55 protein-coding genes (1 of these 55 cut by a window edge) are annotated in these 54,870 nt (G+C 64.9%); 31 read left to right on the plus strand and 24 right to left on the minus strand.

The window, feature by feature from the left end; genetic code table 11:
• Positions 1 to 627, plus strand: partial view of an HAD family hydrolase gene (locus E8E91_RS11705; protein ID WP_280369975.1) — the 3' portion only. It extends 78 nt beyond the left edge of the window; only the last 627 of its 705 coding nucleotides appear in the window; its start codon lies beyond the left edge, outside the window; it ends in the stop codon at positions 625 to 627.
• Positions 628 to 777: 150 nt separating this feature from the next.
• Here the strand turns inward: E8E91_RS11705 and sutA are convergent, their stop codons facing one another.
• The 4 genes from sutA to glnK form a co-directional block, all read right to left on the minus strand.
• Entirely contained in the window at positions 778 to 1,092 is a 315-nt protein-coding gene (gene sutA, locus E8E91_RS11710) for a transcriptional regulator SutA (protein ID WP_280375883.1), read from the minus strand.
• A gap of 76 nt (positions 1,093 to 1,168) precedes the next feature.
• The gene (locus E8E91_RS11715) at positions 1,169 to 1,594 is read right to left on the minus strand and encodes a secondary thiamine-phosphate synthase enzyme YjbQ (protein ID WP_280375884.1); all 426 of its coding nucleotides are present in this window, start codon (positions 1,592 to 1,594) and stop codon (positions 1,169 to 1,171) included.
• 138 nt (positions 1,595 to 1,732) lie between these two features.
• Positions 1,733 to 3,052, minus strand: a complete 1,320-nt coding sequence (locus tag E8E91_RS11720) for an ammonium transporter (protein WP_280375885.1) — start codon at positions 3,050 to 3,052, stop codon at positions 1,733 to 1,735.
• Between the two features lie 34 nt (positions 3,053 to 3,086).
• On the minus strand, positions 3,087 to 3,425 hold the full coding sequence (glnK, locus tag E8E91_RS11725; RefSeq protein ID WP_003457590.1) for a P-II family nitrogen regulator: 339 nt from the start codon (positions 3,423 to 3,425) through the stop codon (positions 3,087 to 3,089).
• A gap of 414 nt (positions 3,426 to 3,839) precedes the next feature.
• Between glnK and E8E91_RS11730 the strand changes: the two genes are divergently transcribed.
• The 4 genes from E8E91_RS11730 to E8E91_RS11745 all read left to right on the plus strand — a co-directional run bounded on the left by E8E91_RS11730 (position 3,840) and on the right by E8E91_RS11745 (position 8,619).
• Complete coding sequence (locus tag E8E91_RS11730; RefSeq protein WP_151138346.1) at positions 3,840 to 4,103, plus strand: accessory factor UbiK family protein; 264 nt, start codon at positions 3,840 to 3,842, stop codon at positions 4,101 to 4,103.
• Between the two features lie 38 nt (positions 4,104 to 4,141).
• Positions 4,142 to 5,638: a YifB family Mg chelatase-like AAA ATPase gene (locus E8E91_RS11735; protein ID WP_280369967.1), complete on the plus strand. Its 1,497-nt coding sequence runs from the start codon at positions 4,142 to 4,144 to the stop codon at positions 5,636 to 5,638.
• 112 nt (positions 5,639 to 5,750) lie between these two features.
• Positions 5,751 to 7,724: a choline BCCT transporter BetT gene (gene betT / locus E8E91_RS11740; protein ID WP_280375886.1), complete on the plus strand. Its 1,974-nt coding sequence runs from the start codon at positions 5,751 to 5,753 to the stop codon at positions 7,722 to 7,724.
• Positions 7,725 to 7,818: 94 nt separating this feature from the next.
• Positions 7,819 to 8,619 (plus strand): TlpA disulfide reductase family protein, encoded by an 801-nt coding sequence (locus E8E91_RS11745; protein ID WP_280375887.1) that lies wholly within the window; start codon positions 7,819 to 7,821, stop codon positions 8,617 to 8,619.
• Here E8E91_RS11745 and E8E91_RS11750 read toward each other — a convergent pair.
• Positions 8,616 to 9,533, minus strand: a complete 918-nt coding sequence (locus E8E91_RS11750) for a LysR substrate-binding domain-containing protein (RefSeq protein ID WP_280375888.1) — start codon at positions 9,531 to 9,533, stop codon at positions 8,616 to 8,618. The genes E8E91_RS11745 and E8E91_RS11750 overlap by 4 nt on opposite strands.
• 138 nt (positions 9,534 to 9,671) lie before the next feature.
• Between E8E91_RS11750 and E8E91_RS11755 the strand changes: the two genes are divergently transcribed.
• Positions 9,672 to 11,069, plus strand: a complete 1,398-nt coding sequence (locus tag E8E91_RS11755; protein WP_280375889.1) for a NorM family multidrug efflux MATE transporter — start codon at positions 9,672 to 9,674, stop codon at positions 11,067 to 11,069.
• A gap of 134 nt (positions 11,070 to 11,203) precedes the next feature.
• Here E8E91_RS11755 and E8E91_RS11760 read toward each other — a convergent pair whose 3' ends face one another.
• Entirely contained in the window at positions 11,204 to 12,877 is a 1,674-nt protein-coding gene (locus E8E91_RS11760) for a bifunctional diguanylate cyclase/phosphodiesterase (RefSeq protein ID WP_280375890.1), read from the minus strand.
• 257 nt (positions 12,878 to 13,134) lie between these two features.
• Between E8E91_RS11760 and rep the strand changes: the two genes are divergently transcribed.
• On the plus strand, positions 13,135 to 15,147 hold the full coding sequence (gene rep / locus E8E91_RS11765; protein WP_280369957.1) for a DNA helicase Rep: 2,013 nt from the start codon (positions 13,135 to 13,137) through the stop codon (positions 15,145 to 15,147).
• Positions 15,148 to 15,198: 51 nt separating this feature from the next.
• The gene (locus E8E91_RS11770) at positions 15,199 to 15,771 is read left to right on the plus strand and encodes a xanthine phosphoribosyltransferase (RefSeq protein WP_151138365.1); all 573 of its coding nucleotides are present in this window, start codon (positions 15,199 to 15,201) and stop codon (positions 15,769 to 15,771) included.
• A gap of 270 nt (positions 15,772 to 16,041) precedes the next feature.
• Here E8E91_RS11770 and E8E91_RS11775 read toward each other — a convergent pair whose 3' ends face one another.
• The 5 genes from E8E91_RS11775 to dadA form a co-directional block, all read right to left on the minus strand.
• Positions 16,042 to 16,464, minus strand: coding sequence for a c-type cytochrome (locus tag E8E91_RS11775; protein ID WP_190829223.1), 423 nt, complete (start codon positions 16,462 to 16,464; stop codon positions 16,042 to 16,044).
• Positions 16,465 to 16,596: 132 nt separating this feature from the next.
• Positions 16,597 to 17,145, minus strand: coding sequence for a cupin domain-containing protein (locus E8E91_RS11780; RefSeq protein WP_077525549.1), 549 nt, complete (start codon positions 17,143 to 17,145; stop codon positions 16,597 to 16,599).
• Positions 17,146 to 17,343: 198 nt separating this feature from the next.
• Positions 17,344 to 18,411, minus strand: a complete 1,068-nt coding sequence (gene alr, locus E8E91_RS11785; protein ID WP_280375891.1) for an alanine racemase — start codon at positions 18,409 to 18,411, stop codon at positions 17,344 to 17,346.
• 66 nt (positions 18,412 to 18,477) lie between these two features.
• Entirely contained in the window at positions 18,478 to 18,831 is a 354-nt protein-coding gene (locus E8E91_RS11790) for a RidA family protein (RefSeq protein ID WP_103103100.1), read from the minus strand.
• Complete coding sequence (dadA, locus tag E8E91_RS11795; RefSeq protein ID WP_280375892.1) at positions 18,806 to 20,104, minus strand: D-amino acid dehydrogenase; 1,299 nt, start codon at positions 20,102 to 20,104, stop codon at positions 18,806 to 18,808. The genes E8E91_RS11790 and dadA overlap by 26 nt, the downstream gene beginning before the upstream one ends.
• A gap of 158 nt (positions 20,105 to 20,262) precedes the next feature.
• On the opposite strand from dadA, the gene E8E91_RS11800 reads away from it, so the two are divergent.
• Both E8E91_RS11800 and E8E91_RS11805 read left to right on the plus strand, forming a co-directional pair.
• Entirely contained in the window at positions 20,263 to 20,751 is a 489-nt protein-coding gene (locus tag E8E91_RS11800; protein WP_151138375.1) for an Lrp/AsnC ligand binding domain-containing protein, read from the plus strand.
• A 99-nt stretch (positions 20,752 to 20,850) separates the two neighbouring features.
• Positions 20,851 to 22,173, plus strand: a complete 1,323-nt coding sequence (locus E8E91_RS11805; protein WP_280375893.1) for an FAD-binding oxidoreductase — start codon at positions 20,851 to 20,853, stop codon at positions 22,171 to 22,173.
• 41 nt (positions 22,174 to 22,214) lie between these two features.
• Here E8E91_RS11805 and E8E91_RS11810 read toward each other — a convergent pair whose 3' ends face one another.
• Together E8E91_RS11810 and E8E91_RS11815 are read right to left on the minus strand one after the other, a co-directional pair.
• A complete protein-coding gene (locus E8E91_RS11810) occupies positions 22,215 to 23,366 on the minus strand; it encodes an MFS transporter (protein ID WP_280375894.1) in 1,152 nt (383 codons plus the stop codon).
• Positions 23,367 to 23,494: 128 nt separating this feature from the next.
• Positions 23,495 to 24,988 carry an aldehyde dehydrogenase gene (locus tag E8E91_RS11815; RefSeq protein ID WP_280375895.1) on the minus strand — a complete coding sequence of 498 codons (1,494 nt, stop codon included), beginning with the start codon at positions 24,986 to 24,988 and terminating at the stop codon, positions 23,495 to 23,497.
• Between the two features lie 229 nt (positions 24,989 to 25,217).
• Between E8E91_RS11815 and E8E91_RS11820 the strand changes: the two genes are divergently transcribed.
• Together E8E91_RS11820 and E8E91_RS11825 are read left to right on the plus strand one after the other, a co-directional pair.
• Complete coding sequence (locus E8E91_RS11820) at positions 25,218 to 26,558, plus strand: aspartate aminotransferase family protein (RefSeq protein ID WP_280375896.1); 1,341 nt, start codon at positions 25,218 to 25,220, stop codon at positions 26,556 to 26,558.
• 14 nt (positions 26,559 to 26,572) lie between these two features.
• Positions 26,573 to 26,938 (plus strand): cupin domain-containing protein, encoded by a 366-nt coding sequence (locus E8E91_RS11825; RefSeq protein ID WP_280369944.1) that lies wholly within the window; start codon positions 26,573 to 26,575, stop codon positions 26,936 to 26,938.
• Between the two features lie 342 nt (positions 26,939 to 27,280).
• Here E8E91_RS11825 and rpmG read toward each other — a convergent pair whose 3' ends face one another.
• Positions 27,281 to 27,436 (minus strand): 50S ribosomal protein L33, encoded by a 156-nt coding sequence (gene rpmG / locus E8E91_RS11830; RefSeq protein WP_003457707.1) that lies wholly within the window; start codon positions 27,434 to 27,436, stop codon positions 27,281 to 27,283.
• 10 nt (positions 27,437 to 27,446) lie between these two features.
• The gene (rpmB, locus tag E8E91_RS11835; RefSeq protein ID WP_044400708.1) at positions 27,447 to 27,683 is read right to left on the minus strand and encodes a 50S ribosomal protein L28; all 237 of its coding nucleotides are present in this window, start codon (positions 27,681 to 27,683) and stop codon (positions 27,447 to 27,449) included.
• Between the two features lie 356 nt (positions 27,684 to 28,039).
• Here rpmB and E8E91_RS11840 point away from each other — a divergent pair, with 356 nt between their 5' ends.
• Positions 28,040 to 29,614 (plus strand): ABC transporter substrate-binding protein, encoded by a 1,575-nt coding sequence (locus E8E91_RS11840; protein WP_280375897.1) that lies wholly within the window; start codon positions 28,040 to 28,042, stop codon positions 29,612 to 29,614.
• On the opposite strand, the gene radC is transcribed toward E8E91_RS11840, so the two are convergent.
• Entirely contained in the window at positions 29,611 to 30,285 is a 675-nt protein-coding gene (radC, locus tag E8E91_RS11845) for a DNA repair protein RadC (protein ID WP_280369940.1), read from the minus strand. The two genes, E8E91_RS11840 and radC, sit on opposite strands and share 4 nt — an antisense overlap.
• A gap of 136 nt (positions 30,286 to 30,421) precedes the next feature.
• On the opposite strand from radC, the gene coaBC reads away from it, so the two are divergent.
• The 5 genes from coaBC to E8E91_RS11870 all read left to right on the plus strand — a co-directional run bounded on the left by coaBC (position 30,422) and on the right by E8E91_RS11870 (position 36,155).
• The gene (coaBC, locus tag E8E91_RS11850) at positions 30,422 to 31,630 is read left to right on the plus strand and encodes a bifunctional phosphopantothenoylcysteine decarboxylase/phosphopantothenate--cysteine ligase CoaBC (protein WP_280375898.1); all 1,209 of its coding nucleotides are present in this window, start codon (positions 30,422 to 30,424) and stop codon (positions 31,628 to 31,630) included.
• A gap of 6 nt (positions 31,631 to 31,636) precedes the next feature.
• Positions 31,637 to 32,092 (plus strand): dUTP diphosphatase, encoded by a 456-nt coding sequence (gene dut, locus E8E91_RS11855; protein ID WP_151138393.1) that lies wholly within the window; start codon positions 31,637 to 31,639, stop codon positions 32,090 to 32,092.
• Positions 32,093 to 33,327: 1,235 nt separating this feature from the next.
• Complete coding sequence (gene algC, locus E8E91_RS11860; protein ID WP_280375932.1) at positions 33,328 to 34,725, plus strand: phosphomannomutase/phosphoglucomutase; 1,398 nt, start codon at positions 33,328 to 33,330, stop codon at positions 34,723 to 34,725.
• A gap of 21 nt (positions 34,726 to 34,746) precedes the next feature.
• Positions 34,747 to 35,652, plus strand: coding sequence for an acetylglutamate kinase (argB, locus tag E8E91_RS11865; RefSeq protein WP_280369936.1), 906 nt, complete (start codon positions 34,747 to 34,749; stop codon positions 35,650 to 35,652).
• A gap of 59 nt (positions 35,653 to 35,711) precedes the next feature.
• Complete coding sequence (locus tag E8E91_RS11870; RefSeq protein ID WP_280375900.1) at positions 35,712 to 36,155, plus strand: thioesterase family protein; 444 nt, start codon at positions 35,712 to 35,714, stop codon at positions 36,153 to 36,155.
• A 6-nt stretch (positions 36,156 to 36,161) separates the two neighbouring features.
• Here the strand turns inward: E8E91_RS11870 and E8E91_RS11875 are convergent, their stop codons facing one another.
• Positions 36,162 to 36,755 (minus strand): DUF4124 domain-containing protein, encoded by a 594-nt coding sequence (locus E8E91_RS11875; protein WP_280369932.1) that lies wholly within the window; start codon positions 36,753 to 36,755, stop codon positions 36,162 to 36,164.
• Between the two features lie 22 nt (positions 36,756 to 36,777).
• On the minus strand, positions 36,778 to 37,419 hold the full coding sequence (gene pyrE, locus E8E91_RS11880; protein ID WP_190829196.1) for an orotate phosphoribosyltransferase: 642 nt from the start codon (positions 37,417 to 37,419) through the stop codon (positions 36,778 to 36,780).
• Positions 37,420 to 37,499: 80 nt separating this feature from the next.
• Here pyrE and E8E91_RS11885 point away from each other — a divergent pair, with 80 nt between their 5' ends.
• On the plus strand, positions 37,500 to 38,279 hold the full coding sequence (locus E8E91_RS11885; protein ID WP_069086259.1) for an exodeoxyribonuclease III: 780 nt from the start codon (positions 37,500 to 37,502) through the stop codon (positions 38,277 to 38,279).
• Positions 38,280 to 38,334: 55 nt separating this feature from the next.
• Here the strand turns inward: E8E91_RS11885 and E8E91_RS11890 are convergent, their stop codons facing one another.
• Positions 38,335 to 38,700, minus strand: a complete 366-nt coding sequence (locus tag E8E91_RS11890) for a DUF4870 domain-containing protein (protein ID WP_190829194.1) — start codon at positions 38,698 to 38,700, stop codon at positions 38,335 to 38,337.
• A gap of 28 nt (positions 38,701 to 38,728) precedes the next feature.
• Complete coding sequence (rph, locus tag E8E91_RS11895) at positions 38,729 to 39,448, minus strand: ribonuclease PH (RefSeq protein ID WP_190829192.1); 720 nt, start codon at positions 39,446 to 39,448, stop codon at positions 38,729 to 38,731.
• A 139-nt stretch (positions 39,449 to 39,587) separates the two neighbouring features.
• On the opposite strand from rph, the gene E8E91_RS11900 reads away from it, so the two are divergent.
• The 6 genes from E8E91_RS11900 (at position 39,588) to E8E91_RS11925 (ending at position 44,894) form a co-directional block, all read left to right on the plus strand.
• Positions 39,588 to 40,451, plus strand: coding sequence for a YicC/YloC family endoribonuclease (locus tag E8E91_RS11900; RefSeq protein WP_280375901.1), 864 nt, complete (start codon positions 39,588 to 39,590; stop codon positions 40,449 to 40,451).
• A gap of 12 nt (positions 40,452 to 40,463) precedes the next feature.
• Positions 40,464 to 41,084: a guanylate kinase gene (gene gmk / locus E8E91_RS11905; RefSeq protein WP_280375902.1), complete on the plus strand. Its 621-nt coding sequence runs from the start codon at positions 40,464 to 40,466 to the stop codon at positions 41,082 to 41,084.
• 178 nt (positions 41,085 to 41,262) lie between these two features.
• On the plus strand, positions 41,263 to 41,526 hold the full coding sequence (gene rpoZ, locus E8E91_RS11910; RefSeq protein WP_151138412.1) for a DNA-directed RNA polymerase subunit omega: 264 nt from the start codon (positions 41,263 to 41,265) through the stop codon (positions 41,524 to 41,526).
• A 60-nt stretch (positions 41,527 to 41,586) separates the two neighbouring features.
• A complete protein-coding gene (gene spoT, locus E8E91_RS11915) occupies positions 41,587 to 43,695 on the plus strand; it encodes a bifunctional GTP diphosphokinase/guanosine-3',5'-bis pyrophosphate 3'-pyrophosphohydrolase (protein WP_190829188.1) in 2,109 nt (702 codons plus the stop codon).
• A gap of 28 nt (positions 43,696 to 43,723) precedes the next feature.
• On the plus strand, positions 43,724 to 44,104 hold the full coding sequence (locus E8E91_RS11920) for a RidA family protein (RefSeq protein WP_077524919.1): 381 nt from the start codon (positions 43,724 to 43,726) through the stop codon (positions 44,102 to 44,104).
• A 55-nt stretch (positions 44,105 to 44,159) separates the two neighbouring features.
• Positions 44,160 to 44,894 (plus strand): hypothetical protein, encoded by a 735-nt coding sequence (locus E8E91_RS11925; RefSeq protein WP_280375903.1) that lies wholly within the window; start codon positions 44,160 to 44,162, stop codon positions 44,892 to 44,894.
• Between the two features lie 81 nt (positions 44,895 to 44,975).
• Here E8E91_RS11925 and E8E91_RS11930 read toward each other — a convergent pair whose 3' ends face one another.
• The 3 genes from E8E91_RS11930 to E8E91_RS11940 all read right to left on the minus strand — a co-directional run bounded on the left by E8E91_RS11930 (position 44,976) and on the right by E8E91_RS11940 (position 47,320).
• Positions 44,976 to 45,590 carry a LysE family translocator gene (locus tag E8E91_RS11930; RefSeq protein ID WP_280375904.1) on the minus strand — a complete coding sequence of 205 codons (615 nt, stop codon included), beginning with the start codon at positions 45,588 to 45,590 and terminating at the stop codon, positions 44,976 to 44,978.
• 69 nt (positions 45,591 to 45,659) lie between these two features.
• Entirely contained in the window at positions 45,660 to 46,460 is an 801-nt protein-coding gene (locus tag E8E91_RS11935) for an AraC family transcriptional regulator (RefSeq protein WP_280375905.1), read from the minus strand.
• A 2-nt stretch (positions 46,461 to 46,462) separates the two neighbouring features.
• Positions 46,463 to 47,320 (minus strand): SDR family oxidoreductase, encoded by an 858-nt coding sequence (locus tag E8E91_RS11940; RefSeq protein ID WP_280375906.1) that lies wholly within the window; start codon positions 47,318 to 47,320, stop codon positions 46,463 to 46,465.
• A 213-nt stretch (positions 47,321 to 47,533) separates the two neighbouring features.
• On the opposite strand from E8E91_RS11940, the gene exbB reads away from it, so the two are divergent.
• From exbB to E8E91_RS11970, 6 genes are all read left to right on the plus strand, one after another.
• Positions 47,534 to 48,529, plus strand: coding sequence for a tonB-system energizer ExbB (exbB, locus tag E8E91_RS11945; protein WP_280375907.1), 996 nt, complete (start codon positions 47,534 to 47,536; stop codon positions 48,527 to 48,529).
• A gap of 3 nt (positions 48,530 to 48,532) precedes the next feature.
• Positions 48,533 to 48,958: a TonB system transport protein ExbD gene (gene exbD / locus E8E91_RS11950; RefSeq protein WP_280375908.1), complete on the plus strand. Its 426-nt coding sequence runs from the start codon at positions 48,533 to 48,535 to the stop codon at positions 48,956 to 48,958.
• A complete protein-coding gene (locus E8E91_RS11955) occupies positions 48,955 to 49,698 on the plus strand; it encodes a TonB family protein (RefSeq protein WP_280375909.1) in 744 nt (247 codons plus the stop codon). The genes exbD and E8E91_RS11955 overlap by 4 nt, the downstream gene beginning before the upstream one ends.
• 86 nt (positions 49,699 to 49,784) lie before the next feature.
• Positions 49,785 to 50,723, plus strand: a complete 939-nt coding sequence (locus tag E8E91_RS11960; protein WP_280375910.1) for a hydrogen peroxide-inducible genes activator — start codon at positions 49,785 to 49,787, stop codon at positions 50,721 to 50,723.
• Positions 50,720 to 52,795, plus strand: coding sequence for an ATP-dependent DNA helicase RecG (gene recG / locus E8E91_RS11965; protein WP_280375911.1), 2,076 nt, complete (start codon positions 50,720 to 50,722; stop codon positions 52,793 to 52,795). Before E8E91_RS11960 ends, recG begins: the two co-directional genes overlap by 4 nt.
• Positions 52,796 to 52,886: 91 nt before the next feature.
• Positions 52,887 to 54,293 (plus strand): aminoacyl-tRNA deacylase and HDOD domain-containing protein, encoded by a 1,407-nt coding sequence (locus tag E8E91_RS11970; protein ID WP_280369908.1) that lies wholly within the window; start codon positions 52,887 to 52,889, stop codon positions 54,291 to 54,293.
• A 113-nt stretch (positions 54,294 to 54,406) separates the two neighbouring features.
• Here the strand turns inward: E8E91_RS11970 and E8E91_RS11975 are convergent, their stop codons facing one another.
• Positions 54,407 to 54,799, minus strand: coding sequence for a helicase (locus E8E91_RS11975; protein WP_280375912.1), 393 nt, complete (start codon positions 54,797 to 54,799; stop codon positions 54,407 to 54,409).
• Between the last annotated feature and the right edge of the window lie 71 nt (positions 54,800 to 54,870).

Raw genomic sequence — 54,870 nt, forward strand, 5'->3', positions numbered from 1 at the left:
GCCATGCGCGACTGGCTGATGGAACACACCCCCGCGCTGGGCACCCTGCCGGTGGAACACCTCTGGGCCATTCGCGGCGAGATCCTCGCTGCGGAGCCGAGCCTCAAGCACCGCCTCAGCGAATTGCGTCGCCGCACCTTGCGCCGCGCCCTGGAGGGTGTCGGCTACTCCGCTGACGACGCCGTCGACCTGGCCGAAGGTGCCTTCCAGGCCATGCTCCAGGCACGCCACCGCATCACTTTCTTCCCCGATACCGTGCCCACCCTGGAGCGCCTCGCGATCCGCTATAGCCTGGGCGTGATCACCAATGGCAACGCCGACGTGCGCCGCCTGGGTCTGGCCGACTACTTCAAGTTCGCCCTCTGCGCCGAGGAACTGGGCATCGGCAAACCCGACCCGGTGCCTTTCCTCGAAGCGCTGAAGCGCGGCGGCGTCAGCGCCGGGGAAGCCGTGCACATCGGCGACCATCCGGCGGATGACATCGAAGGCGCTCGCCGAGCCGGCCTGCGCGCCATCTGGTTCAACCCGCTGGGCAAGGAATGGAGCGGCGAACAGTTGCCCGATGCCGAAATCACCAGTCTGCGGGAGCTGCCCGAGGTACTGGCGCGCTGGGCCAGGTGGCACTGAGGGTAGAAGCCGTTCCGCCCGCAACGCCGCAGTTTATTGCCGGTACGCACGGCGCCCCCTGCAAGGTCGGCTTCGTCCCGCTCGTCACGCCGCTTTTCCCTCGCCCATGAAAAAGCCCGCCAATGGCGGGCCTTTCGACGGGTGCCGACCTCAGATGGGGCGGCTGCCGTACTTGCTGTCCGGCTTCTTCGGCGGGTCGGCAACCACGTTGGGTTCGACCTCCTGCACCTTGCCACCACGGGCCAGGAATTCTTCCATGGCCTTGGCCAGGGCATCACGCTCTTTCTGCTTGGCTTCGATGCTGGGCATCTCTTCGACTTCGACCGCAGCCTTGGCCTTCTTCCCGGAGGGGGCAGGGGCCTCGCCATCGTCGTCGCTTTCGCCTTCATCGGCTGCAGCCAGCTCCTCGCCGTCGTCCTCGTCGGCCGCTTCCAGCTCGTCTTGTTCCAGTTCTTCGTCGCTCATGTTCTACCTCATGCCTTGCCAAAGCAGGTTAGTTATAGCCCAGCTGCGCCAGCTTTCTAACGCTGCCGGAAAAAATTCAGGACGCCTCGCCTTGCAAGGTCGCCAACACCCGGCGCGCACCGCCTTGATCACGGTGCTCGCCCAGGTAGACACCCTGCCAGGTGCCCATTGCCAGTTGTCCGTCCCGTACGGGAAGACTCAGCTGGCAGCCGAGCAGGCTGCCCTTGAAGTGCGCGGGCAGATCGTCCGGCCCTTCGTAGTCATGTTCATAGCCGCTTTCACCCTGGGGCACCAGTCGATTGAAGAATCGCTCGAAGTCTCGGCGTACCGCAGGGTCGGCGTTCTCGTTCACCGTCAGTGACGCCGACGTGTGCTGCAGCCAGAGGTGCAACAGACCGACGCGATAACGCCGCAGTTCCGGCAATGCCGCGAGGATTTCCTCAGTGACCAGGTGGAAGCCACGCGGCCTCGGGCGCAAGGTGATCAGGGTCTGCTGCCACATCCGCAAATACCTGTCTCGGCTCGTACGGGCGGCATTCTAGCGCGGTCGATGAAAAAGCAAAGGGCGCCTTTCGGCGCCCTTTTCGGCAGTGCTGCAAACTTCCCCGCCGGCAACTGCCGAACGGGGAAATCATCGGGATCAGAGGTTGTAGCCGCGCTCGTTGTGCTGAGCCAGGTCGAGGCCGACGGTCTCTTCCTCTTCGTTGACGCGCAGCCCCATGACCACGTCCAGCACCTTCAGGATCACGAAGGTCACGACGCCGGTGTAGACCACGGTGAAGGCCACGCCTTCGAACTGGGTGAGCAGCTGGGCGCCGATGTCTTCCACGGTGCCGAAACCACCCAGGGCGGGCGCCGCGAACACACCGGTCAGCAGGGCACCGATGATGCCGCCGATGCCGTGCACGCCGAAGGCGTCCAGGGAGTCGTCGTAGCCCATCTTGCGCTTCAGGCTGGTGGCGCAGAAGTAGCAGATCACGCCGGCAACCAGGCCGATGATCAGGGCGCCCATCGGGCCGACGGTACCGGCGGCCGGAGTGATGGCGACCAGGCCGGCGACCACGCCGGAGGCGATGCCCAGGGCGCTCGGCTTACCGTGGGTCAGCCACTCGGCGAACATCCAGCCCAGGGCGGCAGCGGCGGTGGCGATCTGGGTGACCAGCATGGCCATGCCGGCGGTGCCGTTGGCGGCCACGGCAGAGCCGGCGTTGAAGCCGAACCAGCCGATCCACAGCATGGCGGCGCCCATCAGGGTGTAGCCCAGGTTGTGCGGAGCCATCGGGGTGGTCGGGTAGCCCTTGCGCTTGCCCAGCACCAGGCAGGCCACGAGGCCAGCGACACCGGCGTTGATGTGCACCACGGTGCCGCCGGCGAAGTCCAGCACGCCCCAATCCCACATCAGGCCACCGTTGCCGCTCCACACCATGTGGGCGATCGGGGCATAGACCAGGGTGAACCAGACGGCCATGAAGATCAGCATGGCGGAGAATTTCATGCGCTCGGCGAAGGCACCGACGATCAGCGCCGGGGTGATGATGGCGAAGGTCATCTGGAAGGTGATGAACACGCTTTCAGGGATCGCGTACACCAGGCTGCTGGTGTTCAGACCGCTGAGGAATGCCTTGGACAGGCCGCCCACGAAGGAATTGAAGTTGATCACCCCCTGCTCCATGCCGGTGGTGTCGAAGGCCAGGCTGTAGCCGTATACCACCCAGAGGATGCTGATCAGGCCAGTGATGGCGAAGCACTGCATCATCACCGAGAGGATGTTCTTGGAGCGCACCATGCCGCCGTAGAACAGCGCCAGGCCGGGAATGGTCATGAACAGCACCAAGGCAGTGGCGACGATCATCCACGCCGTGTCACCACTGTTCAGCACAACCTCGTCGGCGGCCATGGCCAGGCCGGGGGTAACGAGGGACAAAAGGGCTCCTAGCCCTGCGGCTTTACGCAGAGTCATGTTGTTTTCTCCTGGGGCGTTGGGGTTCGGAGGCTTAGATCGCGTCTGTGCCGGTTTCGCCGGTACGGATACGGATGGCCTGTTCCAGATTGACTACGAAAATCTTGCCGTCACCGATCTTGCCGGTGTTGGCAGCCTTGGTGATGGCCTCGATTACGCGGTCCAGCTGGTCGTCAGCGATGGCCACATCGATCTTCACCTTCGGCAGAAAATCGACAACGTATTCCGCACCGCGGTACAACTCGGTGTGACCCTTTTGCCGTCCGAAGCCCTTGACCTCGGTGACAGTGATGCCCTGCACGCCGATCTCAGACAACGACTCGCGCACGTCGTCGAGCTTGAAAGGCTTGATGATGGCGGTGACTAGCTTCATGAAACTCTCTCCCGTGTTTGGTTGACTTGCCCCAGGAAAAACACGAACCCGGGTCAAGTCTAAGCGCAGTGTCTGGCTTTTGTAACGCGTCGGCCCGCCCTGGCTCGGGACTCCGACACCAACCAACCGCTTCTGGCGAAACACTCCCCCGCCTCGCCCGGTGCACCGGAACTGCATCAGTGCATGCGTCGCTCTGCTCTAAGCAGAATTCTTGCCAGCTCCTGGGAAAGTGCCTTTTTTCAAGAAGATACTGGCCCAATGCCCGTCAGATGGGTTCGATTCACCACCTGTATCGCACCAAAGCAGTGCGCAGCGCCCCAGGCCATTGCTCAAAAATTGTGCGCCAGCCTTAGCCGGCCCGACGCCCAGGAGCAGCGTGGTAGACTCCCGCCCATTCACTTCCGGATGTCCGCCATGCTGCCGCCCAAAGCCCTGCTCGATACCCTTGCTTCCACCGCCTCGCGCCTGTTCAGCAGCGACAGCCCGCTGCCCCGCGCCGAAGTCGAGGCCCAGTTCAAGGTCCTGCTGCAGAGCGCCTTCGGCAAGCTCGACCTGGTGAGCCGCGACGAGTTCGACAGCCAGATGGTCGTGTTGGGCCGTACCCGCGCGCGCCTGGAAGCCCTGGAGGCCAAGGTCGCGGAACTGGAAGCCAAGCTGAACCCGCCGCCGGCGGAGTGACACCACTCCGGCCCGGCGGACCGATCAAGGAGTGATCAATGTCCCTGGCCATCGTCCACAGTCGCGCGCAGGTCGGCGTCGAAGCCCCTGCCGTGACCGTCGAAGCCCACCTCGCCAACGGCCTACCCTCCCTCGCCCTGGTAGGGCTTCCGGAAACCGCCGTGAAGGAAAGCAAGGACCGCGTGCGTAGCGCGATCCTGAACAGCGGCTTCGATTTCCCGCCCCGCCGCATCACACTCAACCTCGCGCCAGCTGACCTGCCAAAAGACGGTGGCCGCTTCGACCTCGCCATCGCCCTTGGCGTGCTCGCCGCCAGCGGCCAACTGCCGGCCAACGCCCTGGAACAGGTGGAATGCCTGGGCGAACTGGCGCTTTCCGGCACCCTGCGCCCCGTACAGGGCGTACTGCCCGCCGCACTCGCCGCCCGCGCCGCCGGCCGCACCCTGGTGGTGCCCCGGGAGAACGCCGAGGAGGCCAGCCTCGCCAGCGGCCTCAAGGTCCTGGCGGCCGGACACCTGCTGGAGCTGACCGCGCACTTCGCCGGCCATACGCCCCTCGCCCCCTATCAGGCCCTGGGCCTGCTGGAAGAACGTCCGCCCTACCCCGACCTCGCCGACGTCCAGGGCCAGGTGGCCGCCAAACGCGCCTTGCTGGTCGCTGCCGCCGGCTCCCACAACCTCTTGTTTTGTGGCCCGCCCGGCACCGGCAAGACGCTGCTTGCCAGCCGCCTGCCCGGCCTGCTGCCGCCACTGGAAGAACAGGAAGCCCTGGAAGTGGCGGCGATCCATTCGGTCGCCAGCCACGCGCCACTGCAAGCGTGGCCCCAACGACCTTTTCGCCAGCCCCACCACAGCGCCTCCGGCGCAGCGCTGGTAGGTGGTGGCAGCCGCCCCAAGCCCGGCGAGATCACGCTGGCGCATCAGGGTGTGCTCTTCCTCGACGAACTCCCCGAATTCGACCGCAAGGTACTGGAGGTCCTGCGCGAGCCGCTGGAGAGCGGTGAGATCGTCATCGCCCGCGCCCATGACAAGGTGCGTTTCCCCGCCCGCTTCCAGCTGGTCGCAGCCATGAACCCCTGCCCCTGTGGATATCTTGGTGATCCCGGTGGCCGCTGCCGCTGTACCCCGGAGCAGATCCAGCGCTATCGCAGCAAGCTTTCCGGCCCCTTGCTCGACCGCATCGACCTGCACCTGACCGTCGCCCGCGAAGCCACTGCACTGCAACCGCCCACCAGTGTCGGTCCAGGTAGCACGGAGGCCGCCGCCGACGTCAGCCGGGCGCGGCGCCTCCAGCTCCGGCGCCAGGGTTGTGCCAATGCCTTCCTCGACCTGAAGGGGCTGCGCCAGCACTGCCTGCTCGCAGCCGACGACCGCGCCTGGCTGGAAGACGCCTGCGAGCGCCTGAACCTGTCGCTGCGCGCGGCCCACCGCATCCTCAAGGTGGCACGAACCCTGGCCGATCTGGAGCAGGTTGAAAACATCTCCCGCCATCACCTGGGAGAGGCGCTCCAGTACCGCCCGGAGCCAATGTCGTGACCCACTGAAAACTATCAGCAAGGAACCTCTAAAAGACTTTTTCTATTCATCCTGCTAGAATGCCGCGCCTTCCGCCCTTGGCGGCCATCCGATTACAAGGAGAGCTAGCTCAATGGAGGCACGTTCGTCTTCGCAATCCACTCTCAATCCGCCGGTCTTTTTCGGCTCCGCAATTCTCATCATCGCCCTGGTGCTCTACAGCACCCTCGCCCGTGACCAGGCGCAATCACTGTTCGGCCACATCCAGGGCTGGATCATCACCAACGCCAGCTGGTTCTACGTCCTCACGGTGGCGCTGATCCTCATCACCGTGGTCTTCCTCGCGATCAGCCGCTTCGGCGACATCAAGCTCGGCCCTGACCACAGCCAGCCCGACTACCGCAACGGCACCTGGTTCGCCATGCTCTTTTCCGCCGGCATGGGCATCGGCCTGATGTTCTTCGGCGTTGCCGAGCCGCTGATGCACTACGCCAACCCGCCGGTGGGCGATGCCAACACGGTGGCGGCGGCCAAAGAGGCCATGAAGCTGACCTTCTTCCACTGGGGCCTGCACGCCTGGGCGATCTACGCCATCGTCGCGCTGATCCTGGCGTTCTTCTGCTTCCGCCACGACCTGCCCCTGACCCTGCGCTCGGCGCTCTACCCGCTGATCGGCGAGCGCATCCATGGCCCCATCGGCCACGCTGTGGATATCTTTGCCATCCTCGGCACCGTGTTCGGCGTGGCCACCTCCCTCGGCTACGGCGTGCTGCAGATCAACAGCGGCCTCAACCACCTGTTCGGCCTGCCGGTCAGCGTGCCCGTGCAACTGGTGCTGATCGCCGTCACCTGTGCCCTGGCGACCCTGTCGGTGGCCAGCGGGCTGGACCGGGGGATCCGGATCCTCTCCGAGTTCAACCTGCTGCTGGCGGTAATCCTGCTCGCCGTGGTGCTGGTCCTGGGGCCCACCGTGTTCCTGCTCAAGACCTTCATCCAGAACACCGGCGGCTACCTCTCGGAGATCGTCAGCAAGACGTTCAACCTCTACGCCTACGAATCCAGCGACTGGATCGGCGGCTGGACCCTGCTCTACTGGGGCTGGTGGTTGTCCTGGTCGCCTTTCGTCGGCCTGTTCATCGCGCGTATTTCCCGGGGCCGCACCATCCGCCAGTTCGTTTGCGGCGTCCTGTTCGTCCCGGCCGGCTTCACCCTGCTGTGGATGACGGTATTCGGCGACACAGCCATCCACATGGTGCTGCAGGAAGGTGTCCACAGCCTGGCGGACACCGTGGCCCAGGACAGCTCACTCGCGCTCTTCGCCTTTCTCGAACAGTTTCCGTTTTCCTCCCTGCTGTCGCTGGTGGCGGTGCTGATGGTGGTGGTGTTCTTCGTCACCTCCGCCGACTCCGGCGCCCTGGTGGTGGACATGCTGGCCTCCGGTGGCCGTGAGGTGACCCCGCTCTGGCAGCGTCTGTTCTGGTCGATCCTGATGGGCGTCGTGGCCATGGCGCTGCTGCTGGCCGATGGCCTCAAGGCCCTGCAGACCGCGACCATCGCCAGCGCCCTGCCCTTCGCCGTCGTGCTGCTGGCGGCCACCTGGGGCCTGCTCAAGGCCCTGCGCCTGGACGCCACCAAACGCGGCATCCGCTACCAGGCGCTCAACCTCTCGCGGCCGGCCCAGCGCCAGCACGGCGGCTGGCAGCGGCGCCTGCGCAATATCCTGATGTTCCCTCGCCGCAGCCATGTCACCCGTTTCATCGACGAAGTGGTGCGCCCTGCCTGCCAGGAAATCTCCGAGGAACTGCGCAAGCAGGGCTACACGGTCGAGGTGCAGAACGGCGAGGATGGCCGCTGCAAGCTGAACGTGGGCCACGGCGCCGAGGTGGATTTCAGCTACGAAGTGCGCCCGCGGGCCCTGCCGCTACCGGCCTTCGTCAGCCGCGATGGTGAGGAGAGCCAGGACTCGCGCAAGTACTTCCGCGCCGAGGTCTACCTGCGCGAAGGCGGGCAGGACTACGACGTGATGGGCTGGAGCCGCGACGAGGTGATCGGTGACCTGCTCGACCAGTACGAGAAGCACCTGCACTTCCTCCACGTCGTGCGCTGAGGCAACTCCTGTCCCGAAACATTTATCCACAGCCTGGCGCTGCCCCATGGGCGCCGGGCTGCGATACTCGCCGCCTCGTCCCACGGAGTCCGGCATGACCAGCTTCAACCTCGGCCCCCTCGCCATTCCCATGCAGCATGGGCTGCTCTACCTCGGTTTCTTCGCGGCGCTGTTCGCAGGCTGGCTGGCCGGGCGCAGGCACAAGGCCAACCCCGAGGGTGCGCTGTTCGCCATGTTGATCGGCGGATTGCTGGTGGCGCGGCTGGCGTTCGTCGGGCAGTACTTCGAACAGTACGCGGCACGGCCCATGAGTCTTGTGGATATCCGCGATGGCGGTTTCCTGTTCTGGCCAGGCCTGGTCAGCGCCGCCCTGATCGGTGCCGGGCTCGCCTGGCGCAAACCTGGCCTGCGCCGGTCATTGGCCATCGCCGTGCTGGTGGGCGGAAGTCTCTGGGGGAGCGGCCTGGCGCTGGTCTCAGCCCTGGAGCGCAGTCGCCAGCTGCCGGAGCTGAGCCTGATGGACTTGCAGGGTAATCCGGTGGACCTGCGTGCACTGGATGGCCGCCCGCTGGTGGTCAACCTCTGGGCCACCTGGTGCCCGCCGTGCCGTCGCGAAATGCCGGTGCTGGAAGCAGCGCAGAAAGCCAACCCCGATGTGCGCTTCCTGCTGGTGAACCAGGGCGAGCACGCCGAAGCGGTGACCCGCTATCTCGCCGAACAAGGCCTGGCTCCCCGGGAAGTCCTGCTCGACAGCGGCAATCGCCTCGGCCAGGCCACCGGGTCGTTCGGCCTGCCCACCACCCTCTTCTACGACGCCAAGGGCAGGCTGAACCACAGCCATATGGGCGAGCTTTCCAGCGCCAGCCTCGAACATGGGCTGCGCCAGTTGCCCTAGCCCAGCAGCTCCACCTTCGGTAGTTGCATGGCAGCTACTTCTGCCTGGAGAAAGTCACGCAACCGGCGCAGGCGATCCTGGCCACTCCGGGCGCGGGGCCAGACCAGGTAGTAGCTGTCGCCACTGGCGACCGCTGTCGGCCAGGGCAGACCGATGCGGCCCTGGGTGACGTCCTCGGTCACCATCACCAGGTCACCGATCGACACCCCATAACCCCGCGCGGCAGCGACTATGCCCAGCTCCAGGGTGTCGAACACCTGGCCGCCCTTGAGCGACACCTCCTCGCTGAGGTCCATGCGCTGCAGCCAGCGGCGCCAATCGCGGCGGTCCGGCGTCGGGTGCAACAGTTCGGTCGCCTGCAGGCGCGAAAGGCTCCAGGGCTCTCCGGCCTGGGACGGCTCACAGACCGGAATCAGCCATTCACTGAACAGCAGGGTCACCTCCCAGTCCTGACTGAAATGGCCGTCGCTGAGCAGCACCGCACAATCGAAGGGCTCGTGCTGGAAGTCCACCTTGTCCACATCCATCCAGGCGCTGGTCAGCTGCACCTCGATGTCGGCGTTGAGATGACGGAAGCGGCTGAGGCGCGACAGCAGCCAGCGCATGGTCAGGGTGGACGGCGCCTTCAGGCGCACCGTGGCGTCGTCGACCCGCAGCGTCGTGCAGGCGCGTTCCAGGGCATCGAAACCGTCGCGCAGACCGGGCAGCAGCATGCGTGCCGGCTCCGTGAGCTGCAGGTTGCGGCCCTGGCGCTCGAACAGGCGACAGGAGAAATGTTCCTCCAGGGTGCGGATGTGCCGGCTCACCGCGCTTTGGGTGATGGCCAGCTCCTCGGCGGCGCGCGTGAAGGACGCATGGCGGGCGGCGGCCTCGAAGGCGCGCAGGGCGTAAAGCGGGGGCAGACGGCGCGACATATGCCTCGACCTATGAGTAATAGTCATGAATGGCATCATTTTTTTCCTTTTGTGCCGATTCATCAAGGCTCGGAGAATTGCTGAGTTCAAAGCCGGGCAAGGGGATTGGCCGGCACTTCGAAACAGTGAGCCTTACTCATGCCGCAGAGCATACGCAATGAACTGGTGGCTATCCTGCGCCTGGCCGGACCGCTGATCGCGGCCCAACTGGCCCACGTGGTGATGGTCTTCACCGACACCGTGATGATGGGCCTGATCGGCCCCGAAGCCCTTGCCGGCGGTGGCCTCGGCGCGGCCAGCTATTCCTTCGTGTCGATCTTCTGCGTCGGTGTGATCGCCGCCGTGGGCAACCTGGTCGCCATCCGCCATGGCGCCGACGACAAGGCCGGCACCACCCGCCTGACCCAGAGCGGGCTCTGGCTGGCCCTCGGCATGGCGCTTGGCGCGGGCCTGCTGCTGTGGAACCTGAAACCCGTTCTGCTCGCCTTCGGCCAGGCACCGGAGAGCGTGGAAGGCGCCATGCAGTTCCTCTCCACCCTGATCTTCGCCCTGCCCGGCTATCTCGGCTTCATGGCCCTGCGCGGCTTCACCAGCGCCATCGGCCGGCCCGGCCCGGTGATGGCCATCAGCATCGGCGGCGCCCTGGTCAACTTCCTGCTGAACTACGCGCTGATCCACGGCATGTTCGGCCTGCCGAAAATGGGCCTGGCGGGCATTGGCCTGGTCACCGCCGTGGTGATGAACGGCATGGCGCTGCTGCTGGCCTGGCACATCGTGCGCAACCCGGCGTACGCAGCCTACCCGCTGCTCAAGGGGCTCCTGCAGCCGTCCCACGAGGCGCTGGCCGAACTGCTGCGGCTGGGCCTGCCAATTGGCGGCACCTACGCGGTGGAATCCGGCCTGTTCGCCTTCGCCGCCCTGTGCATGGGCGCCCTCGGCAATACCCAGCTGGCGGCGCACCAGATCGCCATCCAGTCGGTGTACGTGGCCTTCATGGTGCCGGTCGGGATCTCCTACGCGGTGACCTTCCGCATCGGCCAGCACTACGGCGCCGGCCGGCTGGAGGATGCACGCCGCGCCGGGCGGCTGGGCATCGGCTTCGGCGCCAGCTGCATGCTCGCCTTCGCGGTGCTGTTCTGGGTGGCGCCGGAATTGGTGGTGGGGCTGTTCCTCGACCACCACGCCGCCGAGTTCCACGACATCGTGCAACTGGCCGTGAGCCTGCTGGCGGTGGCGGCATTGTTCGAACTGTTCGACGGCATCCAGACCATCGCCATGGGCGCGATCCGTGGCCTGAAGGACGCCAAGACCACCTTCCTGGTCGGCCTCGGTTGCTACTGGCTGGTGGGCGCTCCGACGGCTTGGCTGCTGGCCTTCCCCCTGGGCTGGGGCGCCACCGGCGTCTGGTGGGGCCTGGCGCTGGGCCTCGCCTGTGCGGCACTGGGGCTGACCCTGGGCTTCGAATGGAAGACCGCCCGGCTGCTGCGGCCTCAGGTGGAATCAACATCAGGCCGTACCGTCGAGGTTCACCTGTAGGGGCGAATTCATTCGCCAAGGGCGGCGAAGCCGCCCCATGACAACCTGTCGGCGAACCTGCGGTCCGCTTGGCGATTGAAATCGCCCCTACAACAGGAGCCGACAGAGGCGGGGTGCCACGGTAAACAGGAGGCTCAGGACTCCTGATTGGCTAAAAACGCCTGGCGGGTGCCGAACACCAGGAAACGCGCCAGCTCGGCCAGGGGCAGCGGCCGGCTGATCCAGTAGCCCTGCGCCTGGTCGCAGCCGAATTCGCGGAGCAGCGACAACTGCTCCGCGTTTTCCACGCCTTCTGCCACCACTTCCAGATTGAGGTTCTGCGCCAGGTTGATCATCGCCTTCACCAGCTGGCGATTCTCCGGACGGTCGTGCATGCCACCGACGAAGCTCTTGTCGATCTTCAGCAGAGCAATGGGCAGGCTGTTGAGGTGGACGAAGGAGGAGAAGCCGGTACCGAAGTCATCCAGGGAGAAGCGCACGCCCAGATGCCCCAAGGCATCCATGGTCTGGCGCACCTGCTCGCTGCGGCGCATGACGGCGGTTTCGGTCAATTCGAATTCCAGCCAGCGCGCGTCGACGCCGCGCTCGTGGATCAGCCGGCTCAGGGTGGAAAGCAGCTGGCTGTCCTGGAACTGGCGGAACGACAGGTTCACCGCCATGTGGAGCGGCGGCAGGCCGCGTCCGCGCAGCCACTGCATGTCGCGCAGGGCACGGGAGATCACCCAGTACCCCAGGGGCACGATCAGGCCGCTTTCCTCGGCCAGCGGCACGAATTCGTTGGGGGTGAGCAGGCCTCGCTCACCGTGGCGCCAGCGCACCAGGGCCTCGAGGCCGAGGATGTTGCCGGTCTTCAGGCACAGCCGCGGCTGGTAGTGCAGTTCCAGTTCGTCGCGGCGAAGGGCGCGGCGCAACTCGCTTTCCAGGTCGGCGCGGCTGCGTGCACTGCGATTGATACGTTCATCGAAGATGTGGAAGGTGCAACCCTGGCTGGCCTTGGCCTGCTGCATGGCGATGTGGGCATGCCACATCAACGGATCGGCACCCTCACTGACACGGGAATGGGCGATACCAAGACTGCAGCCGAGCAGCAGGCTTTCGCCATCCACCTGATAGGGCTCGGCGAGGGCTTCGGCAATGCGCTCAGCCACCCGCTCGGCGCGGGCCGGGTCGCGGCGGGTATCCAGCAGCAGGGCGAACTCATCGCTGCCCAGGCGCGCAACCTGGTCACCGGCACGCAGTTGCGCCTTGAGCCGTGCCACCACCTGCAGGATCAGGCGATCGCCGGCCTGGTAGCCGAGGGCGTCATTGGCATGGCGGAAGTTGTCCAGGTCCAGGTGGCCGAGGGCCAGGCCGCGCCCGTCGTATTCCACCAGGCGCGCGGCCAGCAGAGTCTGAAATCCCTGACGGTTGGCGATGCCGGTAAGCGGGTCCTGCTCGGCCAGGCGTTCCAAGGCGCCCTGCAGGTTCCGTCGCTCACGGACGTGGCGCAGGGTACGGCGCAGGGTGTCGACGCTCAGATGCCCGCGCACCAGCCAGTCGCTGACGCCCTGGGGGGCTTCGGCGGGCTCGTCTTCCAGCAACAGGATGATCGGCAGCGGGCAGCGTCCGGCGGAAGGCAGCAGGCCGGGGGTGCAGAGCACCAGGGCGCAGTCCAGGTCGTCCATCAGGCCGCTGGCGGCATCCCAGGAGCCGGCGGTGATCAGGGGGGATGCGCTGCCCATCGCGGCCAGAAGGTCGCGAAGCAATTCTGCCCAGGCCGGCGATTCCGCCAGCAGAAGCATGCGCATTGGCTCGACGAGCGCGGACAAATGACCTCCCCGGGTCACGGATACTTCAGCGCTTTCGCGCCAGGCAGCGCCATTTTCGGCGTCGTTCTTACCACACTTCCCTGCGTGGCCTTCGCCAAATCGCCGACGAAGACGGCACCATCGTACTGTCTATCAGGAATTTTCCAAGGAAAACCCACCAGCAACAGAGGTTACATCACAGTTGCCCGGAGGTACTTCGGTACAACCCGGCCGGCCTGCTAGAATGCGCGGCCATTCGCCTTGATCCAGCCCCCAGCATGTCCCGACTCAACCCTCGGCAACAGGAAGCCGTGAACTACGTCGGTGGTCCGCTATTGGTGCTCGCCGGCGCAGGCTCCGGCAAGACCAGCGTGATCACCCGCAAGATCGCCTACCTGGTGCAACAGTGCGGGATCCGCGCGCAGCACATCGTCGCGGTGACCTTCACCAACAAGGCGGCGCGCGAGATGAAGGAGCGCGTCGGCACGCTGCTGCGCGGCAGCGAGGGCAAGGGGCTGACCGTCTCCACCTTCCATAACCTCGGCCTGAACATCATCCGCAAGGAACACGCGCGCCTGGGCTACAAGCCCGGGTTCTCGATCTTCGACGAGTCGGACATCAAGGCGCTGCTGACCGACATCATGCAGAAGGAATACGCCGGGGATGATGGCGTCGACGAGATCAAGGGCTACATCGGCAACTGGAAGAACGACCTGATCCTGCCGGACGAGGCGCTGGCCAAGGCGCGCAACCCGAAGGAACAGACCGCCGCCGTCGTCTACCTGCACTACCAGCGCACGCTCAAGGCGTACAACGCGGTGGACTTCGACGACCTGATCCTGCTGCCGGTGAAGCTGTTCCAGGACAACCCGGACATCCTGGAGAAATGGCAGCACCGCGTGCGCTACATGCTGGTGGACGAATACCAGGACACCAACGCCAGCCAGTACCTGCTGGTGAAGCTGCTGGTGCAGCACCGCGCACAGTTCACCGTGGTGGGTGACGACGACCAGTCGATCTACGCCTGGCGCGGTGCGCGGCCGGAAAACCTGATGCAGTTGAAGGAAGATTTTCCCTCGCTGAAGGTGGTGATGCTGGAGCAGAACTACCGCTCCACCAGTCGCATCCTCAAGTGCGCGAACATCCTCATCGCCAACAACCCCCACGTGTTCGAGAAACAGCTGTGGAGCGAGATGGGCGTGGGCGACCCGATCCGGGTGATCCGCTGCCGCAACGAGGACGCCGAGGCCGAGCGCATCGCCATGGAAATCCTCACCTTGCACCTGCGCACCCAGCGGCCCTACAGCGAGTTCGCCATCCTCTACCGGGGCAACCACCAGGCCAAGCTGATGGAGCTCAAGCTCCAGCACCACCAGGTTCCCTATCGGCTGTCCGGCGGCACCAGCTTCTTCGGTCGCCAGGAAGTGAAGGACCTGATGTCCTACTTCCGCCTGCTGGTGAACCCGGACGACGACAACGCCTTCCTCCGCGTGATCAACGTGCCGCGCCGGGAGATCGGTTCCACCACCCTGGAGAAGCTCGGCAACTACGCCACCGAGCGCGGCATTTCGATGTACGCCGCCTGCGACGAGATGGGTCTGACCGAGCACCTGGACAGCCGCTTCACCGACCGCCTGCAGCGCTTCAAGCGCTTCATGGACACCGTGCGCCAGCAGTGCGCGCAGAACGATCCCATCGCCGCGCTGCGCAGCATGGTGATGGACATCGACTACGAAAACTGGATTCGCCAGAACGCCTCCAGCGACAAGGTTGCGGACTTCCGCATGGGCAACGTCTGGTTCCTCGTCGACGCCCTGAAGAACACCCTCGAGCGCGACGAAGAAGGCGGCATGACCATCGAGGAAGCCATCGCCAAGCTGGTGCTGCGTGACATGCTCGAACGCCAGCAGGAGGAAGAGGAAGGCGCCGATGGCGTGCAGATGATGACCCTGCACGCTTCCAAGGGCCTGGAATTCCCCTACGTCTTCATCATGGGCGTCGAGGAGGACATCCTCCCCCACCGCTCCAGCATCGAAGCCGACACCATCGAAGAAGAACGCCGTCTGGCCTACGTGGGCATCACCCGCGCGCGGCAGAACCTGGCCATGACCTTCGCCGCCAAGCGTAAGCAGTACGGCGAAATCATCGATTGCTCCCCCAGCCGCTTCCTTGAGGAACTGCCTCAGGAAGACCTGGAATGGGAAGGCATGGAAGACGCACCAGTGGAGGTGAAGGCCGCGCGCGGCAACACTGCCCTGGCCGACATCCGTGCCATGCTGAAGAAATCGTAATCAGAAGACACCCCGGCGAAAGACCGGGCATACACACATGAGGGTACAGGCGTGGAAGCGCTGAAACAGAAGATTCGTGAAGAAGGCATCGTACTGTCCGAGCAGGTACTGAAGGTCGACGCCTTTCTCAACCACCAGATCGATCCGCGCCTGATGCAGCAGGTGGGCCATGAGTTCGCCGAACGCTTCAAGGGCCAGGGCATCACCAAGATCGTCACCATCGAAGCCTCGGGCATCGCCCCTGCTGTGATGGCCGGTCTGGAACTGGGCGTGCCGGTGATCTTCGCCCGCAAGTTCCAGTCGCTGACCCTGAAGAACGATCTGCTGATCTCCAAGGTGTTCTCCTTCACCAAGCAGACCGAGAGCACCATCGCCATCTCGGCCAAGCACCTGACTGCCGCTGACAATGTGCTGGTGATCGACGACTTCCTCGCCAACGGTCACGCCGCCAAGGCGCTGATCGACCTGATCCAGCAAGCCGGCGCCAGTGTCGCCGGTATCGGCATCGTGATCGAAAAGTCCTTCCAGGAAGGCCGTGCCCTCCTGCAAAGCGAGGGCTACCGGATCGAGTCCCTGGCGCGCGTCGCCTCGCTCGCTGACGGCAAGGTCACCTTCGTCGATTGACCCCGTCGGGGATGATGTGGGAGCGATTTCAATCGCGATGCAGGACGAAGCCCTTCCGTAGGTTGTGGCTGAGCCCACGAAGCCCAACGGGCGTGCTCACCGGCTAACGTTGGGCTTCGCAGAGCTCAGCCCAACCTACAGGTCCGAGGGAACCGGTTACCTGTGAGCGATTTCAATCGCGAATGAATTCGCTCCGTCTGCGGCAACAGGTCGCATCCTGCAGGCACAAAAAAGCCGCCCTCGGGCGGCTTTTTCGTCGATGGCGGACTATTACAGGCCGGACATCTTCTTGATGGTGGCTTTCAGCTCATCATCGGTGCAGTCGGCGCAGGTGCCCTTCGGCGGCATGCTGTTGATGCCGGTGATGGCCTTGGCCAGGATGCCGTCGAGGCCGCCCTGGTGGTCAGCACGCTCTTTCCAGGCAGCGGTATCGCCGATCTTCGGCGCACCCAGTACGCCAGCGGTGTGGCAGGCGCCACAGTGCTTGGCAATGATGTCGTCCGGCGTACGCGCACCGCCGCCAGCAGCGGCTGCTACGGCGCCAACACCCTTGCATTCCTGACCCTGTACGCAGACCTCGCCTACCGGCTTGATGCGCTCGGCAACGGCGTCGTCGGTCGCGGCCTGGGCGCTAACAGCCCACAGGGCCAATACGGCAGCATGAGCCGCCAGCATCTTCTTGATTAGGTTCACCCTTACACCCTCATCGTGGCTAGTATCGCCCGCGGCCACGGTTTCGCGAGCGGGCGCAAGTATATACGGTTAGTTCGCCACGCTGAAACAACCCAACATGTCGCAGGGAAATTCGCGTGGCGCTCATGGAATTCAGAAGTTCGCCGGCGTGGTCGCGCTGATCAGGCGAGCTGGGGCGTCGAACGGATTGCGGAAGCGGTGCGGTTTGCTGCTTTCGAAGTAGTAGCTGTCGCCGGGTTCGAGGACATACACCTCGCTGCCGATGGTCAGCTCAAGGCGGCCTTCCACCAGCATGCCGGCCTCTTCGCCGTCGTGGGCGTACATCTCGTCACCGGTGTCGGAGCCCGGCGGATAGGTCTCGTCGAGGAAGGCCAGGGCGCGACTGGGATGGGCCTTGCCCACCAGCTTCATGGTGATGGCGCCGCTGCAGATATCGGTGAGTTCGGAAGCCCGATAAACCACCTGGACCTGGTTTTCCTGCTCAAGATCGAGAGAGAAGAACTCAACCAGCGACATGGGAATGCCACCCAGCACCTTCTTCAGCGAACTGATGGAGGGGCTGACACTGTTCTTCTCGATCATGGAAATCGTGCTGTTGGTGACACCCGCGCGCTTGGCGAGCTCACGCTGGGACAGGCCTTTCAGCTTACGGATGGCTTGCAGTCGAACACCGACGTCCAATGGCGGGATCCTCCTTGGGGATCAGGGGTGGTCACGGTCGCCGTATCATGGCAACAGCGTTCAGTATTTACAACACTCGGGCCGTCAATACCGCGCAAACTTTCCACACCCCAAGGCGAGCCTTGGAAAAGCCGTAATCTTGCAGGAAACGTCGGCCAAATGATCGATTTCATGATCACTTGGCCCCTTACTCAGGCATCAGACGTAGACGAGCGGCACCCGACGCAGGTTGCAGAAGATCTGGTACGGAATGGTGCCGGCATGGACCGCCACGTCACTGGCAAGGACTTCCTTGCCCCAGAGTTCCACGCGGCTGCCGAGGCCCGCGTTGGGCAGGTCGGTGAGATCGACCGTGAGCATGTCCATGGAAACGCGGCCGATCAGCCGGCTCGGCTGCCCGTCGATGCTCACCGGGGTGCCGGTGGGTGCATGGCGCGGGTAGCCATCGGCGTAACCCATGGCAACCACGCCGACGCGGGTCGGGCGCTCGGTGACGAACTTCGCACCGTAGCCGACCGGCTGGCCGGCAGGCAGTTCGCGCACACTGATGATTTTCGATTCCAGCGTCATCACCGGCTTCAGCTTCTCGGCCAGGGAATGCGCCTGTTCGAAGGGGGTGGCGCCATAAAGCATGATGCCGGGACGTACCCAGTCGCTCGGAACCTGCGGCCAGCCCAGCACTGCCGGCGAGTTGCGCAGGCTGACCTCGGCCTCGATACCGACGCGGGCCTGCTCGAAGACAGCGACCTGCTCGGTGCTGCTGGCACAGTCCAGCTCATCGGCACGGGCGAAGTGGCTCATCAGGACGATCTTCTCGACCTTGCCACTCGCCTGCAGGCGCTGCCAGGCGTCCCGGTATTCGGCCGGGTGCAGGCCGACGCGGTGCATGCCCGAGTCCAGCTTGAGCCAGACGGTCAGCGGCTTGCGAAGCGAAGCGGTTTCGATGGCCTCCAGCTGCCAGCTGGAGTGCACCACGGTCCAGAAATCGTGCTCCTGGATCAGCTCCAGCTCGTCGGCCTCGAAGAAGCCTTCCAGCAGCAGGATCGGCTTGCGGATGCCTGCCGCGCGCAACTGCAGCGCTTCCTCGATGCAGGCCACGGCAAAACCGTTGGCCTCGGACTCCAGTGCCTGGGCGCAGCGCACCGCGCCATGGCCGTAGGCGTCGGCCTTGACCACGGCGAGGGCCTTGGCGCCCGTGACTTCGCGGGCGAGGCGGTAGTTGTGGCGCAGGGCTTCGAGATCGATCAGGGCACGGGCGGGACGCATGGCGAGGGCTTCTTCTAATTGATCGGATGGAAAAAACCCGGCGCGAACGCCGGGCTGAGCAAGAAACTAGGGAAGTGCAGCGACGACCGTCATCTCCACCAGTACGTCGGGCGAGTACAGCTTCGCCTCGACGCAGGCACGGGCCGGAGCGGCGCCCTTCGGCACCCAGGCATCCCACACCGCGTTCATCGCGGCATAGTCCGCCTCCATGTCCTTCAGGTAGATGGTCACCGACAGGATTCGGCTTTTGTCGGTGCCCGCCTCGGCCAGCATCGCATCGATGGCGGCGAGTGTTTCACGGGTCTGCTGGCCGACGCCCGCACTGTGCTTTTCGTCCAACTGGCCGGCCAGGTAGACCGTGCCGTTGTGGATGACGATTTCGCTGTAACGGGTTTCAGTGCGCAGGCGCTGGATTGACATTGTTCGGGGACTCCTTGGAATTGCCATAACGGAAGATGTCCAGGCCTTCGGCGCTGATCTGCGGACGCTTGCGCGCCATCAGGTCGGCCAGCAGGCGGCCGGAGCCGCAGGCCATGGTCCAGCCAAGGGTACCGTGTCCGGTGTTCAGGAACAGGTTGCGGAACGGAGTGGCGCCCACGATCGGGGTGCCGTCCGGGGTCGCCGGGCGCAGGCCGGTCCAGAAGCTGGCCTGGGACAGGTCGCCACCTTCCGGATAGAGGTCGGCGGTGATCATTTCCAGGGTGTCGCGGCGAGCCGGATTCAGGTCCAGGTTGAAGCCGGTGATCTCGGCCATGCCGCCCACGCGGATGCGCTTGTCGAAGCGAGTGATGGCGACCTTGTAGGTCTCATCGAGAATGGTCGAGGTCGGGGCCATGGCCGGATTGGTGATCGGCACGGTCAGCGAATAACCCTTGAGCGGGTAGACCGGAGCCTTGATACCCAGCGGCTTGAGCATTTGCGGGGTGTAGCTGCCCAGCGCCAGCACGTAGCGGTCTGCGGTTTCCAGCTTGCCGTCGATCCACACACCGTTGATGCGGTCGCCGGCGAAGTCCAGGCGCTCGATGTTCTGACCGAAGCGGAACTCCACGCCCAGCTTCTCCGCCATCTCGGCGAGGCGGGTGGTGAACATCTGGCAGTCGCCGGTCTGGTCGTTGGGCAGGCGCAGGGCGCCGGCCAGCTTGTGCTTGACGTTGGCCAGGGCCGGTTCGACGCGGGCGATGCCGTCACGGTCGAGCAATTCGTAGGGCACGCCGGACGCTTCGAGCACGGCGATGTCCTTGGCTGCGGCGTCTACCTGGGCCTGGGTACGGAACAGTTGGGTGGTACCGAGTGCGCGGCCTTCATAGCTGATGCCGGTTTCGGCGCGGAGCTCGTCGAGGCAGTCGCGGCTGTACTCGGACAGACGCACCATGCGCTCCTTGTTCACCGCATAGCGGGCGGCGGTGCAGTTGCGCAGCATCTGCGTCATCCACAGGTACTGGTCGATGTCGCTGGTGGTGCGGATGGCCAGCGGCGCGTGCTGCTGCAGCATCCATTTGACGGCCTTCAGCGGCACGCCGGGCGCTGCCCAGGGCGATGCATAACCGGGGGAAACCTGACCAGCGTTGGCGAAGCTGGTTTCCATGGCCACGGCGTTCTGGCGGTCGACCACGACCACCTCGAACCCCGCTTGGGCCAGGTAATAGGCGCTAGTCGTACCGATCACACCACTGCCAAGGACCATCACTCGCATGTCTGTCTCCATTCGCAGCGGGGGATTCGCTGCGTTTGTTATTTTGAGCGTCATTGACGCGCAGTATAGGGAGACGACCCCAGTGATATTCACTATATAGCCAGCTATATTTGGCGATAATTCTCGGCAATATGCGCTTCAGCGGAGGGGCATCCACCATGCGCACCCAGCATCAATCCCGTCGTGAACTCGACAAGATAGACCGGAATATTTTACGAATCCTGCAGGAAGACGGCCGGATCTCCTTCACCGAACTGGGCGAGCGCGTGGGGCTTTCCACCACGCCCTGCACCGAGCGCGTCCGCCGCCTGGAGCGCGAGGGCATCATCCTCGGCTACAACGCGCGCCTGAATCCGCAGCACCTGAAGGCGAGCCTGCTGGTGTTCGTCGAGATCAGCCTGGACTACAAGTCCGGCGACACCTTCGAAGACTTCCGCCGCGCCGTGCTCAAGCTGCCCCACGTGCTGGAGTGCCACCTGGTGTCGGGCGACTTCGACTACCTGGTGAAGGCGCGGATCAATGAGATGGCGTCCTATCGCAAGCTGCTCGGCGACATCCTGCTGAAGCTGCCCCACGTGCGTGAATCCAAGTCCTACATCGTCATGGAAGAGGTGAAGGAATCGCTGAATCTGCCGATCCCCGAATGATTTGTTACGCGCGTTCCGAACCCCTTGGCATGGTCCGGGGGTTCGCCTTATTCTGCCCGGGCGTTAAATTTTCCAAACAATAAAATCAGGATTTCGCACATGAACGCCCGCGTTCGCATCCCGGTGCACACCGAAGAACACGCCCCCTCCTATTACGCTGCGACCGCCAACCGTCGCGTCGAGTACCCGCCCCTGGCGGGAGAGGAGCTGGCCGACGTGTGCATCGTCGGTGGCGGATTCTCCGGGCTGAACACGGCGATCGAGCTGGCCCGACGCGGCCGCTCCGTCGTGCTGCTGGAAGCCCGGCAGATCGGCTGGGGCGCCAGCGGGCGCAATGGCGGGCAACTGATTCGCGGTGTCGGCCACGGCGTCGAGCAGTTCGAGCCGGTGATCGGCGCCGAAGGCGTGCGTTCCCTCAAGCTGATGGGGCTGGAAGCGGTGGAGATCGTCCGCCGCCGGGTAGAAGAGTTCGCCATCGACTGCGACCTGACCTGGGGTTACTGCGACCTGGCCAACAAGCCTGGCGATTTCGCTGGTTTCGCCGAGGACATGGAAGAGCTCAAGGGCCTTGGCTACCGCCACGAGTTGCGCCTGGTTCAGCCTGGCGAGATGCGCAGCGTGGTGGGCTCGGATCGCTACGTCGGCGGCCTGATCGACATGGGCTCCGGCCACCTGCATCCGCTCAACCTTGCCCTGGGCGAAGCCGCTGCAGCGCAATCCCTTGGCGTACGCCTGTTCGAGCACTCCGCCGTGACCCGCATCGAGTACGGCGCCGAAGTGAAAGTGCACGCCGCCAACGGCGTGGTCCGCGCCAAGACCCTGGTGCTGGGCTGCAACGCCTACATGAACAACCTCAACACGACGCTCGGCGGCAAGGTGCTGCCCGCCGGCAGCTACGTCATCGCCACCGAACCGCTGCCCACTGAACTGGCCCGCGAACTGCTGCCGCAGAACATGGCGGTGTGCGACCAGCGTGTCGCCCTGGACTACTACCGCCTCTCCGCGGACAACCGCCTGCTGTTCGGCGGCGCTTGCCATTATTCAGGACGCGATCCGGCGGATATCGGCGCCTATATGCAGCCGAAGATGCTCAAGGTCTTCCCGCAACTGGAGAACGTGCGCATCGATTACCAGTGGGGCGGCATGATCGGCATCGGCGCCAACCGCCTGCCGCAGATCGGCAAGCTGCCGGACCAGCCCAACGTCTACTTCGCCCAGGCCTACTCCGGCCACGGGCTGAACGCCACTCACCTGGCCGGCCAGCTCCTGGCCGAAGCCATCTGCGGCGAGCAGAGCAATGGTTTCGACGTCTTCTCCAAAGTGCCGCACATCACCTTCCCCGGCGGCCGCCACCTGCGCTCGCCGCTGCTGGCCCTGGGCATGCTCTGGTACCGGATGAAGGAAGCAGTGGGGATCGCCTGATCCCGAGTATGAGAAAGGGCCGCTTGGCGGCCCTTTTCTGTTCAGTCGGCGACGACCTCGACGCCGTCATCGAACAGCTCGCGGCTCCAGGCCAGCCAGACGAACCCGGCAGCGCCCAGCGCCATCATCAGCGGCAGCGCGTGACCACTGATCCACTGGCTCGCTGCACCGGTCGCCAGCGGCCCCACCAGGCAGCCGATCCCCCAGAGTTGGGCAACATGGGCGTTGGCCCGCACCAACTCGTCATCCCGATAGCGTTCGCCGATGAGGATCAGCGCCAGGGTGAACAGCCCACCAGCGCTGGCGCCGAACAGCACCCATACCGGCCAGATCAGCGGCGTGTGCAGCAACAGCGGAATGCCCAGGCTGCTCAGCAGCAGCGTCAGGCCACAGGCACGGAACAAGGTGCGCCGCGACATGCGGTCGGCCAGCCAGCCGATGGGCAGCTGCAGCGCGGCATCACCCACCACCACGACGCTGGCCATCAACAAGGCCACTTCCTGGGTGAAGCCTTGGCGCAGGCCGTAGATCGGCAACAGGGTCAGCATCATCGCTTCGAAGGCGGCGAACAGTACGACCGCCCAGGCAATGGTGGGCAGGCGGGCGCAGAAGGACCAAAGCCCACGCCCGGAGGCGCTGTGGGCGTCGACGCTGGGCGCGCCGGTGCGGCCGAGCAGCAGCAGCGAACCGCCGATCAGCAGCCCGGTTCCAGTCCAGAATCCGAGGTCGTTGCCGGTGCCGATCGCCGTCAGCAGCAGCGGGCCGGACAACTGGCTCAGGGCGTAGCCGGTGCCGTAGAGGGCCACCAGGCGTCCGCGCCACTCGTCCACCGCCAGTTGGTTGATCCAGCTTTCGCCGAGGATGAACACCACCGTCAGGGCGACACCGATCAACAGCCGCAGCACCAGCCAGACCGGGTAGGACTGCACCAGCGCCAGCGATGCCACCGACAAGGCTCCCACTAGCAGACACATCTGCATCAGGGTGGTGGTACCGAAGCGCGCGGCCAGTCGCCCAGCGATCACTGCACCGAGCAACACACCGACCGCCGGGGTCGCCGCCATTACGCCGATGGCGAAACTGCCGTGGCCCCAACTTTCCAGCCGCAGCGACACCAGCGGCATGGTCACGCCCAGGGCGAGGCCGATGCTGATGACCGCGCCGCAAACCGCGAAGTAGGTTCCCCAACGCATTGCCGACGTCCTCCCTTTCCGTGTGGCACAAAGCAAAAAAGGCCGGGCTCCATCACTGGAAACCCGGCCGCAGGCGTGGCTCGCAGAGCCGGCCCCTCGAACCGCGAGGGGCGGACCTCAATGGCGTATCAGAGCTTGATCCAGGTGGACTTCAGCTCGGTGTACTTGTCGAAGGCGTGCAGGGACTTGTCGCGGCCGTTGCCGGACTGCTTGAAGCCGCCGAAGGGCGCGGTCATGTCGCCGCCGTCGTACTGGTTGATCCAGACGCTACCGGCGCGCAGGGCCTTGCCAACCAGGTGGGCGCGGGACAGGTTGTTGGTCCACACCGCTGCGGCCAGGCCGTAGATGGTGTCGTTGGCGATGGCGATGGCCTCTTCTTCGCTGTCGAAGGCGATGACCGACAGGACCGGGCCGAAGATTTCTTCCTTGGCGATGCGCATGGCGTTGTCCACGCCGTCGAAGATGGTCGGCTCGACGTAGGTGCCGCCGGTTTCTTCCATCACGCGATTGCCGCCGGCCACCAGCTTGGCGCCGTCGTCATGGCCGGCCTGGATGTAGGACAGCACGTTGTTCATCTGGGTGGTGTCCACCAGGGCGCCGACGTTGGTCGCCGGATCCAGCGGGTTACCCGGCTTCCAGGTCTTGATCGCCTCGACCACCATGGGCACGAACTTGTCCTTGATGGAGCGCTCGACCAGCAGACGCGAACCGGCGGTGCAGACTTCGCCCTGGTTGAAGGCGATGGCGCCAGCCGCGGCTTCGGCGGCGGCCTGCAGGTCAGGCGCGTCGGCGAAGACGATGTTCGGGCTCTTGCCGCCGGCTTCCAGCCAGACGCGCTTCATGTTGGATTCGCCGGCGTAGATCATCAGTTGCTTGGCGATCTTGGTGGAGCCGGTGAACACCAGGGTGTCGACGTCCATGTGCAGGGCCAGGGCCTTGCCCACGGTGTGGCCGAAGCCTGGCAGCACGTTGAACACGCCTGCCGGAATGCCGGCCTCGATGGCCAGCTGGGCAATGCGGATGCCGGTCAGCGGCGACTTCTCGGACGGCTTGAGGACGATCGAGTTGCCGGTGGACAGTGCCGGGCCGAGCTTCCAGCAGGTCATCAGCAGCGGGAAGTTCCAGGGCACGATGGCGGCGACAACGCCTACCGGCTCGCGGGTCACCAGACCCAGTTCGTTATGCGGGGTAGCGGCGACTTCGTCGTAGATCTTGTCGATGGCCTCACCGCTCCAACGGATGGCGCGGGATGCGGACGGGACGTCGACGCTCAGGGAGTCACTGATCGGCTTGCCCATGTCCAGGGTTTCCAGCAGGGCCAGCTCTTCGGCGTGGGCGTCGATCAGGTCGGCGAAGCGGATCATGATCTCCTTGCGCTTGACCGGCGCCAGACGCGACCAGACACCGGACTCGAACACGGCGCGGGCATCTTTCACGGCCAGCTCGGCATCGGCCAGGTCACAGCTGGCGACCTTGCCCAGCAGACGACCATCGACCGGGCTGATGCAATCGAACGTCTCGCCGGAAACGGCGCTGGTGTATTCGCCATGAATGAAGGCGCGGGTCTCGATCTGCACGGACTTGGCGCGTTGTTCCCAGTCTGCACGGGTCAGGGTGGTCATCGGAGCTTTCCTCTTATTAGAAGAGTGCCGCCAGCTCAGGCATGCACTGTCAAAAATTCTGCATGGCCGACCTACATCTGGCCATCCTCGCAACCCTAAACCAGAGAGGATAGCCTTTTCAATATATTTTACAGTTGCCGGCCAAACGCCCTTGTCATGTTCGTTATATTAAACATAGACTCCGTCAAAATCACTACAACACCTCACCTTGCCTTTTCCGGTGCTCACAATGACAAATGCCTTTGCGCCAAAACCGGGCAGAATATCCAACAGTCTCGACGACTTCTGGATGCCCTTCACCGCCAACCGCCAGTTCAAGGCCAATCCGCGCCTGCTGGAAAGTGCCGAAGGGATGTACTTCACCAGCGCCGACGGGCGCCAGGTCCTCGACGGCACCGCCGGCCTCTGGTGCTGCAACGCCGGCCATGGCCGCCGCGAAATCACCGAAGCGGTGAGCAAGCAAATCGCCAAGCTGGATTTCGCACCCACCTTCCAGATGGGCCACCCGCTGCCCTTCGAGTTGGCCGAGCGCCTGGCCGACGTAGCCCCCAAAGGCTTGAACAAGGTGTTCTTCACCAACTCCGGCTCTGAATCGGCGGACACCGCACTGAAGATCGCCCTCGCCTATCAGCGCGCCATCGGCCAGGGCACCCGCACCCGCCTGATTGGCCGCGAGCTGGGCTACCACGGCGTGGGCTTCGGTGGCATTTCGGTAGGCGGCATGGTCAACAACCGCAAGGCCTTCCCCGCCCTGCTGCCGAACGTCGATCACCTGCCACACACCCTGGATATCCAGCGCAATGCCTTCAGCCGCGGCCTGCCGGAATTCGGCATCGAGAAGGCCGATGAGCTGGAGCGCCTGGTGACCCTGCATGGCGCCGAGAACATTGCCGCCGTGATCGTAGAACCCATGTCCGGCTCGGCCGGTGTGATCCTGCCGCCGGTGGGCTACCTGCAGCGCCTGCGCGATATCACCCGCAAGCACGGCATCCTGCTGATCTTCGACGAAGTCATCACCGGCTTCGGTCGCGTCGGCCAGGCCTTCGCCGCCCAGCGATGGGGCGTCACCCCGGACATCATCACCTGCGCCAAGGGCCTGACCAACGGCGCCATTCCCATGGGCGCAGTGTTCGTCGCCGAAGACATCTACCAGGCCTTCATGCAGGGCCCGGAGAGCGCCATCGAGTTCTTCCACGGCTATACCTATTCAGGTCACCCGGTGGCCTGCGCCGCCGCACTGGCAACCCTGGACATCTATCAGGGCGAGCGACTGTTCGAGCGCACCATCGAACTTGAAGGCTACTGGCAGGATGCCCTGCTCAGCCTGAAGGACCTGCCCAACGTGATCGACATCCGCGCAGTGGGCCTGGTCGGCGGTGTGCAACTCGCACCGAGCGCCGAAGGCGTCGGCAAACGCGGCTTCCAGGTATTCGAACAGTGCTTCCATGACGGCGTGATGGTGCGCGTCACCGGCGACACCATCGCCATGTCGCCGCCGCTGATCGTGGAGAAGGAACAGATCGACATTCTCGTCGGCAAGCTCGCCGACTCCATCCGCAAGGCCGCCTGAACAGGGACCGCACAATGAACATCCAGCAGATCGTCGACTTCGCCCAGGCCACCACCACCGCGGAACACTACCGCCCAGCGCCCGAGAAGATCCTCAAGGGCGACCCCGAGCAGAGCGTACGCAACCACTACGGCAGCCCCTGCGGGCAGTTCAATGTGGGCATCTGGGAAGGCGCGGTGGGCCACTGGACGGTGAGCTACACCGAGCACGAGTACTGCGAGATTCTCCAGGGCGTGTCGGTGATCCGCGATGCCGACGGCAATGCCAAGACCGTGCGCGTGGGCGACCGCTTCGTCATCCCGGCCGGCTTCTCCGGCACCTGGGAAGTGCTGGAGCCTTGCCGCAAGGTTTACGTGATTTTCGAACAGGCTGCTCGCTAAGCCCGTTCTCTCCCATGCTTGTCACCCTTCAGCCCGCCACTGGCGGGCTTTTTTATTGTGGGGGACGAATTCATTGGCTATGTCTGCGTCAGCTGTTGGCAAAGATCGACCATCGGTCCAGGTGCCTTGTAGGAGCTAGCTTGCTAGCGAAAAGCGGCCATTCGCTGGCAAGCCAGCTCCTACGGGCAATCAGCAACCTGCAACACTTAGCGAATTCATTCAGCATGCGTATGGCGCTACTCAGCGGAGCGCTGCCCGTCCCTTCAGGTCCCGCCACGCAGCTAAACCGCAGGCATGAAAAAGCCCGCACAGGGCGGGCTTCTTCGACAAGGGCCGGATCAATTACTTGATCTTGGCTTCCTTGTAGATCACATGCTTACGCACAACCGGATCGAATTTCTTGATTTCGATCTTGTCGGGAGTGGTGCGCTTGTTCTTGTCGGTGGTGTAGAAATGGCCGGTACCGGCACTGGACACCAGACGGATCAGTTCACGCATGATTGACTCCTTAAACCTTTTCGCCGCGGGCGCGCAGTTCGGACAGAACTACGTCAATGCCGCGCTTGTCGATGATACGCATGCCCTTGGCGGAAACGCGCAGACGCACGAAGCGCTTCTCGGACTCGACCCAGAAGCGATGGTGCTGCAGGTTCGGCAGGAAACGACGACGGGTTTTGTTGTTTGCGTGGGAAATGTTGTTCCCAGTAGCCGGACCCTTACCGGTTACTTGACAGACTCTCGACATACCTCAGCCCTCTAAACCACATGCCCAACCCGGCATGGGTTGGCCGCTTGAACTCTCACATTTGTGGGCGCTTGAACGCCCGTCTCGTCGGGGTCTTACCGGCCGCAATTTGACTGCGAAAGACCGGGCCCCCAGAAAAGAGCGCTGCTTTATATCAGAAAGCCCCTAGTGCAGCAAGGGACGTAGCGATTTACCCACAGGCCCGGGGAAGCCGCAATTATGCCCGCACCGCCACGCCAAGGGGATCCGGGCGGAGCGACCGCTCGTCGCCCACAACGCATTGTCCGCTGACCGGGCTTGGTCTAGGGTAAGGCCTTTGGCTCGCAACGAGCCTCCCCACCGCAAAGGAGCTTGCCATGCGCCTCGCCGCCCTCCCACTGCTATTAGCCCCGCTGCTCACCCAGGCTGCCACCTTGAGCGTCTGCACCGAGGCCAGTCCCGAGGGTTTCGACGTGGTGCAGTACAACTCGCTGACCACCACCAACGCCTCGGCCGACGTGCTGATGAACCGCCTGGTGGAGTTCGACGCACAAAACAGCAAGCTGGTCCCGGGCCTGGCCGAGCGCTGGGACGTCTCCGCCGACGGCCTGACCTACAGCTTCCAGCTGCGCCAGGGCGTGGCCTTCCATTCCACCGACTACTTCAAGCCAAGCCGCCCGCTGACAGCCGACGACGTGGTGTTCAGCTTCAAGCGCATGCTCGATCCGGCCAATCCCTGGCACAAGGTGGCCCAGAGCGGTTTCCCCCACGCGCAGTCCATGCAGCTGCCGAGCCTGATCAAGAGCATCGACAAGGTGGACGACCACCAGGTGCGCTTCGTCCTCAACAAGCCGGACGCCACCTTCCTCGCTACCCTCAGCATGGGCTTCGCCTCCATCTATTCAGCCGAATACGCCGACCAGCTGATGAAGGCCGGCACACCGGAGAAGCTCAACGCCCAGCCCATCGGCACCGGCCCCTTCGTCTTCCGCCGCTTCCAGAAGGACGCCGCTGTTCGCTACGCCGCCAACCCGGACTACTTCGGCGGCAAGCCCGGTGTCGACGGCCTGGTCTTCGCCATCACCCCGGATGCCAACGTGCGACTGCAGAAGCTCCGTCGCGGCGAATGCCAGATCGCGCTGTCGCCCAAGCCGCTGGATGTGCAATCCGTTGCCGGTGACAAGAACATCAAGACGGTCCAGACCTCGGCCTTCATGACTGCCTTCGTCGGCATCAACAGCCAGCATCCGCCGCTGGACAAACCCGAAGTACGCCAGGCGATCAACCTCGCCTTCGACAAGTCGAGCTATATCAAGGCCGTATTCGAAGGCAGCGCTACCGCGGCCGATGGCCCTTATCCGCCGAACACCTGGAGCTACGCCAAGGACCTGCCGGCGTACCCCCAAGACCTTTCAAAGTCGAAAGCGCTGCTCGCCGAGGCAGGCCTGAAGGACGGCTTCAAGACCACCATCTGGACCCGCCCTTCCGGCAGCCTGCTCAACCCCAACCCAAGCCTTGGCGCCCAGTTGCTGCAGGCCGACCTGGCGAAGGTGGGCATCCAGGCGGAGATCCGCGTGATCGAATGGGGCGAACTGATCCGCCGCGCCAAGGCTGGCGAGCATGACCTGCTGTTCATGGGCTGGGCAGGCGACAACGGTGATCCGGACAACTTCCTCACCCCGCAGTTCTCCTGCGCTTCTGTGCAGTCCGGACTCAACTTCGCCCGCTACTGCAACGCCGAACTGGACAAGCTGATTGCCGACGGCAAGACCCACGCCGACCTGGCTGAACGCACCAGCCTCTATGAAAAGGCCCAGCGGATCATCCGCGAACAGGCGCTCTGGTTGCCGCTGGCCCATCCCACCGCCTTCGCCCTGACCCGCGCCAATGTCGAGGGCTACCAGGTGAACCCCTTCGGTCGCCAGGACTTCGCCAAGGTGAGGCTGGATTAGATCCAACCCCTCTCCGCCATCGACAAGGGCTCGCCATCGCCGACGATGAAGTGGTCGAGCACCCGCACGTCGATCAGCGCCAGCGCCTCCTTGAGGCGGTGGGTCAGCTGGCGATCGGCCTCGCTGGGCTCGGCGATGCCTGACGGGTGATTGTGGCTGAGGATGAGCGCGGCCGCGTTGTGCGCGAGAGCGCGCTTGACCACCTGACGGGGATAGACGCTGGCGCCGTCGATGGTGCCGTGGAACAGCACTTCGAAGGCCAGCACCCGGTGCTTGCTATCGAGGAAGAGACAGGCGAACTGCTCGTGATGGGAATGACGCAGTTGCGCCTTGAGAAAGTCGCGCACCGCCTGCGGGCTCTCCAGCGCTGAGTCCCGGCGCAATCCTTCGGCCAGGTGACGACGGGCCATTTCAAGCACCGCCTGCAATTGGGCGAACTTGGCCGGCCCGAGGCCAAGGTGCTGGCTGAAGTCCTGCAGCTCGGCCTCCAGCAACGCGCGCAGGCTGCCGAAGTCGTTGAGCAAGTGACGGGCGAGGTCGACGGCGCTGCGGCCAGCCACCCCGGTACGCAGGAAAATGGCAAGGAGTTCGGCGTCGGAAAGGGCCGCCGCACCCAGTTCGAGAAGCTTCTCCCGCGGACGCTCCGCCGCAGGCCAATTACGGATGCTCATGACACCTCCATGGTTGAGCCGCGCCGCTGTTCCAGTGCAGTCGCTGTGCTATCTTAACCCACCTTTTTTGCGCGGCGATCGGCCTGGGGAGGCGCCTTCGCCGTAGCGCATCTTCCACTTCATAAAAGGCAGGCCTATGCAGCGGCTCTATCGGAAACGCATCCTCCTGGGCGTGGGCGGCGGCATTGCTGCCTACAAGAGCGCTGAACTGGTTCGCCGACTGCGCGACCAGGGCGCCGAGGTCCGTGTGGTAATGACCCAGGGCGGCCGCGAGTTCATCACCCCGCTGACCCTCCAGGCCCTCTCCGGGCATCCCGTTCACCTCGAGCTGCTCGACCCCGCCGCCGAAGCGGCCATGGGCCACATCGAACTCGCCCGCTGGGCCGACCTGGTGTTGATCGCGCCGGCTACTGCGGACCTGATGGCGCGCCTGGCACAGGGCGTGGCAGACGACCTGCTGACCACCCTGGTACTCGCCACCGATGCGCCGGTTGCCCTCGCTCCCGCGATGAACCAGGCCATGTGGCGCGATCCGGCCACCCAGGCCAACCTGGAGCTCCTCGCCAAACGCGGACTGCGCCTGTTCGGCCCGGCGGCCGGCAGCCAGGCCTGTGGCGACGTCGGCCTCGGTCGCATGCTGGAAGCCGAGGAACTGGCACAGCTCGCCGCCGACTGCTTCGAGCACCGCGCACTCACCGGACGCCATGTGCTGATCACCGCCGGCCCGACCCAGGAAAACATCGACCCGGTGCGCTACATCACCAACCACAGCTCCGGAAAGATGGGCTTCGCCCTCGCCGAAGCCGCGGTGGAAGCAGGCGCCAAGGTGACCCTGATCACCGGTCCGGTGCACCTGCCCACCCCGGACCGCGTCAACCGCATCGACGTGGTCAGCGCCCGCGACATGCTTGCCGCCTGCGAAGCGGCCATGCCCTGCGACCTGCTGATCGCCGCCGCGGCCGTCGCCGACTACCGCCCGGAAGTGGTCGCGCAGCACAAAATGAAGAAAGACCCGACCAGCGGCGAAGGCCTGCTGCTGCAGCTGGTACGCAACCCCGATATCCTCGCGACGCTCGCTGGCCGACCCGATCGCCCGTTCAGCGTGGGCTTCGCCGCCGAGACCGAAAACCTGCTCGAGTACGCCTCGCGCAAGCTCAAGGACAAGAACCTCGACCTGATCGTCGCCAATGACGTGGCCAACCCCAGCATCGGCTTCAACAGCGAGGAGAACGCCATCACCGTCATCGACCGCGACCTGGGCCAGAGCAGCTTCGCCCAGACCAGCAAGGGCAAGATCGCCCGCCAGCTGATCGCCTTCATCGCCGACCGCCTCAACCAGGCCTGAGATTCCATGCACTCACTGCAAGCCAAGATCCTCGATTCCCGCATCGGCAGCGAATTCCCCCTGCCGCAATACGCTACCCCAGGCTCTGCCGGCCTCGACCTGCGCGCCATGCTCAAGGAAGAAGTCGTCCTCGAACCGGGCCAGACCATCCTCATCCCCACCGGCCTGTCGATCTACATCGCCGACCCGGGCCTGGCCGCGCTGATCCTGCCGCGCTCGGGCCTCGGCCATAAGCACGGCGTGGTGCTGGGCAACCTGGTGGGCCTGATCGACTCCGACTACCAGGGCGAGTTGATGGTGTCCTGCTGGAACCGCGGCCAGACCGCCTTCCGCATCGCCATTGGCGAACGCATCGCCCAGCTGGTTCTGGTGCCTGTGGTCCAGGCGCACTTTGAACTGGTCGACGAATTCCATGAGAGCGAGCGCGGCGCCGGCGGTTTCGGTCACACCGGCAGCCACTGACAAGCCAGAATCAGGACGACGATTCGCCTAGGAGACGTTCAGTGAAACTCTTCAAGCGCAGCAAGGACGCCGCCGGCAACGGTACAGCCCGCCTTTCGCCCGAGGCCAAGCCTGCCCGCAAGCAGTCCGACGACCTGCTCCCGGGCGCACTTGCCGCACTCGCGGGCGTGGCCGCTGCCGGCGCGCTGCTCTGGTTCGGCGCGATTGTCCCGTCCGAGCAGAGTCGAACCGGACAACTTGCGCAGGCCTGGGGTGACAGCCAGGCCTCCGCCCTTCGCCAGGCCATCACCCAGTTGCGGGCCGACACCGCCGCGGCCGCCCACGATCCGAGCCTGATCGACGCCCTCAACAGTGGCGATGCCGGCCAGCTGATGACCGCCGAGCGCGGACTGGGCTATCGCGACGGCGTGATCGACGCCCACCTCAACCTGCCCGGCCAGGCCCAGCAGAACAGCCAGCGCGCCGCGCCGATGAACTTCGCCGCGCTGGACTTGCTGCGTCGCCTGGAAGGCGGTCAGCAGCCCAGCCCCGAAGCCTACAAGGTGGGTGAACGCTGGCTGATCTACAGCGCCGCGCCGCTGCGCCTGAACGATCAGAGCGCCCCCCAGGGCACACTGTTGCTGGTGTTCGACCTGGATCGCCTGATGCGCAGCCTGCCGGCACTGCCGGACGGCGTTGGCCAGTTGCAGCTGGTCCAGCAGTTCAACAATGCCCCGGCCCAGCTACTGGCCCAGCGCGGACAGCCCGGCGACGCCGCGGCCATCGCACTGGACAGCGGCAATCCGAACTGGAAGCTCAGCTTCGTTCCCGGCGCGGCGCTGACCGGGGAAAGCATTTCTCCGCTGCTGCTGGCACTGGCCGCACTGCTCGCCCTGGGCGGCGCGGTGCTGGGCCTGAAGCTTTACCAGGGCACGCTTCAGCGCAAGCTGCGTGATGACGCTCAGCAACTCAATCAGATGCTGCAAGAACTCTCGAACGGCAAGAGCGTCAAAGCCTTCAGTCTGCGCCTGCCGGCGCTGGACAACCTGGCCCAGGCGCTCGCCCGCCAACCCAGGCGTAAATCCGAGCCGGCGCCGGACAACGGCCAGGCCCAGGCGGTCGCCAGCAACCCCGTTGCCCCGGCTCCCGCACAGCCAGCCGCATCGGCTGACCCACTTTTCCAAGATACCGACATTCTCGATATCGACATCCTCGACGAAGACCAGGACCTCCTGGGATTGGAGCAAGCCCCCGCCATGACCAGCATCGAACAGATCGCCCCCACCCTGCCCGCCAGCATTTTCCGCGCGTATGACATTCGCGGTGTGGTCGGCGACACCCTCACCACCGAGACCGCCTACTGGGTAGGTCGCGCCATCGGCTCCGAGAGCCTGGCCCGCGGCGAGTCCAACGTCTCGGTTGGCCGCGATGGTCGCCTGTCCGGCCCCGAACTGGTTCAGGCCCTGATCCAGGGCCTGCTGGACTGCGGCTGCCAAGTCAGCGACGTCGGCATGGTGCCGACCCCGGCGCTCTACTACGCGGCCAACGTGCTGGCCGGCAAATCCGGCGTGATGCTCACCGGCAGCCACAACCCGCCGGACTACAACGGCTTCAAGATCATGGTCGCCGGCGAAACCCTGGCCAACGAACAGATCACCGCCCTGCACACCCGCATCCAGAACAACGACCTGGCCAGCGGCGTCGGCAGCGTCGAAGTGGTGGACGTACTGGATCGCTACTTCCGTGAAATCCGCGACGACATCGCCATGGCCAGGCCCATGAAAGTGGTAGTGGACTGCGGCAACGGCGTCGCTGGCGTGATCGCGCCGCAGCTGATCGAGGCCCTGGGCTGCACCGTGATTCCGCTCTACTGCGACGTCGACGGCACCTTCCCCAACCACCATCCGGATCCGGGCAAGCCCGAGAACCTGGAAGACCTGATCGCCAAGGTGAAGGAAGAGAAGGCCGACCTGGGCCTGGCCTTCGACGGCGACGGCGACCGCGTCGGTGTGGTGACCAACGAAGGCACCATCATCTACCCGGACCGCCTGCTGATGCTGTTCGCCAAGGACGTGGTATCGCGCAATCCGGGCGCCGACATCATCTTCGACGTCAAGTGCACCCGCCGCCTGACTTCCCTCATCAGCGGCTATGGCGGCCGCCCGGTGATGTGGAAGACCGGCCACTCGCTGATCAAGAAGAAGATGAAGGAAACCGGCGCGCTGCTGGCCGGCGAGATGAGCGGCCACATCTTCTTCAAGGAGCGCTGGTACGGCTTCGACGACGGCATCTACAGCGCCGCGCGCCTGCTGGAAATCCTCAGCCAGGACAAGCGTGACGCCGAACTTGTGTTCTCGGCCTTCCCGAAAGACGTCTCCACTCCGGAAATCAACATCACCGTCACCGACGAGAGCAAGTTCCGCCTGATCGAGCGCCTGCAGCGCGAGGCCAACTGGGGCGAAGCGAACCTCACCACCCTCGATGGCGTGCGTGTCGATTATCCGAAGGGCTGGGGCCTGTGCCGCGCCTCCAACACGACTCCCGTGCTGGTGCTGCGCTTCGAGGCCGACACCGAGGAAGAGCTGGAACGCATCAAGCAGGTGTTCCGCAGCCAGCTCACCCTCATCGCCCCTGAACTCAACCTGCCGTTCTGATCCGTGTCACTGGAGCCCAGCATGACCCTCAGCCTCGACGCTGCTTCCCAAGTCGCCCAGGTCCTGTCCGAAGCACTGCCCTACATTCGCCGCTTCGTCGGCAAGACCCTGGTGGTCAAGTACGGCGGCAACGCCATGGAGAGCGACGAGCTGAAGGCCAGCTTCGCCCGCGATGTGGTGCTGATGAAGGCTGTCGGCATCAATCCGGTGGTGGTGCATGGCGGCGGTCCGCAGATCGGTGACCTGCTCAAGCGCCTGTCCATCGAGAGCCACTTCGTCGACGGCATGCGCGTGACCGACGCGCAGACCATGGACGTGGTCGAGATGGTGCTGGGTGGCCAGGTGAACAAGGACATCGTCAACCTGATCAACCGCCACGGCGGCAGCGCCATCGGCCTGACCGGCAAGGACGCCGAGCTGATCCGCGCGAAGAAGCTCACCGTCACCCGCCAGACCCCCGAGATGACCCAGCCGGAGATCATCGACATCGGTCACGTGGGCGAAGTCGCCAGCGTCAATACCGACCTGCTGAACATGCTGGTGAAGGGCGACTTCATCCCGGTGATCGCGCCGATCGGCGTGGGCGCCAACGGCGAGTCCTACAACATCAACGCCGACCTGGTGGCCGGCAAGGTGGCCGAGGCACTGAAGGCCGAGAAGCTGATGCTGCTCACCAACATCGCCGGCCTGATGGACAAGCAGGGCAAGGTACTCACCGGTCTGTCCACCGAGCAGGTCAACGACCTGATCGCCGACGGCACCATCTACGGCGGCATGCTGCCGAAGATCCGCTGCGCGCTGGATGCCGTGCAGGGCGGCGTGAATGCTGCACACATCATCGATGGCCGCGTACCCCACGCCGTGCTGCTGGAGATCTTCACCGACACAGGCGTCGGCACCCTGATCACCAACCGCAAGCGCAGCTAAGCGGAGCGACACCCAGACAGGCCGGAGCGATCCGGCCTGTTCTTTTTGAGGAGCCGGCAATGGCCAAGCTGTCCCGTGATGACTTCCGCTTCTTCCACCCCCTGCGCGTGCGCTGGGCCGAGGTCGATCCGCAAGGCATCGTCTTCAACGGCAACTACCTGACCTACGCCGACGTCGCGATCACCGAGTACTTCCGCGCCATGGACGTGGCCTATCCGGCCGATCTGCTGAAGGACGGCGGCGACTTCTTCGCGGTGAAGACCCTGCTGGAGTACCTGGCGCCTGCACGCTTCGACGACCAGTTGGACATCGGGGTGCGCGTCAGTCGCCTGGGCAGTGCGAGCATGGCTTTCGAGCTGGGCATCTGGCGCGGGGAAGAACAACTCACCTCGGGTGAAGTGGTATACGTGCACGCGGACGCCGGCAGCCGCAAAAGCGTGCGGCTCCCGGACTGGTTGAGGGAGCGGGTGCGGGAGTTCGAACGGATCGCGCCGGCCGACTGAAGCCGGCTAGCGGGCGCCGCCAAGCAGTTCGGCCAGCCGCGCACGGTCGGCGGCATAGCCCGCCTTGGCGATATCGCGGTCCTTTTCGTAGCGGGCGATGTCCTTGTCCAGGCTCTTCTGCTGGTCGCGCAGGTTGTCGATCTGCTCCACCAGGTGGGCGGGCACCTCGCGTCCAGCGCGCTCGCTTTCCGCAGCCTGAGTCTGCAGGCTGGACTGCTGGGCACGCAGCGATTGCTGATTGCCACGGGCGACGCCGATCAGGCCATCGAGCTCGGCCATCTTGCGTTCCAGGGCACGATCGACATCTTCGACGCTGGTATAGAGACGCAGCAACTGGGCATCGGACCTGGCGCGAGCCTTCTCATCCAGCAGACGCTGCATTTCCTCACGGCTCGGCGCCGGCGGGACCACACGCACGACCCGCCCGTGCTCATTGAGCACTTCGTAACCCTTGCCGATGTATTCCGGCGGAACGCCCTGGCGATCCAGGACGGTCACACCTTTGTCGTCGACGTAGCGATACAGTTCCGCCGCGCCGGCCAACGCCGGCGACAACAGGACCAGTGCCAGGCTGCAGCGAAGTGCAAACGGCTTCAGCATGAGGACTCCCGGCCCCGAATGGTCAGATACCGAAGTTGGCGCGATAGGTTTCCACGGCAGGCAGGTGTTTCTTCAGCTCGGCGTCACCAGCCAGGTACTCCAGTACCTGCTCCAGAGAGACGATGCTGACCACCGGCATGCCGAAGTCACGCTCCACTTCCTGTATAGCCGAGAGTTCGCCCTGGCCGCGTTCCTGGCGATTAAGTGCGATCAGCACGCCAGCCGCCTGGGCGTTCTGCGCCTGGATGATCTGCATGACTTCGCGGATCGCCGTACCGGCGGTGATCACGTCATCGATGATCAGCACGCGACCTTCGAGCGGCGCGCCAACCAGGGTGCCGCCTTCGCCATGGTCCTTGGCTTCCTTGCGATTGAAGCACCACGGGATGTCGATCTGATGATGTTCGGCCAGCGCCACGGCAGTGGCAGCCGCCAGCGGAATGCCCTTGTAGGCCGGGCCGAACAGCACATCGAAAGGAATGCCGCTATCGACCACGGCGGCCGCATAGAATCGGCCGAGCTTGGCAAGGGCAAGGCCGCTGTTGAACAGGCCGGCATTGAAGAAATAGGGGCTGGTACGCCCGGACTTGAGAGTGAACTCACCGAAACGCAGAACCCCGCGCTCGATGGCAAAGCGAATGAAATCGCGCTGGTACGCCTGCATGAAAAGCCTCGGACGGCACGGATTTAGCTAAAAAGAAAGAGCTCGGGTATCATACACGCACGTGTTTTTGGGGGCCATTTATGCGGATCATCAGTGTGAACGTGAATGGTATTCAGGCAGCAGCCGAGCGAGGTCTCCTCAGCTGGCTGCAAGCCCAGAATGCCGACGTGATCTGCCTGCAAGACACACGTGCCTCCGCCTTCGACCTGGACGACCCTGCCTTCCAACTGGATGGTTATTTCCTCTATGCCGGCGATGCCGAAGTGCCTGCCCAAGGTGGCGTGGCGCTCTATTCGCGGTTGCAACCCAAGGCGGTTATCTGGGGACTCGGCTTCGAGTCCTGCGATCGGTACGGACGCTACCTGCAGGCAGATTTCGACAAAGTGAGCATCGCCACCCTGCTGCTGCCTTCCGGGCAAGGCGGGGACGAGAACCTGAACCACAAGTTCAAGTTCATGGACGACCTCACCCATTATCTGAACAAGCAGCGCCGCAAGCGCCGCGAGTACATCTACTGCGGCTCGCTGTACGTTGCGCACCAGAAGCTGGATGTGAAGAACTGGCGCGACTGCCAGCAGATCCCGGGCTTCCTGGCGCCCGAGCGCGCCTGGATGGACGAAGTGTTCGGCAACATGGGCTACGTCGATGCCCTGCGCGAAGTCAGCCGCGAAGGCGACCAGTTCAGCTGGTGGCCGGACAGCGAGCAGGCTGAGATGCTCAATCTCGGCTGGCGCTTCGACTACCAGGTGCTGACACCGGGTCTGCGCCGCTTCGTACGTAGCGCCAAGCTGCCGCGTCAGCCGCGCTTCTCGCAGCACGCGCCGCTGATCGTCGATTACGACTGGCTGCTCAGCGTGTGATCCAGGCAGAAAAAAGCCGGCTTTCGAGCCGGCTTTTTCTTGTCCGCGATTCGGCCTATTTCACCAGCCGCCAGCAGAAGGGATAGCGATAGGCTTGCCCCTCGTTCGCCTTGATCCCGGCGATGATGGTCAGCACCAGCGCACCGATGCTCACCAGGCCGAGCAACGGGAAGCCGATCACCACCAGCATCAGCAGGAAGCACAGCACTACGGCCAGCGCCACGGTGATCTGGAAGTTCAGCGCTTCCTTGCCCTGGGCATCGACGAAGGGATCGAGGTCCTTCTTGATCTGCCAGACGATCAGCGGACCCAGCAAGTTGCCAAAGGGGAACACCAGGCCGAGGAAGGCGGAGAAGTGGCAGAACATCGCCCACTGCCGGACTTCCCGGGTAGGCTCCTGATACTCAGTTGGCTCGTCCATTCCTGCACCTCCTCGTGCAATGTCGGCGTCAGTCGGCCAGAGCGGCGCGCTGCAGCTCGAACAGATCATTCAGGCCCTTGCGCGCCAGCTCGAGCATCGCGTTCAGCTCTTCCGGCTGGAAGGGTGCGCCCTCGGCGGTACCCTGGACTTCGATGAAGCCGCCGGCATCGGTCATGACCACGTTCAGGTCGGTTTCGGCGGCGGCGTCTTCCAGGTAGTCCAGGTCCAGCACCGGCTCGCCCTGGTAAATGCCCACGGACACCGCGGCGACCATCTGCTTCAGCGGCTCGCCCTTCAGGGCACCACGCTTCTTCAGCACTTTCAGCGCATCCACCAGGGCCACCATGGCGCCGGTGATGGACGCGGTACGGGTGCCGCCATCGGCCTGGATCACATCGCAATCCAGATAGATGGTGTTCTCGCCCAGCTTGGTCATGTCCAGCGCAGCGCGCAGCGAGCGGCCGATCAGACGCTGGATTTCCAGGGTGCGGCCGCCCTGCTTGCCACGGCTGGCTTCGCGCTGGTTACGCTCACCGGTGGCACGCGGCAGCATGCCGTATTCGGCGGTCAGCCAACCCTGGCCCTGTCCCTTGAGGAAACGCGGCACGCCGGCTTCGACGCTGGCCGTGCAGATCACTTTGGTATCCCCAAACTCCACCAGCACCGAGCCTTCGGCATGCTTGGTGTAGTTGCGGGTGATGCGGATCGGGCGCAGCTGATCGGCCGCGCGGCCACTGGGACGTTTCATGGGGGCTTACCTGTTCGGGAGAAATCTGCCGCCATTATAGAGGCCCGACGGCATGGGGGACATCGCCGCGTTGGGAGGCGCAGGCCGCCTGGGCTACAATCCCCTCCTTTGATCGCCGAAACCGAGAAGAGGAAACCCCATGGTGCACAGCATGACCGCCTTCGCCCGCGTCGAACGGGCCGGCTCCCACGGCACCCTGAGCTGGGAACTACGCTCGGTGAACCACCGCTACCTCGAACCCCATCTGCGACTGCCGGAAGCCTTCCGCGACCTCGAAGGCCCGGTGCGCGAGGCCCTGCGCCAGGGCCTCTCCCGCGGCAAGGTGGAATGCACCCTGCGCATGGCCGAAGAAAGCGCCGGCAAGCCGCTGCAGGTGGACCGCGAGCGCGCCAGCCAACTGATCCAGGCCGCCGAGAGCGTCGCCGCGCTGATCCAGCAACCGGCACCGCTCAATCCCCTGGAAGTGCTTGCCTGGCCGGGCGTGCTGGTAGCCGATGCCGCCGATCCGCAAGCGCTCAACGCCGCTGCCATGGAAGCCTTCGCCCAGGCCCTCGCCGAGCTGAAGAACGGCCGCTCCCGCGAAGGCGCCGAGCTGGCCCGCCTGCTCAATGAACGTCTGGACGCCATGCAGGAAGAAGTCACTGCCCTGCGCGCACTGGTTCCGCAGATGCTTGCCGGCCAGCGCCAGAAGATCCTCGACCGCTTCACCGAGATGAAGGCCGAGCTGGACCCGCAACGCCTGGAACAGGAGATGGTGCTGCTGGCGCAGAAGAGTGATGTCGCCGAAGAGCTGGACCGCCTCGGCACCCACATCAGCGAAGTCCGCCGCGTACTCAAGGCCGGCGGTGCCGCCGGCCGCCGCCTGGACTTCCTGATGCAGGAGCTCAACCGCGAAGCCAACACCCTGGGCTCCAAGGCCTTCGACCCGCGCAGCACCCAGGCTGCGGTCAACCTCAAGGTGTTGATCGAGCAGATGCGCGAACAAGTCCAGAACATCGAGTAAGAGAACGCCCCCATGACCGCCACCCCCGGCACCCTGTACATCGTTTCCGCCCCTTCCGGCGCCGGCAAGACCAGCCTGGTCAAGGCGCTGATCGACGCCGAGCCGAACATCCGCGTCTCGGTATCCCACACCACCCGCGGCATGCGCCCGGGCGAGGTGGATGGCGTGAACTACAACTTCGTGTCCCGCGAAGAGTTCGTGCACATGCTCGAGCACGGTGACTTCCTCGAGCACGCCGAAGTCTTCGGCAACCTCTACGGCACGTCCCAGCGCTGGGTCCAGCAGACCCTGACCGAGGGCCATGACCTGATCCTCGAAATCGACTGGCAGGGCGCCCAGCAGGTCCGCCACCTGATGCCCCTGGCCAAGTCGATCTTCATCCTGCCGCCGAGCCAGGAAGCCCTGCGCCAGCGCCTGGACAACCGCGGCCAGGACAGCAACGAGATCATCGAGCGCCGCATGCGTGAAGCAGTCAGCGAGATGAGCCACTACGTCGAGTACGACTACCTGGTGATCAACGACGACTTCGCCACTGCCCTGGACGATCTCAAGGCCATTTTCCGCGCCAACCAGCTGCTTCACGCCCCGCAGCAGGTTCGTCACGGCGCCCTGCTCGCGCGCCTGCTCGAGTAGGCGCGAAAGCGTCTATTACGGCGATAGCTGGTTCCCTGGCCCGCCTTGAGCCACACTCCACCACAGGAGCGCCGAAAATCGGCGCTTCCCTAAATGGTGGCGATTTTTTAGACTATTCAGTCCGCTCGCCCGATCCGGGCAAAGTATCAGCCACCCATTTCGTGCTACGAGGAACACCATGGCCCGCGTTACTGTTGAAGATTGCCTGGAAAACGTCGACAACCGCTTCGAGCTGGTCATGCTCGCTACCAAGCGTTCCCGTCAGCTGGCCACCGGCGGCAAAGAGCCGAAGGTAGCCTGGGAAAACGACAAGCCGACCGTAGTCGCCCTGCGCGAAATCGCTGCCGGCCTGGTCGACTACGAAGTCGTCGCCCAGGAAGACATCGTTGAAGAAGAGCCGCTGTTCGCCGCATTCGAGGACGAGGCCAACGAGGCCCTCTGATCCTATGCCTGGTCGACGTCGCACGGCGCAGGGTAACGAAGGCCGGCAAGGAGAAATATCTTGCCGAGCATAGACGCCCTTGCCGAACGACTTTCGACCTATCTCGGCGCCGACCAGGTCAACCTGGTGCGCCGAGCCTACTTCTACGCCGAGCAGGCGCACGACGGCCAGCGCCGTCGCAGCGGTGAAGCCTACGTCACTCACCCGCTCGCCGTAGCCAGCATCCTCGCCGACATGCACATGGACCATCAGAGCCTGATGGCCGCGATGCTGCATGACGTGATCGAGGACACCGGCATCGCCAAGGAAGCCCTCAGCGGGCAATTCGGCGAAACCGTCGCCGAGCTGGTGGACGGGGTCAGCAAGCTGACCCAGATGAACTTCGAGTCCAAGGCCGAAGCCCAGGCCGAGAACTTCCAGAAGATGGCCATGGCCATGGCGCGCGACATCCGCGTGATCCTGGTCAAGCTGGCCGACCGCCTGCACAACATGCGCACCCTGGAAGTGCTGTCCGGCGAGAAGCGCCGGCGCATCGCCAAGGAAACCCTGGAAATCTACGCCCCCATCGCCAACCGGCTGGGCATGCACAGCATGCGCGTGGAATTCGAGGACCTCGGCTTCAAGGCGATGCACCCGATGCGCTCCGAGCGCATCCGCGCTGCAGTGCGCCGCGCCCGCGGCAACCGCAAGGAAATCGTCAACAAGATTGAGGAATCGCTGACCAACTGCCTGCGTCGTGAAGGCATGGAAGGCGAGGTCATCGGCCGCGAGAAGCACCTCTACAGCATATACAAGAAGATGCGCGGCAAGCGCCGGGCGTTCAACGAAATCATGGACGTCTACGCCTTCCGCATCATCGTCGACAAGGTCGACACCTGCTACCGCGTGCTCGGCGCCGTGCACAACCTGTACAAGCCGCTGCCCGGTCGCTTCAAGGACTACATCGCGATTCCCAAGGCCAACGGCTACCAGTCGCTGCATACCACCCTGTTCGGCATGCACGGCGTGCCCATCGAGATCCAGATCCGCACCCGCGAAATGGAAGAGATGGCCAACAACGGCATCGCCGCCCACTGGCTGTACAAGTCCACCGAGGACGACCAGCCCAAGGGCACCCACGCCCGCGCCCGCCAGTGGGTCAAGGGCATCCTGGAACTGCAGCAACGCGCCGGCAACTCCCTGGAATTCATCGAGAGCGTGAAGATCGACCTCTTCCCCGACGAGGTCTACGTGTTCACGCCCAAGGGCCGCATCATGGAGCTTCCGAAAGGCTCCACCGCGGTCGACTTCGCCTACGCCGTGCACACCGATGTCGGCAACACCTGTATCGCCTGCCGCATCAACCGCCGCCTGGCGCCGCTGTCCGAACCGCTGCAGAGCGGCGAGACGGTCGAGATCGTCACCGCGCCGGGCGCCCGGCCAAACCCGGCCTGGCTCAACTTCGTCGTCACCGGCAAGGCACGCACCCATATCCGCCACGCCCTCAAGCAGCAGCGCCGCTCCGAATCCATCAGCCTCGGCGAACGCCTGCTGAACAAGGCACTGGCCGGCTTCGAGAGCCACCTGGACAAGATCAGCCCCGAGCGCATCCAGGCCGTCCTCGGCGAGTACCGCCTGGACGTGATCGAAGACCTGCTGGAAGACGTCGGCCTCGGCAATCGCATGGCCTACGTGGTCGCCCGTCGCCTGCTGGCCAGCGACGGCGAGCAGCTGCCGAACCCCGAGGGTCCGCTGGCGATCCGTGGCACCGAGGGCCTGGTGCTGAGCTACGCCAAGTGCTGCACGCCGATCCCGGGCGACCCCATCGTCGGCCACCTGTCCGCCGGCAAGGGCATGGTGGTGCACCTGGAAAACTGCAAGAACATCAGCGAAATCCGGCACAACCCGGAGAAATGCATCCAGCTGTCCTGGGCCAAGGACGTTGCCGGCGAGTTCAATGTCGAACTGCGCGTGGAGCTGGAGCACCAGCGCGGCCTGATCGCCCTGCTCGCCAGCAGCGTCAATGCCGCCGATGGCAATATCGAGAAAATCAGCATGGACGAGCGCGATGGCCGCATCAGCGTGGTCCAGCTGGTAGTCAGCGTGCACGACCGTGTGCATCTGGCCCGCGTGATCAAGAAGCTGCGTGCGCTCAAGGGGGTGATCCGTATCACCCGCGTGCGGGCGTAGCCGATCCCAAGAAACCCAAGGAGTTCTCATGAGCAAGACCGTCATCAGCAGCGACAAGGCCCCCGCCGCCATCGGCACTTACTCCCAGGCCATCAAGGCCGGCAATACCGTCTACATGTCCGGCCAGATCCCGCTGGATCCGAAAACCATGGAACTGGTTGAAGGCTTCGAAGCCCAGACCGTACAGGTGTTCGAAAACCTGAAGGCCGTGGCCGAAGCCGCCGGCGGTTCCTTCAAGGACATCGTCAAGCTGAACATCTTCCTGACCGACCTGTCCCACTTCGCCAAGGTCAACGAAGTCATGGGCCGTTACTTCGAGCAGCCCTACCCCGCCCGTGCCGCCATCGGCGTTGCCGCCCTGCCGCGCGGCTCCCAGGTGGAAATGGACGCCATCCTGGTCCTCGAATAATTCGTCCCCGCCACGGGCCGTCCGGCCCGTGGCACCGTTCCGGAAGGAATCCGAAATGCGCTACACCCTCCCCCTGCTGCTTTGCGCGGCCATTCTTGGCGGCTGCTCCAGCACCCCGTCTGACCCTAGCGGCATCTGGATCAACCAGGCGGCGATCAACGCCGCGGCCAAGGAGGGCAAGCTGCGTGAATCCCTGCTCGCCTACGGCCCGAACCTGGAATGGCAGATCGACCAGAAGACCGGCGAAGCCCACTACAGCAATGGCTTCGAGCTGGGTGAAGGCCGTCTCGCGGCCCAGGAAGATGGCAACTGGCGGGTGGATTTCTACGGCGACTACCACGAAGTGCTGGAAGTGGACGGCAACGAGCTGGTGCAGCAGGCCAGCGAGAACCTTCCCGAGCAGCGTTTCGTCCATCCGGAGACAGCTCCGGCAGAAGGCGCCCCACCGGGCAGCGCCTTCGAGCATGCGCTCTACTCCGCCTACCTTGGCGGCGACTGGAAGATCGTCGAAGGCCAGGGAGAGGGCGGTCTGGTCAAGTTCAACGCCGATGGCAGCCTCGAAGGCCTGCCGGGCGCGAATCGCTACGCCCTCTGCCTGGCTGGCGACTGCGCGGCCATGAGTGGCGAAAACGACAGCATCTGGCTGCAGAACGGTAACCAGGGCGCCGCTTGGATCTTCGTTCACGATGGTGATGAACTGGAAATCCTGGAAGCGCGCAACCGCGCCCAGATCGACGAAATGCCCGAGTACGCCCCCGGCAAGCGCGCCTGGCTACTGGAGCGCGACTAAGTTTCTCCCGCACGCACGGACGTAGGAGCGAGCTCTGCTCGCGAAGCTCCGTGCCGTGCCGATCGCGAGCAGAGCTCGCTCCTACACGCTGACCACCAGCCACAGCCCCAGCGCCAGCAGCAACGCTCCACAAAGCCTATCCAGCGCCCTGACTCGCAACTGCAGCCAACCACGCCAGCGCGGATAACCGAGCAGCCGCACCAGCGCCATATCCCAGAACAGCACCACAGCGGTCATCCAGGCCATGCTCATGGCCAGCCCCCACCCCGGCATCGCCGCATTGCGTAACACACCAAACAGGCCCGCGTAGAAAATCGGCAGCTTTGGATTCAGGCTGCTGGCCAGCAAACCCTCAGTGAATCCATGGCGCCATGAGCCGCGCTGGCCGGTCTCGGCTTCCGGCAGCACCAGCTCTCGCCGGGCCAGCAGTGCCTGGCCACCGATCCAGACGAAATAGCCACCGCCAACCACTTGCAGCACCAGCCAGAACGTCCCACCCGACTCGGGCAACAGGCTCATCGCCAGCAGTACCAGCAGCATGCTCAGCAGGTTCGCCAGGGCGATCCCGGCGGCGCAGCCATCAGCATGGCGCAGACCTTTCACCAATCCGGCGCGCAACAGCAGGAAGAAATCCGGACCTGGCGACAGCAGGGCGGCGAAATGGGTGCTGGCGACCAGCAGGAACAACGCGAGCATGGCTTCGAACCTCCGAGGAACACGGCAGGCAGTGTCGAAGCCGGATGGGGCGGCAGTCTTGGAGAAAACTCAGGTGCGGGCAGAGCGACGGAAGTGCCCGGGCGTCACGCCGGTAAAGCGCTTGAAGGTGCCGGAGAAATGCGCCTGGTCGTAGAACCCCAGGGACAGCGCCACCTCCAGCGGCGACTGGTCACCCAGCAAGAGGCGCTTGGCCTCACGCACCCGACGTTGCAACAGGTAGGTATGCGGCGGCACGCCGTAGGCACGACGAAAGGCTTCAATCAGGTGGCGCGGATGGCGCTGGACCAAGCCCGCCAGCTGTTCGAGGCTCACCGCCTCGGCGTAGTGCGCCTCCAGGTAGTCGCGCAGGAAAGCCGTCACGCCGCCATCGCGCGCGGCAGGCGCTGCCGCGCGCAAGCCACCGTGGCGAATGAACACCCGCTCCAGCACCTCCAGCAGCTCGCTTTCCACGGCCAGTGCATCGCCACGCTCGAACTCCGCGGCCAAGCGTGCCAACCCGGCCGCTACCTGCCCGTCATCGGCCGGATTCAGCTCGCGGAAGCCGCTGGGCAGGCGCTTGCGCCCGAGCAATGCGGGCAGGCGCGACTCCTCGACATAGAGCATGCGATAGACCAGCCGCTCGGATTCGGCATGGCCGGTATGGGGCTCCTCCGGATTCATCAGCGACAGGGTGCCGGCCGGCAGGGCATGTCGCGCGCCCCGGCATTGATAGCCGCCAACGCCTTCGAGGATGGCGCCGATGGCGAAGGCATCATGGCTATGCCGGCCGAACTGCTGCCCGGAAAAATCCGCATGGAACAGCTCCACCCCAGGCAACCAGGGGCGGGCCAGCATGCGGTTGGCGTCCATCCTCAGGGCTCGCCGAGGATGGCCGCGTACCCTTCGCGATAGCTCGGGTAGCGCGGCACCCAGCCCAGGGCGCGGGCACGGGCGTTGCTGCAGCGCTTGCTGCCGGAACGGCGCACGGTGGACTCCTCGGCCCACTCGGTTACCCCCATCTGCTCGCGCAGCCAGCCCACCACTTCATGCAGCGGAGCCGGCGCATCGTCGACGCCGATATAGCAGTCCTGCAGCGCCACGCCGCCGGCTTCGGCCTTGAGCAGATGAGCCAGGAGACCGGCGCAATCGTCGACGTGGATACGGTTGGCATAGAGCGGCGGCTCGCTGACCACCCGGTAGCCCATGCGTACCTGCTTGAGCAGCCATTCGCGTCCGGGACCGTAGATTCCGGTGAGGCGCACCAGCGTCGCGGGGATACCGCTGTCCTGGGCGATGCGCTCGGCTTCCAGCATCACGCTGCCTGAGAAGCTTTCGGCTTCGGCGGGTGACGTTTCGTCGATCCACTCACCATCGCGCTGACCATAAACACCGCTACTGGAGACGAACAGCAGCCGGCGCGGCGTCTGGCCACGCTCGGCCAGCCAGCCAAGGACGTGTCGCAGGCCCTCGACATAGGCAGCACGGTAGCCCACTTCGTCAGGCTGGGAAGCCGCCACGCAGTAGACCAGGTAATCCAGCGGCCCTTGCGGCCAGGCGGTTGGACAGGCGGGCTGCTCCAGATCGCCGGCCACCGGCAGGACACCCGCCGGCAGTGCTGCGACCTGGCGACGCAGGCCATGGACGGTCCAGCCAGCCTGCAGCATTTGCTGCGCCAGCCGGCTGCCGACGTCGCCACAGCCGGCAATCAGGAGAATAGGGGTATCGGACATTGGGGAGGCTCCGAAAAAGTCCTCAGGATAGGGGCACTACTGGCTATCGCCAAATCGGACCGCGAAGGGGGCGAAGCTCCGAGCTGTAGCGTCATTGATATAAAGTCACTTTTACAAACAAGAATTACTTGCAATAATGCCAACCCTTCGGTCCAGGCCGACGCTCCCGCGCCGATGGACGAAACCGCCTCCTTTCCTTCAGGTCCGGCCAGCATGAATTCCAACGCCCGCAACGCACAGCCCAACACCGCCTCCCGCCCGCCACGCCTGCTCGCGGCCCTGTTGATCAGCCTGATGCTGACGCCCAACGCTTCCTTCGCCGAGGAGCCGACCGCGCAATCCGTCCCGGCTGCCGCCAGCCAGGCCACCGCACCGGCACCTGCCGCCAACGCGCCTGCCGTCGCCCCGGCCAACGGTGCCGCCCCGGCAGCCGATGCTGCCGCCCAGGACCCGAACGCCCTGCCGGCCGACCCGCTGGCCGCCGAGCAAGAAGGCGAGCAGATGCTGGCCCACGACCTCTCCCCCTGGGGCATGTACCAGAACGCCGATATCGTGGTGAAGGCCGTGATGATCGGCCTGGCCCTGGCCTCTGTCCTGACCTGGACCGTATGGATCGCCAAGGGCTTCGAGCTGGTCGCCGCCAAGCGCCGCCTGCGCCGCGAACTGGGCATCCTTAAATCCGCACGCACCCTGATCGAGGCTGGCGAGAAGGTCAGCAACGGCAATTGCGTCTCCCATCAGCTGGTGCAGGACGCCCAGGAAGAGGTAAAGCTCTCCGCCAACACCCGCGAGAAAGAAGGCATCAAGGAACGCGTCAGCTTCCGCCTCGAACGCCTGGTCGCCGCCAGCGGTCGCCAGATGAGCCAGGGCACCGGCGTGCTCGCCACCATCGGTTCCACGGCGCCCTTCGTCGGCCTGTTCGGCACCGTCTGGGGCATCATGAACAGCTTCATCGGCATCGCCAAATCCCAGACCACCAACCTCGCGGTGGTCGCCCCCGGTATCGCTGAAGCGCTGCTGGCCACCGCCCTCGGCCTGGTCGCGGCGATCCCGGCCGTGGTGATCTACAACGTCTTCGCCCGCTCCATCGCGGGCTACAAGGCGCAGGTGTCCGACGCTTCGGCCCAGGTCCTGCTGCTGGTCAGCCGCGACCTCGACCACCAGCCGGCCGACCGTGGCCATTCTCCGCACATGGCAAAAGTGGGCTGATCCATGGGAATCCATCTGAACGATGGTGGCGATGATCTCCAGGAAACCCACGAGATCAACGTCACCCCCTTCATCGACGTGATGCTGGTGCTGCTGATCATCTTCATGGTCGCGGCCCCCCTGGCGACGGTCGACATCAAGGTCGACCTGCCCGCCTCCACCGCCAAGCCCGCACCCAGGCCGGACAAGCCGATCTACCTGAGCATCAAGGAAGACAAGAGTCTTTACCTTGACAACGAGCAGGTCACTGAAGAGCAACTGGGCGGCGTGCTGGACAAGCTGACCAACTCCGACAAGGACAAGACCATCTTCGTCCGTGGCGACAAGGTGGTGGAGTACGGTCGCCTGATGGAAGTCATGGACACCCTGCGCGGTGCCGGCTACCTGAAGATCGGCCTGGTAGGACTCGAGACGGTCGGCACTAAATGATCCAGGGCAAACGCAAGCTGTCGCAATGGGGCGTCAGCCTGGTCGTGGTGCTCGGCCTGCACCTCGGCCTCGGCCTCTGGGCGCTCTACTGGCGTCCCCATGCCGAGCCGATCGAGCTGCCGCCGGCGGCCATGATCGTAGAGCTGGAGCCGCTGCCGGCCCCTGCGCCCAAGCCGGCGCCTCCGCCACCGCCCCAGGTCGAGCCCGAACCCGAGCCGCTGCCCAAGCTGGTCGAAGCGCCGAAGCCGAAGATCGCCATCGCGCCCAAGCCCAAGCCCAAGCCGAAACCCAAGCCGCCGAAGCCGAAGCCGCCGGAACCCAAACCTGAAAAGCCGCGGGAAACCGAGAGCGTGAAGGAAAGCGTCGCCGCGCCGACCACCCCGGCTCCGAGCGACAGCAAGCCCGCCGCCCAGCAGCAGGCCGCCTCCAGCGCACCTTCGGACGCCAAGCCGACCTGGCAGAGCAAGCTGCTGGCACACCTGGCGCGCTACAAGCGTTACCCGGACGACGCCCGCCGCCGTGGTTTCGAAGGGGTCAACCGCCTGCGCTTCGTGGTCGATGGCGAAGGCAAGGTGATCTCCTACTCCCTGGTCGGCAAGTCCGGCAGCGCCTCGCTGGATCGCGCCACCCTGGAGATGATCCGCCGCGCCCAGCCGCTGCCGCCGCCCCCGCCGGAACTGCTCAACAACGGCTCCCTGGAAGTGGTCGCGCCCTTCGTCTACTCGCTGGACCGCCGTTGATTTCCAAGCGTCTGCGCACCTCTCGCAGGCGCTTGGTTCCATTGACTCCAGCCGCTATGCTTGCCGGACATCAATGGAAAAATGCTATGACCCTCACCGAACTGCGCTACATCGTCACCCTCGCCCAGGAACAGCATTTCGGCCGTGCCGCCGAACGCTGCCACGTGAGCCAGCCGACCCTGTCGGTCGGGGTGAAGAAGCTGGAAGACGAGCTCGGCGTGCTCATCTTCGAACGCAGCAAGAGCGCGGTACGCCTGACTCCGGTCGGTGAAGGCATCGTTACCCAGGCACAGAAGGTGCTGGAACAGGCCCAAGGCATCCGCGAGATGGCCCAGGCCGGCAAGAACCAGCTCGCCGCGCCGCTCAAGGTGGGCGCCATCTACACCGTCGGCCCCTACCTCTTCCCACACCTCATTCCGCAGCTGCACCGGGTCGCCCCGCAGATGCCGCTGTACATCGAAGAGAACTTCACCCACGTCCTGCGCGACAAGCTGCGCACCGGCGAGCTGGACGCGATCATCATCGCCCTGCCCTTCGCCGAAGCCGACGTGCTGACCAAGCCGCTCTACGACGAACCCTTCTACGTGTTGCTGCCGTCCGGGCACCCCTGGACTGCCCGCGAGTCCATCGACAGCGAGATGCTCAACGACAAGAGCCTGCTGCTGCTGGGCGAGGGTCACTGCTTCCGCGACCAGGTGCTGGAAGCCTGCCCGAGCCTGCGCAAGGGCGGTGAAGACAGCGCCAAACACACCACGGTGGAATCCAGCTCCCTGGAAACCATCCGCCACATGGTCGCCTCGGGCCTCGGCGTGTCGATCCTGCCGTTCTCCGCGGTGGACAGCCATCACTACGCTCCCGGCGTGATCGAGATCCGCCCGCTGACGCCGCCGGTGCCCTTCCGCACCGTGGCCATCGCCTGGCGCGCCAGCTTCCCGCGCCCGCGCGCCATCGAAGTACTGGCGGACTCCATCCGCCTCTGCTCCGTGGCCCACCCGGAAACCCAGGGCGAACCACAGCCGGCATGACCGAGCTGTCGCAAGTCCCGGTCACCGTGCTCAAGGGCGTGGGCGCCGCCCTGGCGGAAAAGCTCGCCAAGGTGGGCCTGGAGAACCTGCAGGACATCCTCTTCCACCTGCCCACCCGCTATCAGGACCGCACCCGCATCACCCCCATCGGTGAGCTGCGCCCCGGGCAGGACGCGGTGGTAGAAGGCATAGTCGCCGGCGCCGATGTCGTCATGGGCCGCCGCCGCAGCCTGCTGGTGCGGCTGCAGGACGGCACCGGCACGCTCTCCTTGCGCTTCTTCCACTTCAGCCAGGCGCAGAAGGAAGGCCTCAAGCGCGGCACCCAGTTGCGCTGCTACGGCGAAGTCCGCCCCGGCGCCACCGGCCTGGAGATCTACCACCCGGAATACCGCTCCCTCAGTGGCGATGAACCGCCACCGGTGGAACAGACCCTGACACCGATCTACCCCACCACCGAAGGCCTCACCCAGCAGCGCCTGCGTAGCCTCAGCCAGCTCGCGCTGGCCCGCCTCGGCCCCCAGAGCCTGCCCGATTGGCTGCCCAGGGAGCTGGCGCGCGACTACCACCTGGGCTCGCTGGACGAAGCGATCCGTTACCTGCACCGGCCGCCGCCGGACGCTGACCTGGAGGAGCTCGCCGAAGGCCAGCACTGGGCCCAGCAGCGCCTGGCCTTCGAGGAACTGCTCACCCACCAGCTGTCCCTGCAGCGCCTGCGTGAAAGCCTCCGGGCCCAGCACGCGCCGCAGCTGCCGCCCGCGCGCAAGCTGCCGAAGCAGTACCTGGCCAACCTCGGCTTCCAGCCAACCGGCGCCCAGCAGCGGGTCGGCGCGGAAATCGCCTATGACCTGGCACAGCAGGAACCCATGCTGCGCCTGGTGCAGGGCGACGTCGGCGCCGGCAAGACGGTGGTCGCCGCCCTTGCCGCCTTGCAAGCGCTGGAGGCCGGCTACCAGGTGGCGCTGATGGCCCCCACCGAAATCCTCGCCGAGCAGCACTTCCTGAACTTCAGCAAGTGGTTGCAGCCGCTGGGCATCGAGGTCGCCTGGCTCGCCGGCAAACTCAAGGGCAAGGCCCGTGCCGCCGCCCTGGAGCAGATCGCCGGCGGCACGCCCATGGTGGTCGGCACCCACGCTCTGTTCCAGGACGAGGTGAAGTTCAAGCGTCTGGCCCTGGTGATCATCGACGAGCAGCACCGTTTCGGCGTCCAGCAGCGCCTGGCCCTGCGTCAGAAAGGCGTGGACGGCCGCCTCTGCCCGCACCAGCTGATCATGACCGCCACGCCCATTCCGCGGACCCTGGCCATGAGCGCCTATGCCGATCTGGATACCTCCATCCTCGACGAGCTGCCGCCTGGCCGGACGCCGGTGAACACCGTGCTGGTGGCCGACAGCCGCCGCATCGAAGTGATCGAGCGGGTCCGCGCCGCGTGCCACGAAGGTCGCCAGGCCTACTGGGTCTGCACCCTGATCGAAGAATCCGAAGAGCTGACCTGCCAGGCGGCGGAAACCACCTTCGAAGAGCTTTCCTCTGCGTTGGGCGAACTGCGCGTGGGCTTGATCCACGGGCGCATGAAACCCGCCGAGAAGGCCGAGGTGATGGCCGAGTTCAAAGCCGGCGCCCTGCAATTGCTGGTGGCCACCACCGTGATCGAGGTGGGCGTGGACGTGCCCAACGCCAGCCTGATGATCATCGAAAACCCCGAACGCCTCGGCCTTGCCCAGCTGCACCAGCTGCGCGGACGCGTCGGCCGGGGCAGCGCCGCCAGCCACTGCGTGCTGCTTTATCACGCCCCGCTTTCGCAACTCGGCCGTGAACGCCTGGCGATCATGCGCGAGACCTGCGACGGCTTCGTCATCGCCGAGAAGGACCTGGAACTGCGCGGTCCTGGCGAAATGCTCGGCACCCGCCAGACCGGCCTGCTGCAATTCAAGGTGGCCGACCTGATGCGCGATGCCGACCTGCTGCCGGCCGTGCGCGACGCGGCCCAGGCGCTACTGGCCCATTGGCCTCAGCATGTCAGTCCACTATTGGAGCGCTGGCTGCGCCACGGCCAACAGTACGGCCAAGTGTGATGCAGTTCACAGCTCAACCGTCGCCTCGCCCCGACCACTTCCTAGCTGCTCGTTATACTCCGGGCAGAAAAATTCAAAGCTGGATGCTGCCATGACAGAAGTCGCCCTCGCCCCGGATTCCTCGCCACAACCACCCGAAGTGATAGTGCAGCTGCTGGAAAAGCTCGGACTGGCCTTCCAGGTTCGTCTGGAGCATCCGGGTCTGTCTGCTGCGCAGCGGGTCCAGTCGGTGCTGCTGGAAGACGCCGTCGGCGCCCTTCTGGTGCTCTTCCCGCGTAGCCAGCTGCTCGACCTCAACCGCCTCGCCGAACTCACCGGCCGCAAACTGGTAGCGGTCAAGCCCGAGCGCCTTGAGCGCATGCTCGGCAAGCACCAGCTGGGCACCCTGCCGGGCCTGCCGCCGCTGACCAGCTCGCCGTGCCTGTACGACGAGCGTCTGCTGCAGGAGCCGCGCCTGCTGGTCGAGTCCGGCCAACCCGGTGTACTGCTGGAGCTGGCCAGCGAGGACTATCGCAGCCTGCTCGGCAAGGCCAGCGCCGCACGCTTCGGCGAACCCCTGGCGAGCATCCGCCCGAACCTCGACCGCCCGGCCGACGACCGTGCCGAGATCACCCAGGCCGTCCAGGCCTTCACCGCGCGCCGTATCCAGCAGCGCCTGGAAGAAACCATCGAGATTCCGCCGCTGGCTGAATCCGCGCAGAAGATCATCAAGCTCAGGGTCGACCCCAACGCCACCGTGGAAGACATCACCGGCGTGGTGGAAACCGACCCGGCCCTGGCCGCGCAGGTGGTCAGCTGGGCGGCCTCGCCCTACTACGCCGCGCCTGGCAAGATCCGCTCGGTGGAAGACGCCATCGTGCGCGTGCTGGGCTTCGACCTGGTGATCAACCTCGCCCTCGGCCTAGCCCTGGGCAAGTCCCTGAGCCTGCCCAAGGACCAGCCGCAGCAGGCCACGCCGTACTGGCAGCAGGCGATCTATACCGCTGCGGTAATCGAAGGCCTGACCCGCGCCATGCCCCGCGCCCAGCGCCCCGAGACCGGCCTGACCTACCTCGCCGGCCTGCTGCACAACTTCGGTTACCTGGTGCTGGCCCACGTCTTCCCGCCGCATTTCTCGCTGATCTGCCGGCATCTGGAGGTCAACCCGCACCTCTCCCACAGCTACATCGAGCAACATCTGCTGGGCATCACCCGCGAGCAGATCGGCAGCTGGCTGATGCGCTTCTGGGACATGCCGGAAGAGCTCTACACCGCCCTGCGCTTCCAGCACGATGCCGACTACCAGTACGACAACGCTGCCTACCCCAACCTGGTGTGCCTGGCAGTCAGCCTGCTGCGCAACCGGGGCATCGGCTCAGGCCCGGAAGCCGTGATTCCGGATGACCTGTTCGAAGCCCTGGGCATCAGCCGCGAGAAGGCGGATGACGCAGTGAACAAGGTGCTGCAGGCGGAAGCCGCGCTGCGCGAGCTGGCTTCGCAGTTCAACGCGCCGCATTGATCCTGCCGGCATGAAAAAGGGGCGCCAGTGGCGCCCCTTTTTTCATCCCCTTTCCGCACGCTGTGGGAGCGATTTCAATCGCGAATGAATTCGCTCCTACAGGGGAAACATGGTCAGGCGGCTTTCTTCTCGACGGCCTTTTTCTTCGGCACCAGGTGCTTGGTCAGGCCCTGGAACCAGATCACCAGCCCCGGGTTGCCCTGGATCTGGATGTCCTTGTTCTGGATGCCCTGCATGAAGGCGAGCTGTTTGTTCTTCGCGCTCATGGTGGCGAAACCGTAGGCGCCGTCCTTGAAGCCGATGGCAAAGGCAGGCGCGCTGGCGACACCACGTTTGCTGACGACGCGCAGGTCTTTGACGATGAAGTGACGAGCGATCTTGCCGTCCAGGGTGTGCAGCTGGAACACCAGGTCCTTGCCCGCCAGCTGCTGCTGGAACTCGGCATTGTCACGGCTGGCCTTGGCCATCAGGCGACCCAGCATCCAGAGAAGAAAGCGGAATTTCATGCGCGCACGGCCTCGAAGGATTGAGAAAGCGGCGCATTGTAGCGGTTTGCCGGCAGGACTACAGCCAGCCA

The sequence above is a fragment of the Pseudomonas sp. BN515 genome (genome assembly GCF_029873155.1).
Classification (GTDB): Bacteria; Pseudomonadota; Gammaproteobacteria; order Pseudomonadales; family Pseudomonadaceae; genus Metapseudomonas.

What these genes read in the sequence shown, in the direction of transcription:
- sutA (WP_280375883.1), bottom strand. Translation starts at nt 1,092, where the DNA reads ATGAGCGACGAAGAACTGGAACAAGACGAGCTGGAAGCGGCCGACGAG.
- E8E91_RS11715 (WP_280375884.1), bottom strand. Translation starts at nt 1,594, where the DNA reads ATGTGGCAGCAGACCCTGATCACCTTGCGCCCGAGGCCGCGTGGCTTC.
- E8E91_RS11720 (WP_280375885.1), bottom strand. Translation starts at nt 3,052, where the DNA reads ATGACTCTGCGTAAAGCCGCAGGGCTAGGAGCCCTTTTGTCCCTCGTT.
- glnK (WP_003457590.1), bottom strand. Translation starts at nt 3,425, where the DNA reads ATGAAGCTAGTCACCGCCATCATCAAGCCTTTCAAGCTCGACGACGTG.
- E8E91_RS11730 (WP_151138346.1), top strand. Translation starts at nt 3,840, where the DNA reads ATGCTGCCGCCCAAAGCCCTGCTCGATACCCTTGCTTCCACCGCCTCG.
- E8E91_RS11735 (WP_280369967.1), top strand. Translation starts at nt 4,142, where the DNA reads ATGTCCCTGGCCATCGTCCACAGTCGCGCGCAGGTCGGCGTCGAAGCC.
- betT (WP_280375886.1), top strand. Translation starts at nt 5,751, where the DNA reads ATGGAGGCACGTTCGTCTTCGCAATCCACTCTCAATCCGCCGGTCTTT.
- E8E91_RS11745 (WP_280375887.1), top strand. Translation starts at nt 7,819, where the DNA reads ATGACCAGCTTCAACCTCGGCCCCCTCGCCATTCCCATGCAGCATGGG.
- E8E91_RS11750 (WP_280375888.1), bottom strand. Translation starts at nt 9,533, where the DNA reads ATGTCGCGCCGTCTGCCCCCGCTTTACGCCCTGCGCGCCTTCGAGGCC.
- E8E91_RS11755 (WP_280375889.1), top strand. Translation starts at nt 9,672, where the DNA reads ATGCCGCAGAGCATACGCAATGAACTGGTGGCTATCCTGCGCCTGGCC.
- rep (WP_280369957.1), top strand. Translation starts at nt 13,135, where the DNA reads ATGTCCCGACTCAACCCTCGGCAACAGGAAGCCGTGAACTACGTCGGT.
- alr (WP_280375891.1), bottom strand. Translation starts at nt 18,411, where the DNA reads ATGCGTCCCGCCCGTGCCCTGATCGATCTCGAAGCCCTGCGCCACAAC.
- E8E91_RS11790 (WP_103103100.1), bottom strand. Translation starts at nt 18,831, where the DNA reads ATGTCAATCCAGCGCCTGCGCACTGAAACCCGTTACAGCGAAATCGTC.
- dadA (WP_280375892.1), bottom strand. Translation starts at nt 20,104, where the DNA reads ATGCGAGTGATGGTCCTTGGCAGTGGTGTGATCGGTACGACTAGCGCC.
- E8E91_RS11800 (WP_151138375.1), top strand. Translation starts at nt 20,263, where the DNA reads ATGCGCACCCAGCATCAATCCCGTCGTGAACTCGACAAGATAGACCGG.
- E8E91_RS11805 (WP_280375893.1), top strand. Translation starts at nt 20,851, where the DNA reads ATGAACGCCCGCGTTCGCATCCCGGTGCACACCGAAGAACACGCCCCC.
- E8E91_RS11810 (WP_280375894.1), bottom strand. Translation starts at nt 23,366, where the DNA reads ATGCGTTGGGGAACCTACTTCGCGGTTTGCGGCGCGGTCATCAGCATC.
- E8E91_RS11815 (WP_280375895.1), bottom strand. Translation starts at nt 24,988, where the DNA reads ATGACCACCCTGACCCGTGCAGACTGGGAACAACGCGCCAAGTCCGTG.
- E8E91_RS11820 (WP_280375896.1), top strand. Translation starts at nt 25,218, where the DNA reads ATGACAAATGCCTTTGCGCCAAAACCGGGCAGAATATCCAACAGTCTC.
- E8E91_RS11825 (WP_280369944.1), top strand. Translation starts at nt 26,573, where the DNA reads ATGAACATCCAGCAGATCGTCGACTTCGCCCAGGCCACCACCACCGCG.
- rpmG (WP_003457707.1), bottom strand. Translation starts at nt 27,436, where the DNA reads ATGCGTGAACTGATCCGTCTGGTGTCCAGTGCCGGTACCGGCCATTTC.
- rpmB (WP_044400708.1), bottom strand. Translation starts at nt 27,683, where the DNA reads ATGTCGAGAGTCTGTCAAGTAACCGGTAAGGGTCCGGCTACTGGGAAC.
- E8E91_RS11840 (WP_280375897.1), top strand. Translation starts at nt 28,040, where the DNA reads ATGCGCCTCGCCGCCCTCCCACTGCTATTAGCCCCGCTGCTCACCCAG.
- radC (WP_280369940.1), bottom strand. Translation starts at nt 30,285, where the DNA reads ATGAGCATCCGTAATTGGCCTGCGGCGGAGCGTCCGCGGGAGAAGCTT.
- coaBC (WP_280375898.1), top strand. Translation starts at nt 30,422, where the DNA reads ATGCAGCGGCTCTATCGGAAACGCATCCTCCTGGGCGTGGGCGGCGGC.
- dut (WP_151138393.1), top strand. Translation starts at nt 31,637, where the DNA reads ATGCACTCACTGCAAGCCAAGATCCTCGATTCCCGCATCGGCAGCGAA.
- algC (WP_280375932.1), top strand. Translation starts at nt 33,328, where the DNA reads ATGACCAGCATCGAACAGATCGCCCCCACCCTGCCCGCCAGCATTTTC.
- argB (WP_280369936.1), top strand. Translation starts at nt 34,747, where the DNA reads ATGACCCTCAGCCTCGACGCTGCTTCCCAAGTCGCCCAGGTCCTGTCC.
- E8E91_RS11870 (WP_280375900.1), top strand. Translation starts at nt 35,712, where the DNA reads ATGGCCAAGCTGTCCCGTGATGACTTCCGCTTCTTCCACCCCCTGCGC.
- E8E91_RS11875 (WP_280369932.1), bottom strand. Translation starts at nt 36,755, where the DNA reads ATGCTGAAGCCGTTTGCACTTCGCTGCAGCCTGGCACTGGTCCTGTTG.
- pyrE (WP_190829196.1), bottom strand. Translation starts at nt 37,419, where the DNA reads ATGCAGGCGTACCAGCGCGATTTCATTCGCTTTGCCATCGAGCGCGGG.
- E8E91_RS11885 (WP_069086259.1), top strand. Translation starts at nt 37,500, where the DNA reads ATGCGGATCATCAGTGTGAACGTGAATGGTATTCAGGCAGCAGCCGAG.
- E8E91_RS11890 (WP_190829194.1), bottom strand. Translation starts at nt 38,700, where the DNA reads ATGGACGAGCCAACTGAGTATCAGGAGCCTACCCGGGAAGTCCGGCAG.
- rph (WP_190829192.1), bottom strand. Translation starts at nt 39,448, where the DNA reads ATGAAACGTCCCAGTGGCCGCGCGGCCGATCAGCTGCGCCCGATCCGC.
- E8E91_RS11900 (WP_280375901.1), top strand. Translation starts at nt 39,588, where the DNA reads ATGGTGCACAGCATGACCGCCTTCGCCCGCGTCGAACGGGCCGGCTCC.
- gmk (WP_280375902.1), top strand. Translation starts at nt 40,464, where the DNA reads ATGACCGCCACCCCCGGCACCCTGTACATCGTTTCCGCCCCTTCCGGC.
- rpoZ (WP_151138412.1), top strand. Translation starts at nt 41,263, where the DNA reads ATGGCCCGCGTTACTGTTGAAGATTGCCTGGAAAACGTCGACAACCGC.
- E8E91_RS11920 (WP_077524919.1), top strand. Translation starts at nt 43,724, where the DNA reads ATGAGCAAGACCGTCATCAGCAGCGACAAGGCCCCCGCCGCCATCGGC.
- E8E91_RS11925 (WP_280375903.1), top strand. Translation starts at nt 44,160, where the DNA reads ATGCGCTACACCCTCCCCCTGCTGCTTTGCGCGGCCATTCTTGGCGGC.
- E8E91_RS11930 (WP_280375904.1), bottom strand. Translation starts at nt 45,590, where the DNA reads ATGCTCGCGTTGTTCCTGCTGGTCGCCAGCACCCATTTCGCCGCCCTG.
- E8E91_RS11935 (WP_280375905.1), bottom strand. Translation starts at nt 46,460, where the DNA reads ATGGACGCCAACCGCATGCTGGCCCGCCCCTGGTTGCCTGGGGTGGAG.
- E8E91_RS11940 (WP_280375906.1), bottom strand. Translation starts at nt 47,320, where the DNA reads ATGTCCGATACCCCTATTCTCCTGATTGCCGGCTGTGGCGACGTCGGC.
- exbB (WP_280375907.1), top strand. Translation starts at nt 47,534, where the DNA reads ATGAATTCCAACGCCCGCAACGCACAGCCCAACACCGCCTCCCGCCCG.
- exbD (WP_280375908.1), top strand. Translation starts at nt 48,533, where the DNA reads ATGGGAATCCATCTGAACGATGGTGGCGATGATCTCCAGGAAACCCAC.
- E8E91_RS11955 (WP_280375909.1), top strand. Translation starts at nt 48,955, where the DNA reads ATGATCCAGGGCAAACGCAAGCTGTCGCAATGGGGCGTCAGCCTGGTC.
- E8E91_RS11960 (WP_280375910.1), top strand. Translation starts at nt 49,785, where the DNA reads ATGACCCTCACCGAACTGCGCTACATCGTCACCCTCGCCCAGGAACAG.
- recG (WP_280375911.1), top strand. Translation starts at nt 50,720, where the DNA reads ATGACCGAGCTGTCGCAAGTCCCGGTCACCGTGCTCAAGGGCGTGGGC.
- E8E91_RS11970 (WP_280369908.1), top strand. Translation starts at nt 52,887, where the DNA reads ATGACAGAAGTCGCCCTCGCCCCGGATTCCTCGCCACAACCACCCGAA.
- E8E91_RS11975 (WP_280375912.1), bottom strand. Translation starts at nt 54,799, where the DNA reads ATGAAATTCCGCTTTCTTCTCTGGATGCTGGGTCGCCTGATGGCCAAG.